We start from the raw sequence: 56,027 nt of genomic DNA on the forward strand, positions 1-56,027 counted from the left end.
CCCCGACAACCCCCGCCTCCTCGGCCACCCCCTGCAACTGCGCAAGCCCGGTCAACCCGGGAAACTCGCCAATACGCTGCAACAACCGCCACGCCAACGGACTCAACCCGGAAAACCTCACACTCCAGTCCTCCGCGCGACGCACCAGCAATAACGTCGGCTGATCAGGCACAGCGTCCGGCTGATAATCCGGTCCTACCTTGTGCACCGGCCAGGCATACGCCAACGGCCAGGCCAGCGGCGACACCCGCAAGGCCCGATCCAGCAACAACGAGGCATCACCAACAACCAAAGCCTCGGCGTCAGACTGTTGCAAGGCCATTTCCACCCACTCGTAATGCGCCAACTCCACCATGAACGGCGGCCACGCCCCATCGCTAAACGCCCGAGGCTCGGCGGCGAGAAACTCGACAAACTCCTGGGCGATCTCAGCAAATTTCGGCGTGCGAGCGCGGTAGTCCCGCAGAAAAATCCGCACCAACGAACGCCAGCGCTCATCCCCCAGAATCTTTACCAGCACCGGAAAAGTGCCACTGAGCAATGACGACAGATTGGCGAACACCAGATCGCGATAAACCTGCGCCCGGACAGGGTCCATTTGCGCGGGGGGCGCATAGTGCTCGGGATCACGCAGGTACTGGCCCATGCTGCTTTGCTGTTGATACAACGATTGCTTGCTCACGGCTCAAGCCTCCTGTTGCAGGCGGCGAATGGTCTGTAATTCCGCCACCAGTTCGGCGAATGCCGGAAAGTTGAAATCGCGTTCCAGCAGCGTTGGCTGTGCGCCAAACCGGGCATATGCCTGGGCCAGCAACGACCACACCGCCGGTTTGACCGAAGCGCCGTGGGTGTCGATTTTCAAGGTGTCGGATTCGTCGAAATGCCCGGCGATATGCATCGCCACCACCCTGCCCGCATCGATGCCCGCCAGAAACGCCTGCGGATCGAAACCGTGGTTGATCGAATTGACGTAGACATTGTTGACGTCCAGCAGCAGGTCGCAATCAGCCTCGCGCAACACCGCATTGGTGAATGTCACCTCGTCCATGTCCTGTTGGGGCGCGGCGTAGTAGGAAACGTTTTCCACCGCCAGGCGCCGACCGAGAATGTCCTGGGCCTGACGGATCCGCGCGGCGACATGCTGCACCGCTTCTTCGGTGAAGGGCAGCGGCAGCAGGTCGTACAAGTGACCGTCATCGCTGCAGTAGCTTAGATGCTCGCTGTACAGCGGCACGTCGAAGTGATCGAGAAAGTCCCGGACTTCCTGCAAAAAACCGACATCCAGCGGCGATGGTCCGCCAAGGGACAGGGACAGGCCGTGACAGGACAACGGATAGCGCTCGGCCAGGGCCCGCAACGCCGCGCCATGGGCGCCGCCGATACCGATCCAGTTTTCCGGCGCGACTTCCAGAAAGTCGAATTGGCCGGCGGGAGCAGCTTGCAGGTCCTTGAGTAAACCGCGACGCAGACCAAGCCCTGCACTGGCTTTGGTTGCTGGAGCAATGGTGGTTTGCATGGTATCGATCTCGCAGGTGTCCAGGATTGCGAGCCGGTGCCCGCCTTGAGACACAGTTAATCGAAAGGGTGTATCGGAACTGTGTTCGGCAAGGGGCTGAAGTTGCGCGGGACTGTATCGAAAGGTGGACGAGATACAGTGAGATACAACACGCCCAGTGTGGGAGCGAGCTTGCTCCCACAGGGTCCAGTGTCAGTCGAGAACATGGGGTTTTCGTCGCGCCAGGCCACGCGGTACAAGGCCCGGACTAAACTTAATGCACACAGGACCCGCTCAGCGTCCTGCACATTCCCACGACCACCGCCCAGCGGCGAACGTCTCGCCAGCGCAATGCCTCTGGACCCTGATCCTGACAAAGGAGCACACGTGATGGACGAGGCCAGACTCAATGATTTCATGGGCAAACTGGTTAACGACATGGGCGGCGCGGCGATGCTCGCCAACGTCATCCTCGGCGAAGAGCTCGGCCTGTACCGGGCGATGGCCGACAGTCAGTTCATCACCCCTGAAACCCTTGCCGCGAAGACCGGCTGCAACCCCCGCCTGCTACGGGAATGGCTCAGCGCCCACGCCGCCTCCGGCTACATGGAGCACCGCGACGGTCAGTTCCGCCTGCCTGAAGAGCAAGCCATGGCTTTGGCGAACGAAGACTCACCGGTTTATGTGGCGGGCGGAATCAGCGTGGTCGCGTCGTTTTTCCATGACAAGGACAAGCTGGTCAACGCCATGCGCGGCAATGGCGCCCTGGCCTGGGGCGATCACCATCCATGCATGTTCAGCGGCACCGAACGGTTCTTCCGCCCCGGCTACAAAGCGCATTTGATCGCCGAATGGTTGCCGGCCCTCGACGGCGTGGTGGCCAAACTGGAAGCCGGGGCCAAAGTGGCGGACATCGGCTGCGGCCACGGCGCGTCTACGGTGATCATGGCCCAGGCGTTTCCGGATTCGAGTTTCGTCGGATTCGACTACCACGCGCCATCGGTCACCGTCGCCACCCTGCGCGCCGAGGAAGGCGGTGTGTCCAGCCGGGCCAGGTTCTTCCAGGGCAATGCCAAAAGCTACCCCGGCAGCGACTACGACCTGATCTGCTACTTCGATTGCCTGCACGACATGGGCGACCCGGTGGGTGCGGCCAAACATGCTTATGAATCATTGAAAGACGACGGCACGGTGCTGCTGGTCGAGCCCTACGCCAACGACTCGCTCGATGACAACGTCAACCCGATCGGACGCCTGTTCTATGCCGCCTCGACCTTCATCTGCACACCCAACTCGCTGTCCCAGGAAGTCGGCCTCGGCCTCGGCGCCCAGGCCGGTGAAGCACGATTGCGCAAAGTGTTCAGCGAAGCCGGGTTCAGCCATTTCCGCCGGGCCACCGAAACGCCGTTCAACCTGATTCTGGAGGCACGTAAATAAACACGCAGCCATTCCCTGTAGGAGCGAGCACGCTCGCGATTGCGGTCTGCCATTCAGTATCGATGCTGGCTGATTCACCGCCATCGCGAGCATGCTCGCTCCTACAGGGAGTGGTGATCAGCTCACGGCAAATCGCTGCCCCAGGTTTTCCTCTTTCAGCACATCGAACAATGCCTGCGCCGCCGCCGACAGCTCGCCCCCGGGCAAGGTCAACACCCCGAGCGCCCGCTCCACCACCGGGTCGCGCAAGGTAATGCAACGCGCACCCAGTTCGCGCATCTGCCCCGCGCACAGGGCCGGCACCGCGCTCACGCCCAGGCCACTGGCGACCATGCGCCCGACCGTCGCCAGTTGATGGCTTTCAAAGTCCACCGGCAGCTTCATGCCACGGGCCTGCAGATGCTCCTCCAGCATCACCCGCACCGTCGACGGACGCTGCAAGGTAATGAACGGTTCCTTGAGCAGGGTCTGCCAGTCGATTTCACCGAGTTCGGCCAGCGCCGAATCCAGGGGCACCACCGCGACGAAACGGTCGACGTACAACGGCGTGAATTGCAGCGACGAACTCATGGTCGGCTCGAACGCCACCCCCAGTTCCACCTGGCGGTCACGGACCATTTCCAGCACCTGCTCGTTGATCACGTCATTGACCGTCACGTTGACATTCGGATAACGGGCGCGGAACGTCTTGAGGATCGGTGGCAGCAGGTTGCCGGCGAACGACGGCATCGCCGCCAGGGTCACGCGACCGCGCTGCAGGGTGAAGCGTTGGCGCAGTTCATCCTCGACATTGTCCCAGTCGGCGATCAAGCGGCGCGCCAGCGGCACCAGGGACTCACCTTCGGCGGTGAGTGCCACGTTGCGCGTGTTGCGGGTGAACAAGCGCCCGCCCAGGCCCTCCTCCAGCGCCTTGATGGTCAGGCTCAGGGCCGACTGCGACAGGTGCAGGCGCTCGCAGGCCACGGCAAAGCTCAGGCTCTGGGCCACGGCCAGAAAGGCGCGTATCTGCTTGACGGTCATGGGGCAAGGCTCCAGTTGTAGGCTACAGGTTCTAAGCTGCAAGAGACGGGAAAGCACATTATTGATATTTATCAATCAATCCGCTCTAAAAAACAACTTAACAAATGAATACACTGGCGAGACACTTCATCCCATTCGGCTAGCCAGCCGCCCACAAAGAATAAAAGAGGTGCATATGGCAGGTTTCGACAAGCGCGTGAGTTCCTACGAGGAAGCTCTGGCAGGTCTTGAAGACGGCATGACCGTGATCGCCGGTGGCTTCGGCCTGTGCGGTATTCCGGAAAACCTGATCAACGAGATCAAGCGCAAGGGCACGCGCAACCTCACCGTGGTTTCCAACAACTGCGGCGTCGACGGTTTCGGCCTCGGCGTACTGCTGACCGACCGCCAGATCAGCAAGGTGGTGGCTTCCTACGTCGGCGAAAACAAGCTGTTCGAAGAGCAACTGCTCAAGGGCGAAATCGAAGTCATCCTGACCCCGCAAGGCACCCTCGCCGAGAAAATGCGCGCAGGCGGCGCCGGCATCCCGGCCTTCTTCACCGCCACCGGCGTTGGCACTCCCGTTGCCGAAGGCAAGGAAGTGCGCGAATTCCATGGCCGCAAGTACCTGATGGAAGAGTCCATCACCGGCGACTTCGCCATTGTCAAAGGCTGGAAAGCCGACCATTTCGGTAACGTGGTCTATCGCCATACCGCGCAGAACTTCAACCCGCTGGCGGCCACCGCCGGCAAGATCACCGTGGTCGAAGTCGAAGAAATCGTCGAACCCGGCGAGCTGGACCCGGCGCAGATCCACACCCCTGGCATCTACGTCGACCGGATCATCTGCGGCACGTTCGAAAAGCGCATCGAACAGCGCACCGTGCGTAAGTGATCCCCTGCCCCCGGACCGAATGAAGGAATAACGACAATGGCACTTTCCCGCGAACAAATGGCTCAACGCGTCGCCCGCGAAATGCAGGACGGCTTCTACGTGAACCTGGGCATCGGCATTCCGACCCTGGTCGCCAACTACATCCCCGAAGGCATGGAAGTCATGCTCCAGTCGGAAAACGGCCTGCTGGGCATGGGTCCGTTTCCTACCGAAGAAACCATCGATGCCGACATGATCAACGCCGGCAAGCAAACCGTGACCGCGCGTACCGGCGCTTCGATTTTCTCCTCCGCCGAGTCCTTCGCGATGATCCGCGGCGGTCATGTCGACCTGACCGTGCTGGGCGCCTTTGAAGTGGACGTACAAGGCAACATCGCCTCGTGGATGATCCCCGGCAAACTGGTCAAGGGCATGGGTGGCGCGATGGACCTGGTGGCCGGCGCCGACAACATCATCGTCATCATGACCCACGCGTCCAAGGACGGTGAGTCCAAGCTGCTGGACCATTGCAGCCTGCCGCTGACCGGCGCCGGTTGCATCAAGCGCGTGCTGACCGACCTGGCCTACCTGGAAATCGAAAACGGCGCGTTCATTCTCAAAGAGCGTGCACCGGGTGTCAGCGTCGAAGAGATCGTCGCCAAGACTGCCGGTAAACTGATCGTGCCGGACCACGTTCCGGAAATGCAGTTCGCTGACCAGTGAGGAATCATTCCATGCAAGAAGTCGTCATTGTTGCCGCCACGCGCACCGCGATCGGCAGCTTCCAGGGTTCGCTAGCCAATGTCTCTGCCGTCGACCTGGGCGCTGCGGTGATCCGCCAGCTGCTGGCGCAGACCGGCCTGGAGCCGGCGCAGGTCGATGAAGTGATCATGGGCCAGGTGCTGACCGCCGGCGCCGGGCAAAACCCTGCGCGCCAGGCCGCGATCAAGGCCGGCCTGCCGGTCGCCGTACCGGCCATGACCCTGAACAAGGTCTGCGGCTCGGGCCTCAAGGCCCTGCACCTGGGCGCCCAGGCGATTCGCTGCGGCGACGCCGAGGTGATCATCGCCGGTGGTCAGGAAAACATGAGCCTGGCCAACTACGTCATGCCCGGTGCCCGCACCGGCCTGCGCATGGGCAACGCACAAATCGTCGACACCATGATCAGCGATGGCCTGTGGGATGCGTTCAACGACTACCACATGGGCATCACCGCCGAGAACCTGGTCGAAAAATACAGCCTGACTCGCGAGCAGCAGGACGCGTTCGCCGCGGCCTCGCAACAAAAAGCCGTGGCCGCCATCGAAGCCGGGCGCTTCGTCGATGAAATCACGCCAATCCTGATCCCGCAGCGCAAAGGCGATCCGCTGTCCTTCGCCACCGACGAGCAGCCACGGGCCGGCACCACCGCCGAATCCCTGGGCAAACTCAAGCCTGCCTTCAAGAAGGACGGTTCGGTGACCGCCGGCAACGCTTCGTCGCTGAACGACGGTGCCGCCGCCGTGATCCTGATGAGCGCGGAAAAGGCCAAGGCCCTGGGTCTGCCGGTTCTTGCAAAAATCGCCGCCTACGCCAACGCAGGCGTCGACCCGGCGATCATGGGCATCGGACCGGTATCGGCCACCCGTCGCTGCCTGGACAAGGCCGGCTGGAGCATCGACCAGCTTGAGCTGATCGAAGCCAACGAAGCCTTCGCCGCACAATCCCTGGCGGTCGCCAAGGACCTGGAATGGGACTTGAACAAGGTCAACGTCAACGGCGGCGCCATTGCCTTGGGCCACCCGATCGGTGCCTCGGGTTGCCGCGTGCTGGTGACCCTGCTGCATGAAATGCTCAAGCGCGATGCCAAAAAAGGCCTCGCCACCCTGTGCATCGGTGGCGGTCAGGGCGTGGCACTGGCGCTCGAAAGGGCGTAAGCCAACAGCGTTCAACAGGCGGCGCGGGGACCCACGAAGATCCGTCGCGGTCTGGCAACACACCCGGTGCCCTGTGGCGAGGGGGCTTACCCCCGTTGGGTTGCACAGCAACCCCGAAATCTCGGTAACAGTCGAGTTTTTTGGGAGCGCTTCGCACTCCAGCGGGGGCAAGCCCCCTCGCCACACACCGGGTTCTTTTTTGCCTGCGTTTTTCAGGTGAAGCGAGTCATCGTTCTTCGCGAGCAAGCCCGCTCCCACAGGGGGCGCGGTCAACTGTGGGAGCGGGCTTGCTCGCGAAGGGGCCAGACCTGCCACCCCACAAACTGCAGAATCAACCGACTGTTCGCCCCCAATGCTGCGCTGATAGATCAGCAATCTTGTATACAAAATCCGCACACACCTAAAGCAATCCACCCGTTGCAGTGTTACCGTTGCTACCTCGCATCGGACGGAGACTTGCGCGTGTTGATCCTCAAACTGCTGGTGATCCCTGGCTTCCTGCTACTGATTTCCCTGGCTGGCAAACGCTGGGGCCCGAGCGTGGCCGGTTGGTTGTCGGGGTTGCCGGTGGTGGTCGGGCCGATCCTGTTGTTCCTCGCCCTGGAGCAAGGCGAGGCGTTCGCCGCGCAATCGGCCACCGCCGCGCTGTCGGCGATGTTCGCGATGATTGCGTTTTGCGTGACCTACGCCCAGGTCGCACAACGGGCCGGATGGCCACTGGCGCTGGTGATCTCGCTATCGGTCTGGGCGCTGGTGGCGGTTGTCCTGTCGCTGGTTCCGGCATCCCTGATGTTTTCGGTGTGCGCCGCCGCCACCGCGCTGCTCGCCGCGCCGTACCTGTTTCCCTCCGTGCAACCGGTGCTCAGTGGCCCGGCGCCAAAATCCGACAAGCTCCTGCTGCGCATGGTGGCCGGTGCCTTGCTCACGTTGGTCGTGACACTGCTGGCCAGTACCGTCGGCGACCGCTGGAGCGGCCTGTTGGCGGTGTTCCCGGTATTGGGCAGCGTGATGGCGGTGTTCTCCCAGCAAACCCGTGGCCCGGCCTTTACCGCCGCATTGTTGCGCGCCACCGCCACTGGCATGTACTCGTTCGCCGCGTTCTGCCTGGTGTTGGCCCTGGCCTTGCCGACGCTGGGGATGAACGCATTTGTGCTGGGCGTCGCGGTGTCGGTGGCCATGCTGGGCGTGACCAAACGCTTGCTGGCGCGGCCGGTCGGCCCGAGGAAAGTGACCGCTCAGTAGAGCACGCTGGAATGCATCACAAGCTCCGTGGGATGATCGCGCCCCACCGCGCGTTCGTCCCTGGAGATCCCGATGTCATTGTTGAGTAAAAAAGCCCTTGTCCTGCTGCTGACAGCCGCTACCGCCCTTGGGACCATGAATGCGCAGGCCGCCAAGGCCGCTTCCAGTGACGCGCCGGTTCAGAAAGTCTCGATGCTCGGCGGCAAGTTCACCTTCAACCTGCCCAAGGGTTTCAGTGCCAACCCGCTGCCCGCCAGCCCGGACGGCGCCAGCGGCACCCTGTACAGCAATGCGGCCACCAAGACCGTGGTGATCGCTGCGCAAAACACCCTGCCCAACGGTATCAGCGTCAAGGACAACGACGGCACGTTCCTCGACGGCACAGTGGCTGACTTCGAATTGGCGCAACACAAGTCCCTGCCCGACTACAACAAGCTGAGCGAGAAAAGCCTGACCCAGAAATCCGGGCTGGGCCTGCGCCAGGTCGACGGCACCGCCACCCAGGGCGGCGGCATGACCCTCACCACCACGCTGATGGCGGCATCCGGCACCCGCATGGCGGTGATTCAGGTGATTTCCCGTCCCGGTGACATGGCCGCCCACGAAACCCTGATCAAACAGATCGTCAGCGGAAAATGAGGCTCAGGGATTCAGACGCTGCAGCCAGGCGCTCAAATCCTGGATCTCGTCGGCGCTGATGTTGTGGCCGACACCGGGGTAGCCATGAAACTCGGGCTCGAGTGACACGCTCTGCAAAAGGCTGTTGGCCTCGGTGCCGTCGCTGTAGGGAAGGCGTTTGTCCTGCTCGCCATGACCGATGAAAATCGCCAGCGACTGGCGCTTTTCATCCGGTTGAAGCTCGGACTTGAGCACCGGCAGAACCCGCCCGCTCAACGCTGCGATGCCGCCAAGCGCCTCGGGGTGCCGCAGGCCGACCTCGTAGGACATGATTGCGCCCTGGCTGAATCCCACCAGGTACACCTTCTCGGGTTCGGTGTGATATTTCTTCGTGGCCTGGGTGACGAAATCCAACAGCACCTGGCCACTGGACTTCAGATCATCTGTCTCGCCGTTGTAGGCGCCTTCGCCCTTCTTGCGAAACCACTGGTAACCGCCCTCCTGCATCACGATTGGCGCCCGTACCGACAGATAGGTGTAGGACGCAGGCAAGTCATCCTTGATGCCGAACAGGTCCTGCTCGTTACTGCCGTAACCGTGGAGGAAAATCACCAGGGGTTGATGGTTCGAATCGGCGTTGGCCTGCTCCAGGTACTTGAGCGGCAGGTCGGTTTGCAGCGGGGTCTGGGCGTGGACGGCAGTGGATGCCAGGAGGGTGAGCAGCGCGAGAATCTTCAACATGGGTCTTCCTTCACGGAATGCAGGACTCGCGCAAGAGCCTAGCACTGGTCAGCCGGCAGGAACATCTCGGCTGTGGCTGATGCCTCATCGCGAGCATGCTCGCTCCTACAGGGACCGCGTAAATCCTGTAGGAGCGAGCATGCTCGCGATGAGGCCATCACAAACAGCGAACACCCGGATCAGTCGTTGATCAGCTTGCCCACCCGAATCGGCTCACGCCCCGCCACTTTCGCCTGCCACGAGCCAGGCTGGGTGTAGCGCCCGCGGTCGATGGCGAACAACACGCCACTGGTACCGGCCCGCACAGTGGTGACTTTGTCGTTCAACGGGTCGACCACTTCGAACAACGCATCGCCCTGCTCTACCCACTCCCCGGCTTCACGCAGGAAACTGACCACACCGTGATGCGGTGCGAACAGGTACTGGGTGCCTTCGAACGGCATGCCTTCACAGCATTCGGCCGGTGCCGCCGGCCAGGTGCCGGAGATAAAACCTTGCTCGGCGAGAAAGCCCAGAATGGCCTCGCAGTTGGCCTGGGCCTGGTCGACGCGGGTGTCGCCCATGCTGCCCAGCTCCAGCGTGGTCGCCAGGTTGGCCGGTGGAATCGCCGCCGCCGGAAACATCCTGGCCAGACGCAACCATGGCGAGGAACAGGACTCATCGAACGAGCTGCCGCCGGAGTCTTCACACAACAACGCCACGCCAGCCTTCAAGCGCGCCGCCAGGGACTGCCATTGCGGCCAGTGCTGCGGCAACGCGTAGATGTGGATGGCTGCGTCGAAATCGCAATGCAGGTCGAGGGTGATGTCGGCATCGCAAGCATGGCGCAGCAACAGACGGTGCATCGCTTCGAGCTGCGATGGCGCGGCCGGCAGGTCGTCGAGGACCTGCCCCATGGCCTGGCGAATCAGCGCGATGTTGGCCTGGGCATCACTGCCGAGGCGATCACCGATCAGCTCGGCCACCGGCGCACTGAGTTCGACGAACGAGCGGTTGAAGTTCTTGCCGCTGCCCAGCTCGAAGCGCCCCAGGTGGCTGCCTTGCAGGTGCTGGTCAAGGCCAATGGGGTTGGCCACCGGCACCAGTTCGACAACACCGTTCAATTGGCCCTGTCGCTCCAGTTCGGCCAGGCGCTTCTTCAGCTCCCAGGCCGTGCGCATGCCCGGCAGTTCGTCGGCGTGCAGGCTGGCCTGGATGTACACCTTGCGCGTGCCCGCGCCATAACGAAACACGCTGAGGGTGCGCTCGGTGCCCAGGTGGCTCCAGGGAAGTGGGTGGTCGATGCGTTGCATGGGGGGAACTCCTGATATCTGCACGGTGAGATCACCTGTGGGAGCGAGCCTGCTCGCGAAAGCGTCGTGTCAGGCAACACGGATGTTGAATGTACCGCCGCCTTCGCGAGCAGGCTCGCTCCCACAGGTATCTCGTTTCAATAGACAGAAAGCACAAAAAAAATGGCAACCGCGTCTGACGGTTGCCACTTTTCATACGGCCTGCTTACTCGCCGTAAACGTCAAACTTGAAGTACTTTTCTTGCACTTGCTTGTACTTGCCGTTGGCGCGGATTTCGGTGATAGCGGTGTTGAACTTGTCCGCCAGTTCTTTATCGCCCTTGCGCACGGCGATACCTGCACCGCCACCGAAGTATTTCGGATCGTTGTACTCAGGGCCGACGAAGGCAAAACCTTTACCGGCGTCGGTTTTCAGGAAACCGTCGTCCAGGTTGACCGAGTCGGCCAGCAGCGCGTCGATGCGGCCGGAGACCATGTCCAGGTTGGCTTCCTGCTGGGAGCCGTAACGCACCAGCTCGATACCGGCCGGGACCAGCACTTCAGTGGCGAAGCGGTCGTGGGTACTGGCGCGCAGCACACCGACTTTCTTGCCCTTGAGTTCGGTCAGCGGGTCCTTGATGGCGGTGCCTTCCTTCATCACGAAGCGCGCCGGGGTGTGGTAGTACTTGATGGTGAAATCGACGTTCTTCTTGCGATCGTCAGTGATGGTCATGGACGACAGGATGGCGTCGATTTTCTTGACCTTCAGCGCGGGGATCAGGCCGTCGAATTCTTGTTCGACCCAGGTGCACTTGACCTTCATCTGCTCGCACAGGGCGTCGCCGATGTCCACGTCGAAACCGGTGAGTTTGCCGTCTGGGGTTTTCATCGAGAATGGCGGGTAGCCCGCTTCGATACCGATGCGGATCGGCTTGGCGTCTTCAGCCACGGCAGTCAGGGACAACATCGACAGTGCCAGGGCACCGAACATCACTAGCTTCTTCATTTATAACTCCTGTGTGCGGAGGCTTTTATTGGCAGCTTCGATTGGCAGCGCTCGGTCATCGCTTTGTGGGCGCAAACCGAAGTGGCCGGCAGTCTAGAGCGGCTACAGGAGGGTAAATTGCGCCGAGGCGACAAATATTTATAAAAAAGTGGCACAAGCACGACGCCCCGGAGGTGAACGGTCCATGACGGTGCAAAGTCTGTCGGACATGCCGAGTTTTCTCTCCGGACCTACAGCATTTGCAGCTGTGTCCGACAGACTTAGACGACTGGCGACGCCGGGTGTTTTACGGCACATTGAGCGCCCTTGCGTCCCATCGAGACTAGCCTGATGCCCACGTTGAACCTGATCCAGCACCACTGCGCCGAAGGTCCGGGTGCCATCGCCGTTTGGGCGGAGTCCCGAGGACTGACGCTGAAGGTGTTTCGCGCCGACCTCGGCCAGCTACCCCCCGTCAGCGCCGATCCTGTGATCCTGCTGGGCGGACCTTATGAGTCCAATGCCGGCCCGGCCTGGCTGGAGGCCGAACGTCAATGGCTCAGAGGCAATCTGGAGCTCGGTGGTGCCGTGTTCGCCATCTGCCTGGGGGCTCAATTGCTGGCATTGAGTCTTGGCGGGCATGTCCGGCGGATGGACCAGACCGAAACCGGATGGACCACGGTGACCTTTGTCGACGGGCAAACGCTGAAGGTGCTGGAGTGGCACGAAGACGCCATCGACCTGCCGCCTGCCGCGCAACTGCTGGCCAGCACTGCGCACTGCGCGCAGCAGATGTACCGCGCCGGACCGACGCGGCTGGGATTGCAGTTTCATCCGGAGTGGAACGCCGAGTCGGTGGCCATGCTCAATGCGCATTTTGGCGATGAGTCGCCGTTGCCCCGGGGTTCGCAGGACGATGCGGCCTACGCCGACGTTCTTGTGTGGTTGCAGGCGACACTGGATGAGTGGTGGGCAGCTTCGAAACCACACTGATCAGCGGTCTTTGAAAATCAGCATGCGCAACCGATCGCAGCGTTCACCGGGCGCTGCTCGGCGGCACTCAACTCAAACCCTTCATCCAGCCACCCCGTCACGCCGCCGATCATCTCCTTGACCGGAAATCCCAGGGCCGCCAGTTTCACGGCAGCCTTGTTGGCACCGTTGCAGTGGGGTCCGGCGCAATAGACCACAAACAGGCTGTCTTTCGGATAACCGGCCAAGCTTTCGGCGCTCAGCAAACGCCCGGGAATGTTGATCGCTCCCGGCACATGCCCGCGCTCGAACGCCAGCGGGCCACGCACATCCACCAGAATGAAATCGAACTCACCGTATTGCTGGCTGGCGTGGACGTCGGAACAATCGGTTTCGAACGTCAGACGGTTGCTGAAATGCATCAGGGCGATGGCCGATGGGGCTGCGGGAATTTCGCGAACCAGACTGGTCATGCTGTGTACTCCAAGGTATCGGTGGGTGTAGGAAGACTTTATCCGCCAGCCACTTGCAGCTAAAGTGGCGCACAAGACACTCACCGGGAACTTTCCGCCAAATGCACTCCACCCCTGGATTGGTCGCGATTCTGGCTTACGACGGCCTTTGCACGTTCGAGTTCGGCATTGCCGTGGAGATCTTCGGCCTGCCGCGACCCGAGTTCGATTTTCCGTGGTACGAGCATCGTATCGTCGCTGTCGATCAAGGCCCGATGCGTGCCATGGGTGGCATCCAGGTCCTGGCCGATGGCGGCATGGAAATGCTCGCCGACGCCCGTACCATCATCATTCCCGGCTGGCGCGACCGCAGCGCCACGGTGCCCGCCGAGCTGATCGCCGCCCTGCGCCAGGCCCACGCGCGCGGAGCACGGTTGCTGTCGATCTGCTCCGGTGTTTTCGTCCTCGCCGCCACCGGATTGCTCGACGGGCGCGGTGCGACCACGCACTGGCGCTATGCCTCGGAACTGGCCGAACGCTTTCCCGGCATCCTGGTGGACCCGGACGTGCTGTATGTCGATTCCGGCCAATTGATCACCTCCGCCGGCAGCGCGGCAGGCATCGATGCCTGCCTGCATCTGGTGGCGCGGGATTTCGGTACGCAGGTGGCCAATTCCGTGGCTCGGCGCCTGGTCATGTCGCCGCAACGCAGCGGTGGCCAGGCGCAATTCATTCCGACGCCGGTCAGTCCGGCACCGCGCAGTGATCTTTCCCGAGTCATGCAGTGGGCACGCGAGCGCCTGCACGAACCGCTGGAAGTGCGCGACCTGGCCAGCAAAGCGGCGATGAGCGAGCGCACGTTCCTGCGCCGCTTCACCGAAGCCAGTGGCCAGTCACCGAAAACCTGGTTGCAACACGAACGTCTGGGCCGCGCCCGCGAACTGCTGGAAAGCAGCGACCAGAACACCGAGCAGATCGCCGAACGCTGCGGTTATCGCTCGGTGGAAAGCTTCCGGGTGGCGTTCCGCACGGTGGTCGGTGTGCCGCCGTCGGTGTATCGGGAGCGGTTTGGGCGTGGGGGCAATGCCGGTTTTTGAGGTGTCCTCACGGTTTATTCGCGAGCAGGCTCGCTCCCACAGATTTTGCGTACAGCCACGGAACCTGTGGGAGCGAGCCTGCTCGCGAAGGCGCCATCCTGATCGCCTGATAGCTCAAGGCTTGCGCAACAGATAGGTATCCATGATCCAGCCATTGGCCAACCGCGCCGCCTGGCGCACTCGCTGGATTTCATCCGCCACATCCTTGAGCTTGCCGCTGATCAGGATTTCGTCCGGCGTCCCCAAATAGGCGCCCCAGTAAATCTCGGTGTCCCGATCCTCCACCTGACGGTAAGCATCCTGAGCATCGAGCATCACCACCAGGCTGTCGCCATCGCCCACCTGCCCCGCCGCCAAACGCCGGCCAGTGGTGATTTCAACGCAGCGGCCGATCTGGTTGAGTGGCACCTTGTGTTGTGCCGCCAATGCCTGGACGCTGGTAATGCCAGGGATGACCTCGAACTCGAACACGCAGGCACCGCAGGACTGGATCGCCTGAAGAATACGAAGGGTGCTGTCGTACAGCGCCGGATCGCCCCACACCAGAAAACCACCACACTGGCCGTCGGCCAGCTCCTCGCTGATCAGCCGTTCGAAGGTCTGCTGCCTGGCCAGGTTCAGGTCGTCGACACTGGTCTTGTAGTCCACCTCACCGCGCTGACGTTCCGGGCTGTGGGCTTCGACAAAACGGTAATCCCGATCGGTGATGTAGCGTTCGCAGATTTCGCGTCGCAAATCGATGAGTTTGTTCTTGCTTTCGCCCTTGTCCATGAGGAAAAAGACATCGACCTTATTCAGCGCCTTGACCGCCTGCATCGTGATGTAGTCGGGATCGCCGGCACCGATGCCGATAACCAGGAGTTTTTTCATCACGACAGGTCCTCGGGGTCGGGGCCTGCCAGCCGCAGCCGCCAGCAACCATGGAACCGCAACTCGACCGCCGACAGGGGTTCGACGTCGATCAGGCGGGATGACGCCCCCTGCAATATGTGCGTCAGCGCGGCGCGGATGACAAAGGGATGGGTAATGGCAACGATGTGCCCCGGCGTCGCTTGCAAGGTTGTCAACCACGCCTCCACCCGCGTCTCCAGTTGCAGCAACGACTCGCCGCCGTGGGGTGTCGAAGCCGGGTCCACCAACCAATACTGGAGCGCCTCGGCTTCAGTCTTTTGTAGCTCACGGATGCGCATGCCGCTCCAACGCCCGAAGTCGCAGTCCTTCAACGCCTCGACAATCTCCGGGGCGCTGCCGAAAAGCTCGGCGGTTTGCCGGGCGCGCAATTCCGGGCCGCAGGCGAGGCGCGCGCCCTTGAACTGATGGCAACGGGAAAGCCTGAGCGCTTGCCAATCCATTTCCAGAGGCTCGTCCAAAGGAAAACGCGCCAATTTCTGGGCAACGGTTCGAGCGTGGCAAATCAGGGTTAAACGGGTTGCCTGCACGAGGAGTCACTCTATGGATGGAAAGGAACGATGGCACAATTTTGCTGCAAGAAAGCAGGTCGCGGGTGTAGGAGCGAGCATCCTACAGTCATTTCCTGCCGGATTTTCTGTAATGACTGACCACAACGCAGGCAATCACCTACAAGACTTTACGACATCGGCGTAGCCCCTTGGCACAGGCACTTTGCCCCTTTTTCGGACATCGCCAGGCCCCATGAAAATTAACTGGACAGGCGGTACGCGATGATTAAATACTCCTTTCAACGGACTGTTTAAACACGTTCCCCTCGTTCATCCAGCAGGAGCCCGGATGCCCTTTCTCGAACTCCCGATCAATGTGTCTGGCCAGGCATCGACTCCAGCCGAACCGTCCGTTCCTCGTTCAATGCAGTCGATCCCAAGCAGCATCTGACAAGAAAAAATCGTGGCGTCTGACAGCGTCCAGACGACCACCGATTGAATGTGTGGAAAAACCGACAGTGATAGTCAGGTTCGGCTCAAGCCGCCGAATCGTCAGATACAGGAGTATCTCCATGCTGGTCTTGCGTCCAGTCGAGTTGGCCGACCTGCCCCAGTTGCAGAGGCTGGCTCGTGAAAGCCTGGTGGGCGTCACATCCCTGCCCGACGACAGCGAACGGTTGCGCGGAAAAATCCTCGATTCCTGTGCCTCGTTCGACAAGGACGTCGAGGATCATGGCCCGGAAAACTACTGCTTTGTGCTCGAAGACCTGACGACGCAGGACCTGGTCGGCTGCTCGGAAATCCTCGCCACGGCGGGGTACAGCGAGCCGTTCTACAGCCTGCGCAACCGACACTTCACCAGCGCTTCGAGGGAGCTGAACATCGAGCACGGCGTAGCCGCCTTGTCGTTGTGCCACGACCTCAGTGGCCACACCCTGCTGCGGGGCTTCCATATCGATGCCGCACGGGTGCGCACCGCTCATTCCGAGCTGCTGTCCCGGGCACGCCTGATGTTCATCGCCGCCCACGTCCGGCGCTTTTCCGAAACGGTGATCACCGAGATCGTCGGCTACAGCAGTGATGAAGGCCACTCGCCATTTTGGGACGCCGTGGGCAAGCATTTCTTCGATTTGCCCTACATCGAGGCCGAACGACTGTGCGGCGTGCAAAGCCGCACCTTTCTCGCCGAACTGATGCCGCAGTATCCGATTTACGTGCCCATGCTGCCCAAGGCGGCACAGGACTGCATCGGCAGCATCCACCCCGACGGCCAGGAAGCCTTCGATATCCTTGAACGTGAAGGCTTCGAAACCAACAGTTACGTCGATCTGTTCGATGGCGGCCCGACGCTGTATGCGCGCACGTCGGGAATTCGTTCCATCGCCCGCAGCCAGTGCGCCGTCACGCGGCCGGGACCTGTGATCGATGCCCGCGGCAGCTTTCTGGTGAGCAACGAATCGGTAAAGGATTACCGGGCCATCGTCGCCGATCTTGATTACATCACCGGGCAACCCGTCACGCTCGACGCCGACATGTGCAAGGCGCTGAAAGTGACCGAAGGCAGCCCGGTCCGGTTGATCGCCCTGTGAATACCCGCCAGGTTCAACGCCTTGGCAACCGCGAACAAGGAACAGCCGCATGATTGTCCGTCCGGTCCAGATCACCGACCTGCCCGCCTTGTTCACGCTGGTGCGTCAGGCCGGTCCGGGGCTTACCAGCCTGCCGGCCGACGAAGAACGCCTGGCCCATCGGATCCGCTGGGCCCAACGCACCTTCGCCGAACAGGTCGATCGCGCCGATGCCGATTATCTGTTCGTGCTCGAGGACGACGAGCAGCAAGTGGTGGGCGTCAGTGCCCTGACCGGTGGCATCGGGCTGCGCGAACCCTGGTACAACTACCGGGTCGGAATGACGCTCAGCGCGGCACCGGACCTGGGGATCCAGCGCCAGATCCCGACCCTGTTCCTGAGCAATGAATTGACCGGGCAATCGGAAGTCCGCTCCCTGTACCTGCGCCCCGAGCAGCGCCAGGGCAGCAATGGCCGTCTGCTTTCGCTCGGACGCTTGTTGTTCGTGGCCGAATTTACACAGCTGTTCGGCAACCGCCTCATCGCCGAATTACGCGGCAGTGCCGACGAACGAGGTGGCTCGCCGTTCTGGGACAGCCTCGGCCGGCACTTTTCCAGGATGGATTTCTGCCATGCCGATCACTTGTCCGGGCTGGGCAACAAATCGTTCATCGCTGAACTGATGCCGCGCCAACCGCTGTACACCTGCATGCTCACCGAACAAGCCAGGGCGGTGATCGGCAAGGCTCACCCCAATTCCGAGCCGGCCCTGAAAATCCTCAGCGCCGAGGGGTTTGCCCACAAGGGCTATATCGATATCTTCGACGGCGGACCGGTCATCGAGGCCCCGGTCTGCGAGATCCGCACCGTGCGCGACAGCCAACCCCTGTCGCTGGCCATCGGCTCGCCGGACGATAAATCGCCCGTCTGGCTGATCCATAATCGCCGTCTGGAAAACTGTCGTATCACCTGTGCCCCGGCCAGACAGACGGGCAACAGCCTGGTGGTCGATCGCCTGACCGCCAAGCGCTTGCAACTGCAACCCGGCGACTCGGTACGCGCCGTGCCGCTGCTTGCCCGGCGACAACAGGCCGTGGCGGCGTGACCTATCAGCTTCATCGTTGCGGCGTCAATCGGCCTTGCCCAGCAAATTCGTCATCATTCTCTTTCTGCGCACGTGGTAGCCTTTTATTTCTTCGGCGTTGACACTTTTGCTCAAGCCCTTCCATTCCATTTGGTGGAACTCATATGTCCAGGCTTTCCCATCAAGATTTGCGCCGCAACTTTCGCCAACTGTTCGCCTCCAACACCTGCTACCACACGGCCTCGGTGTTCGACCCGATGTCGGCGCGCATCGCCGCCGACCTGGGCTTCGAAGTCGGCATCCTTGGTGGTTCGGTTGCCTCGTTGCAGGTGCTGGGCGCGCCTGACTTTGCATTGATCACCCTCAGCGAATTCGCTGAACAGGCCACCCGCATCGGCCGTGTCGCCCAGTTGCCGGTGATTGCCGACGCCGACCACGGCTATGGCAACGCGCTGAACGTCATGCGCACCATCGTCGAACTCGAACGTGCCGGCGTCGCCGCACTGACCATCGAAGACACCCTGCTGCCCGCGCAATTCGGCCGCAAATCCACCGACCTGATCACAGTCGCCGAAGGCGTCGGCAAGATCCGCGCGGCACTGGAAGCCCGCTGCGATAAGGAAATGGCGATCATCGCCCGTACCCACGCCGGGATTCTGCCAGTGCAGGAAATCATCAGCCGCACCCGCCAGTACCAGCAAGCCGGTGCCGACGGCATCTGCATGGTGGGCGTCAAGGATTTCGACCATCTGGAGCAGATCGCCGAACACCTGAGCGTGCCGCTGATGCTGGTGACCTACGGCAACCCGCTGCTGCGCGATGACAAGCGACTGGCCGAGTTGGGCGTGCGCGTGACCATCGACGGCCATGGCGCGTACTTCGCCGCGATCAAGGCGACTTACGACAGCCTGCGCGAACAACGCCAGATCCTCACCCAGACCTCGGACCTGAGCGCGACCGAGCTGACCCACACCTACACGCAACCCGAGGAATACATTCGCTACGCGGAGGAGTTCATGAGTGTGAAAGAGTGACGGTGTGAATCGGCCCGCCGCCTTCGCGAGCAGGCTCGCTCCCACAGGTTCTGCGGCTGTACGCAACATCTGCGAACGACCCCAATCACTGTGGGAGCGGGCTTGCCCGCGAAGAGGCCGGCACATCCAACATCAATGTCGCCTGACACTACGCCATCGCGAGTCACACCGAGTCGAACAGTTCGCGATGAGGTTTCCCATTGCCGCAACAGATCACGCGGTTACGCCCGGTGCTCTTGGCTTCGTATAGCGCATGATCGGCGTCATTGAGCCAGAGCGTCGCGTCGGCGTGGGCCGGGTTGAATGACGCCAGGCCAATACTCAGACTGACTTTCAGCGCCGGGTTCTGCTCGTAACCCAGGGTGGCGAAGCGATCGCGCAGGGCTTCCATGACGACGGCGGCGCGATTCAGGGGCAGGTCCGGGAGGATCACGCAGAACTCGTCACCGCCGTAACGCCCGGCCACATCGGTCGCCCGCAGGTTCTGCCGGAGCATTCTGCTCAATTGACGCAAGACGATATCCCCGGCGACATGGCCATAGGTGTCATTGATGGCCTTGAAATGGTCGATGTCGATCAGGGCAATCGCCCCGCCTTTTCGCTGGCGTTTGCAACGTTGAAACTCGACCTCCAACTGGTCCTTCCAGGCGCCATGATTGAGCAGGCTCGTCAGACTGTCGGTGCGGCTCAGTGCCAGCAACTCACGCTTCTGACGGCCGAGGGTATGGGCCTGACGAAAGCAGATCCAGCCCAGCGCCAACGGATACAGGCACAACAGGGGCAAGCAGGCATAGAGCTGCACCGGGCTGGTGGCGGGAATGAAGGCCGGGGCGAAAATCTGCAGACCGACACCCACGCCAAGCACTTGCGCAGCGGTCCCGGCCAGCAGGAAGCGCATGCCGCCGATGGCTACGTTGTTCATGGCCATCATGGATATGGTGGTCGCGCTGGGCAGTGGATTGAACTGCATCGCGGCAATCCAGAAGCCGCCGAGAAAGGCATCGATCAGCAGATTGCGGTGTTCGGTGTGATAAGGCGCCCTGGCCCGGCGCGCCAATTGATAAGCCAGGTGCGGCCAGACCAGGCCGTTGAACCACATGAATCCCCAGACCCAAGGCGCCGGATCAAGTGGATACATCGCCGCGCTCACGCACACCAATCCAAGGGCCAGCCCGAGAATTCGCGATGTATAGAGCCTCCTGGCCAATGAAAATCCCTTTCCTCCCGTTTTTGTCATAGGGGCCTCTGTGCCACTCGACGGAATGCGATAACAGCCCGTGCCTATGGGCTGGAGTCTATCAGGGCGAAATCAAATAGCCATCACCTACTGGCAGACCGGATATCCCGACATCACGCTCGCCTAATAGCGAAAGCCTCGTCTTCAGAAACTAATGCTGTTCACTTAAGAGGATGGAGAGTGGGGCTGACTATCGTTTGATCGGCGTGCATATCCGGTTTTGCGGTAGCGGCGACTTTTTCAATCGGTGTACATATCCGTTGCTGCGGTAACGGCGGCTGGCGGTTTCGCCCTTACGGCGAGTCCCTTTTGGCAAACGCCCCAAAAGGAACCAAAAGGTCTCGCCCCGGCGTACGGCACCTCGCCAAGGCTCGGTGTTCCCTCGCTACGGTGCCCATCAGGGGGCATCGCCTACGGTTTGCTTCGCTGCACCTCCTCTCGATGCGTTCGACTGCGTCGAACGGCGCTACGCGCCTCCCCCCTGATGAACACCTCCGCTCGGCCTGCCGATGGGGCGGGTAGATCAAAAGCAAAAGCGGCGTACACCTTCGCTCTTCACCACTCATCAGGCCGAGCGTTAGCTCGCCTGCAGCTCTTGATCTTGATCCACCCGCCCCCTCGGAAGGCTGAGTGGAGGCGTTCATCCGGGGATTGGCGCGAAGCGCCGTTCGACGCAGTCGAACTCATCGCATGTAGGTGCAGCGAAGCAAACCGGAGGGCGATGCCCCCGGATGAATGCCGGAGCGAAGGAACCCCGAGCCTTGGCGAGGGGCCGGACGCCAGGGGCGAGCGTTTTTTCGCTTCCTTTTTTAGGCGCTTGTAAAAAAGGAAGTCGCCGTAAGGGCGAAACCATAAGCCGCCGTTACCGCAGCAACGGATATGTACACAATCAAAAAACCCGGCCAGCCACGACACCGCTTCGCGAGCAAGCTCGCTCCCACAGGGCTCCGGGAACATCCCCCAAGCCCAGCTCAAGATTTCAAGTAAACAGCGTTTCGTCTCCAGAAACGGCTATACATGAAAGACAGGGATGATCGATGACTATAAGAGGAGGCCCATGCAGACCTTTCAAGTATTGATCATAGGCAGCGGATTTGGCGGCCAATGTGCTGCGATCAATTTGCTCAAGGCCGGCGTCGACGATTTTCGCCTGCTCGAGCGCCGGGCGTTCTTCGGTGGCACCTGGTGCCAGAACACCTACCCCGGCGCGGCAGTCGATGTGCCCTCACCGCTGTATTCCTTGTCTTTCGCCCCGTACCGCTGGACGCAAATGTTCGCCGAACAGGCCGAACTGTACCGCTACACGCGCCATGTGGTGGAACGTTTCGGCCTTCGGGACAAGGTCGAACTGGACACGAATGTCGAGGGCATCGAATGGGACGACGCCAACAAGCGCTGGATTGTTTACACCACCGGCAAAGGCACGTTTTGCGCACAGTTCCTGATCAATGCGAGCGGGCCGTTGAGCCAGCCGGTGGTGCCGCGTTTCGACGGGCAGGAACGCTTTGCGGGCAAGACGTTTCACACCAATGACTGGGATCACGGCTATGACTATCGGCAAAAACGCGTGGCCATCGTCGGCAGCGGCGCCAGTGCGGCCCAGGTGATTCCGGCCATTGCCCCGGACGTCGGGCACTTGCATGTATTCCAGCGCACGCCCCACTGGGTATTACCCCGGGCCGACCGCCGCTTCGGGCGCGTCCAGCGCTGGTTGCTGGGGCTCAAGCCCGCCTACAAGTTGCTGCGCTGGGGCATCTACTGGCAATTCGAAACCCGGGTGATTGCCTTCAAGTATTCGAAGCCGGCGGTGCACATGGTCCAGCGCCAGGCCCTGGGTTTTCTCAAGCGCCAGGTACCGGATGCCGAACTGCGGCGCAAACTGACGCCGGACTACACCATCGGCTGCAAACGGGTGATTCTGTCCAGCACACTGTACCCGGCACTGGCCCGCCGCAACGTGACGCTGCACAGTCGCGAACACGGCATCGCATCCATCGACGAAACCGGCATCGTTACCCGGGACGGACAGCATATCGACCTGGACCTGATCGTCTGGTCCACCGGCTACGACGCCACCGACGGGGTGATTTCCTACCCGGTCACGGGCAAGAACGGCACTCGTCTGAAAGATGTCTGGGCACAGTATCCGCGGGCCTATCTCGGCACCGCCCTGCCCGAGTTTCCCAACCTGTTTATCGTCACCGGACCGAACACCGGCATCGGCCACACCTCGGCGCTGTTCATCATCGAATCCCAGATGAACTACATCCTCGATTGCATTCGCACCTTGAAGACTCAAGGTTTACGCAGCATCGAAGTTCGCCATGAGGCGGAACGTACCTACACTGAAATGATCCACCGGGAAATGGAACGTACCGTGTGGAAGTCCGGTGGTTGCCACAGTTGGTATCAAAGCAAGAGCGGTCATGTGATTGCCATGTTTCCGGGGTTCAGCTTCAGTTTTCACCGTTTGACCCGAGCACTGAAACCCGCCGATCACATTTTGTCCTGAGTAGATAGAAAGGAGACGCGTGATGCTTTTGTTGTTCGTCGTTCTCGCCGTTTTCGTCGCCTGGAGCTGGCTTACCTACCCGGCCATCGGCTACTGGCTGTATGACTGGAACATGGCAGTCGAGGCCAAGTTGTACCGGCTGCACAAAATCGTCGTGCCCATCCCCGAGATGACCGTCTCGACCTGGCAAGGCGGGCCGTACGAAGCCACCAGCAGTGTGCTGATGCTCCATGGCTTCAGCGCCGACAAGAACCTCTGGCTGCGTTTCGCCCGGCATTTTGTCGGCAGCCACCGGGTGATCATCCCGGACATCGCCGGTCATGGTGAAACCGGCTTCAAGGCAGGTGGAGGCTACGATATCCCGCTGCAAGCCAAGCGCATGATCCAGCTGCTGGACGTGTGCGGCGTCGAGAAAGTCCATGTCATCGGCAACTCCATGGGTGGCTACATGGCCGCATGGCTCGCGGCCGCATACCCGGAGCGCATTGTGTCCGTGGCGCTGTTCGACCCGGCCGGGGTCACCTCGCCCGAGCCCAGTGACCTCGAGCGACACCTGGCCAAGGGCCACAACCCGTTTCTGATTCATTCGCGCGAAGAGTTCCGACGCTTCTACGCCATGACCATGGCTTCGCCGCCCTGGGTACCGAAACTGGTGCTCGACGCTGTCGCACAGCGCTATGAACAGTCCCGCGAGGAACTGGAAGAGATCTTCCGCGAGTTTCGCGCCAGCCCGCCGATGGAACCGCACCTGCCCGACATCAGCGCCCCGGCGCTGTTGCTGTGGGGGCGCAAGGACCGGCTGATCGATGTCAGCAGCGTGGCGATCTGGAGCAAGGGCATCGTTGATCTGCGCGTGCACATCTGGGACGCCGTCGGACACATGCCCATGGTGGAAGCGCCCACCGGTTCGGCGCGCCTGTATCGCGAGTTTTTGGCATCGCTGCGCTCAGAAAGTCCACAGGATCAGCGACTGCATTAGGCTTACAGTCCGTTGCGGAATGAAGTTCTTCAGAAACTTCGTTTGTCGGCGTCGTCCAAGGCTGCGATCTTTTGTCCATCCTTTACGTCACCGCGCCAGGAATCCTGTTCATGAACCACCCGAACTTCGTCAGCCCTGACCTGATCCGCCAACGCTTCTCCAAAGCGATGTCCGACATGTATCGCGAAGAGGTGCCGTTGTACGGCGCGTTGATGGAACTGGTGGAACAGACCAACCGTCACGTACTGGACAGCGATCCGCAAATCGCGCAACAGCTCGCGAGCACCGGCGAAATCGAGCGCCTGGACCTGGAGCGTCACGGTGCGATCCGCGTCGGCACGGCCGATGAACTGGCCACCCTCGCCCGCCTCTTCGCCGTGATGGGCATGCAACCGGTGGGTTACTACGACCTGACACCGGCTGGCGTACCGGTGCACTCCACGGCGTTTCGCGCGGTGCATGAAGCAGCGTTGCAGATCAGCCCGTTCCGAGTGTTTACCTCACTGTTGCGCCTGGAATTGATTGAAGACCTGGAACTGCGCGCATTCGCCCAGTCGATGCTCGACCGGCGCTCGATCTTTACACCCATGGCCCTCACCCTCATCGACCTAGCTGAAACCCAGGGCGGCCTGACCGAGTCGCAAGCCTCGGCGTTCGTCGAACAGGCCCTGGAGACGTTTCGCTGGCACCACAGTGCCACCGTCACCGCCGAGCAGTATCAACAGCTCAGCGCCCAGCATCGTCTGATCGCCGACGTGGTGGCGTTCAAGGGCCCGCACATCAACCACCTGACACCGCGAACCCTGGACATCGACATCGTCCAGGCGCAGATGCCGGCCCATGGCATCACCCCCAAGGCGGTGATCGAAGGCCCGCCCCGCCGCCAGTGCCCGATCCTGCTGCGCCAGACCAGTTTCAAGGCCCTGGACGAGGCGATTGCCTTCACCGATCAAAACGAGGCTCGCGGTAGCCACAGCGCCCGTTTCGGCGAGATCGAACAGCGCGGTGCCGCCCTCACGCCCAAAGGCCGCGCTCTGTACGACCGCTTGCTCAATGCCGCGCGGGACGAACTCAAGGACTTCCCCAACGAAGCCAATGCCGCACGATACAACGCGCTCATGGCCCGGCACTTCAACGAATTCCCTGACAGCTGGGAAGGCATGCGCCAACAGCAACTGGCTTACTTTCGCTATTTCGTGACGGAAAAAGGCCTGGCCGCGGGCGATCTGAAAAACGCCGCCCTGGAGGACCTGCTCAGCGACGGTTACCTGCGGGTGGAACCACTGGTGTACGAAGATTTCCTGCCGGTCAGCGCGGCGGGGATTTTCCAGTCAAACCTGGGGGACACCGCGCAAACCCATTATGGCGTGCACTCCAACCAGCAGGCGTTCGAAAAGGCTTTGGGGCGCCCGACCATTGATGAACTGGAGCTGTATGCCCAGAGTCAGCGGCGTTCGATCGAACAGTGTTTCGCCGCGTTGGCCGATGTTGTTCCAGTCAATGAAAAACACGGCTGAACGACTTCTCACGGCTCAATAAAAAACGGGCGACCTACAGGTCGCCCGTTTTTTTTATATCCGAAACTTTCAATACAACCAGGAAAGCGTTCGCCCAGTGCACTGGCCTCGGCAATCCATGCACTGGTAAAGAGCCTTACACTGGGCGAACGGGAGGTATTTTAGTAGATGTGGCTAAATATGCCCGTGTAGAAAGATGAAATTTATTAACACAATATTTAATAAATATGTCGACCATCCCGCAACGAACCGCAAACTTACTGGTTCGAACATACGAGCTGATTATTCCTGTACAGAACCTGCACAAAAACAATCAACTCGTATAGCGCCAATCATCAATATTAGTGCTTGCTGGTCACTGTCAATATATCGGTGTAAACCACGTTCACGCTTTGTCCGACTTTCAAGTCCTTGAGCTTGGCCTGGACTTCAGGTCGCTTGACGTCGACCGTCTTGGACTTGCCTTCCGGGTTTTCGAAAGTCAGCTGGTGTTTCTTCATGTCAATGTGGGTGATCTTCAGCTGCACTTTCACCTGACGATAAGCTTCGCCCCCCGGGTTGGCGCTGCCTGGCGCCGCACGGACTTCACCGGTGGCTTCGGCGGTACCGGGCAGGCCTTTGTCGACATCGGTGTCGAGGTAGGCCGCAACGGCGCTGGTAACCCTGATGTCGACCGTATCGCCAACCTTGAGATTGCCGAGGTTTTTCGCCTTGTCGGTCAGTTGAACAGGGAACTCATTTCCCTGCGGGCCTTTGAGAACCACGGATTTGCTCGCGGTATCAACCGAAACGACTGTGGTGCTGACCTGATCAGCCACCACGACTTCGGACAGCGGGATATCGGCGGCAACTGCGCCAAAACTGGCGGCAGACAGCAAGGTTGCGAGGGTAATGGCTTTGGTCAATGCGTGGCGTTTCATAGGTAGAACTTTCCCTGTGATAGATGACAACAGACGGCGTTGAAGCCAGGCTCAACACCCTGTGTGCGATGAGCATAGACGCTGTTCGGCGAGTGGTCGTCGCAAACCGCCGATTTTCTAATACCCGGTCATTTCCAGATATCCATTCCCTGCATGGCTGCCACTGAGCCGCACCGGGCCTTCCCAGTACGGTATGCGCAAGTCCATCCAGGCCTGGGGATTGAGTGCGTGGAGGGTGATATCAAGGTGTTTGGCGGGGATCTTGATCGACCAGCTGACGGGCATCTCGCGCCCGGCCACGCTGGCGCTGTCCTGCGGTGTGAGGCTCATGTCGCTGGCGTGCAGCAACTGCGTGCGCCCCTGGGCGTCGATCCAGGTGCCGGTGAGATAAGGCGCTCCATCCTTTTGCCGCATTCGATACAGCATCACCTGCTCGCCGCTGTCCAGATGCAGGGAGAACCAGTCCCAGCCAGTCTGATCGCTCGTCAGAGGCTGACTGCTCCATTCGCGGTCGAGCCAGGCCGGGCCACTGACCTGAAAGGTCCTGCCGTCGATTTCCAAAGTGCCGCTGGCCTGGAAAAACGGCTGGCTGTAGTAGTAAGAGGCCTGCCCCTGTTCGGATTTCTGACTGAAGCCCTGCTCCCCCTGAAGCACCAGCGGACCTGTGGAGGTCAATTGCAACCGGTAGCTGAAACGCGGGTCACGGGCGCTGAGCAGCACGTCGGCCAACGGGTCGTCGGCCGGCGCCTGGCTGCTCAACTGCCAGTCGTCTATCCAGGCATTGAACGGTGTGAGGTTGACACCGGCCTGACCGACGCCGCCGCGAGCATAGCGTTCAGCCGCATGATGCACCGTCGCCGACGTCACCGCCGCATGGCCGAGCCAGATCGTCCGGTTCTGCCAACCCGGCACCTCGGGAGTGGCTTTCAGGGCACTGCGGAACAATGTCCATTGCGCGCCGAATTCATGCCCCTGGTCGTCCTTCAGGTTGGCCGTGACGTACCACCACTCGATGCGAAAACCGTCGTGCGGGCCGTGATCCGCCGGGAAGCTGAACACCCGACCGGGCACCACCGGGGTGAACGCAGCCGCCTGGTTGCCCAGCCCGGCAAACCCCTTGTCCACCGGCGCCGGTTGATCGCAACCGCTGGCCAGCAGCGTCAGCAGCAACACGCAGGCCTTAATCTTCATGGGCAAACGTCCGCAGCAGGTCCGCCGGTTGCGTGCGGTACAAACGGTACAACGGCCAGGCCGAAGCCAACAGCGTCGCCACCAGCGCGAGCCCCATCAACTGCAACAATTGCCATGGAAACAGCCGCAACGGCAGGCGCCAGCCGAAAGCCTGCACATTGATCACCGTGTCCAGGCACCACGCCAGGGCGATGCCCAACGGCAACGCCAGCACCAGGGTCAGCAGTGCCAGCAACCAGGTTTGCCCGAGGTTGAGCAACATCAGATGCCGACGCGTCACACCCAGTGCCCACAACGGCGCCAGTTGCCCGAGACGGCTCTGGCTTTGGGTCAACAGGCTGATGAACAGCGCCACGCCTGCCACGCACAACGTCAGGCTGTTGAGCGCGGCGGTGGCGGCGAAGGTGCGTTCGAAAACTTGCGTGGACCAGCCCTTGAGCCGCGCCTGATCGACGATGCGGCTGTCGTCCAGGCTGAAACGCGCCTGCAATGCACTGACGAACGCCGGGATCGACAGCGGTTCGATGCGCAGGTTGAAGCGGTTCGGTGTCAATTGCGGCCAGCCGCGTAGCAGATGATTGATATTGATCAGAATGTGGCCCTTGGGATTGCCATAGTCGGCGTAAATCCCGACGATCCGCGGCGACCACGTGCCGGTGGGCGTCGGCAGCGTCAGGTGATCGCCAAGCTGAACGCGCAGGCGCCGGGCCAGTTGCTCGCTGAGCATCACCGCATCGTCCTTGGCCAGTCGCTCCCAAGGGTTGTCGCCCAAGGCTTCGAGCAGCGGCCAATGCTGGCGATAGGTCGGGTGGTCGATGACGCCGGACAGGTCGGTCGGCCAACCCTGCAACTGAATCGACACCTGCCAGTTGGGCAGCACCGCCGCCAATTGCGGCTGCTGATTGAGCCAGTCGTGCAGCTCCCGGGCCTGGACCGGGTTCTGCGGGTTGAGGTAAAGCTCGGCCGTCAGCCGTTGTTCGAGCCAGTCGCCGAAGGTCTGGCGAAATCCGGCGGTCATGCTGCCGGCCCCGATATTCGCCGCCATGGCCAACAGCAGCGCCATCAACGCCAGGCTCAAGGCCGGCAGTTGCTGGCGACAATCGGCGACAAACCACTGGCCGAGCACCGAGCGGCTGCGCTGCGAAACGAAACCGAGCAGCGAACTGAGTACCACCGGCAACGCCAGCGCGGCACCGATCAACAGCGCCGCCATCAACACGAAGCCACTGATCAGGCTGTCGCCGAAGATCAACGCCAACAGCCCGATCACCCCGGCCATCACCGCCACCCACCCCTGACGGCGCAACCAGCGGGCATGGGCCTGATGCCAGGCTTGCGGGTCGGCCAGCGCCAGCAAGGGCAACCGCGCTGCCCGCAACAAGCTGTTGGCGCCGGCCAGCAGCGCGCCGAGCAGACTCAGGCCGATACCACTGAACCACCATAAAGGGCTGAGGCTCAATTGACCCGCCACTTCGGCCCCGTACAAACCGCGCAGGCTGGCGGCGACATCCGGCAACAGCATACCGGCCAGCAGGTAGCCGCTGACCACCCCGGCCACGCCGCCGATCAGGGCCAATCCACCCAGCTCGACGGCCAGGCATGCGATCAGCATGCGCGCACTGACACCGCAGGCTCGCAACGTCCGCAGCAAGCCTCGCCGTTGCTCCAGCGCCAGCCCGATGGCGGCGTGCACGATAAACAGGCCGACCACGAACGACAACACCCCAAGGGCCTCGAGGTTCAGGTGAAAGCTTTCGGTCAGGCGCGCCAGGTTGTTTTCTTCACCGGCGCGTTTTAGTTGCAACTGCCCCTTGAGCGCATCCGGTAGCGTTGCCGTGAAATCCTTCGGCAGCAGCAGACGTGACAACTGCTCCGGCAATCCCAGAATCCGCTGGGCAAAACCGATGTCCACCAGCAGCACACCGGGTGCCATATCGACCTGTACATGCAGCGGTGGCAGCGCCATACCAGCGAGGTTCTGTGGTCGCTCACCCTCGCGCAAACCCAATGCCTGCAGGGTCTGCGACGATATCCAGGCAGTACCCGGGGGGCTGAGGAAATCGACCACCTGTTCAATCGCCATGGCCTGCCCGGCCACCGCCGCACCCGCTGGCAGCGACACCGGCTCGATACCCATCAGTTGCAGGCGCTGCTCTTCATGCCCCTTGAGCGTGACCCGCCCTTGCAACACCGGTGACACCGGCCACCCCGCGCGGCGCAGATCGATGAACCATTGCTGGGGGAACGTGCCGCCACCGGGCGCACTGAGGCTGGCCTGAGGTTCGCCACCGATCAACTGACTGGCGCGGGCGTAGCTGTCACGGGCCTGGCTGTTGAGTGCCTGGACGCCGGTCAACAGACTGGTGGCCAGCCACAACCCGGTCAGCACACTGAAAAACTGCACCGGATGCTGCCGCCAGTGGCTGAGCAGTGCGCGCAGTGTCTGGCCGAGAATGCGCATGTCAGCGCTCACCCGCACCGGCCAGGCGACCACCGCACAGCAGCGCTTTTTCCGCCAGCCGCGCCGCCACACCGGGACTGTGGGTGACCATCAACAGGCTGGTGGGACTGTCGTCGAGCAATTCCAGAAGCAACTGCAACACCTCGGCGCCGGTGGTTTCATCGAGGCTGCCGGTGGGCTCGTCGGCCAGCAGCAATGGCGGGCGCGACGCCAGCGCCCGGCCCAGCGCGACCCGTTGCTGCTGGCCGCCGGACAACTGCTCCGGGTAACGCCGCAGCAGCTCGCCCAAGCCCAGGCGCTGCACCAGATGTGCCTGCCAACGTGGATCGTGACGCCCCGCCAGACGCGCCTGAATCGCCAGGTTGTCTTCGACCCGCAGGCTGCCGATCAGGTTGAACTGCTGGAACACCAGGCCGATTTCCGTACGGCGCCAGTTCGCCAGTTGCCCTTCATTCATCTGTTCCAGGCGATGCCCGCCACTGCGGATGCTGCCGCGATCGACCTTGTCCAGCCCGGCGATCAGGTGCAGCAAGGTGCTTTTGCCACTGCCCGACTCGCCCATCAGCGCCAGGCTGCTGCCGGGCTTGAGCCTGAGATCGACGCCTTGCAGCACCGGCAGCGGCCCTTGCGGTGTGGCGTAGCTTTTGAAAACGCCGTGGACTTCAAGCATGGGAAAACCTGCTGGAAATGCATGGCCCAAGGATAGCGGCCCTGAATGGTTTTTGTCCGGTGACGCTCATCGCCCCGTCCGCCGTGCCGCGACAACTGCCCTTCACCGACCGCACCGAATTTGAATCGGTCTGCAAGGGTTTGATCGCGCCGTCGAAGGGTCAGGTCAAGGACGCCTCGGGCAAGGTTTTTTGCGTCCTCCCGTTTTCCAGCTACAAATGATGAGGGGTTCGGGTGCCTGCGGAAAAAATCAAAGAAGGTGAACATGCCTCGACAAGTGATAGTCAACGCTGACGATTTTGGCCGCAGCGCCTGCGAAAACGCGGTGATCCTGGGCGCGTTCCAGGCCGGGCTCATCAGCTCCGCCACCGCCATGGCCAACATGCCGGCGTTCGAGCCGGCCTGCAATTTGGCGCGGCATCCTTTGCTCGAAGGCCGCATCGGCCTGCACTTCAACCTGACCTGCGGCCGTCCGTTGAGCCAGAGCATTGTGCAATGCCCGACATTCTGCGACGGTGCCGGCGCGTTCGACCTCAACCTGTCCCGCACCCGCTTCTGGCTGCGGCGCCGGGATCGCCACGCCGTGCTCGAGGAGCTCGAAGCCCAGTGGCAGCGCTGCCTGGACAACGGCTTGCGCCCCAGTCACCTGGACTCCCATCAACACGTGCACAACATCTGGCCAATCGGCGAGATCGTCGCGCGCTTCGCCGCCCGCCAGGGAGTGCCGGTGCGCCTGGCGCGCAATCTGGGACAACATTTCAGCCTGCCCAAGCGCCTGTACAAGGACCTGCTCAACCGTCGCCTGAGCAACCTGGCGGGCGCCACCGCCGACTACGTGTGCACCCCGGTGGATCTGCGCAACGCCGAGGCACCACCCGATGGACTGCTGGAAATCGTCGCCCACCCGAGCCAGCTCGGTGCCGACTTCGGCGATGCCTGCCTGGAACCCGGAGAGTCCTTGAGTGCGTTGCTGGAACAGCGTTTGCCCGGTGTGCCGCGGGTGGCCTATGGCGCCGCTGGCGACGCTGCGACCCACCGCACACAGATCGTCCTGGAGTAATTCGCAATCCCCTGTGGGAGCAAGCTTGCTCGCGATGGGGTCGCCTACACTTTCTTCAGAAAAAAACCATCTGGTCGCGGAAATATCTGACTGTTCAACTGTATCCATTTGGATACATTCGAGCAATGAATTATCTTGTCCAGCAAACCGCTACCTTCGCAGCATGGCACGCCTCGGTTCGCGACTTACGAGCCAAGCTAGCTATCGCTCGTCGCATTGACCGAGCATCTACGGGTAATCTCGGCGATAACAAATCTGTAGGTGATGGTGTTTCTGAAATGCGCGTGGACGTGGGTGCCGGATACCGGGTTTGCTTCACGATGCGAGGTGGGGTCGTCATAGTTTTGCTGGCCGGGGGTGACAAGTCATCTCAACCCGCCGATATCAAACGTGCAAAAAAATGGCAAAGGAGGTTTAAACCATGAGCCAGACTTTGACGACTTTCGACTTGGCGGAGCTGCTCGACAGTGATGAAGCCATCAGCGAGTATCTGTCTCAGGTACTGGCAGACGGTGACAATGAGGAGTTTCTTCGCGCTATCGGCCATGTGGTGAAAGCCCGTGGCATGACACAGATAGCCAGAGACTCGGGAATGGGTCGCGAAAGCCTCTATAAAGCCTTCGCGCCAGGTGCAAAACCACGTTTCGATACGGTCCTGAAGGTCATTCATGCGTTGGGCATAGACCTCTGCGCGCAGCCGGGGCACGCCGCCAATCACTCAAATCTCTGATTTGATTTTCCGCGTTATGTTGCCGGTTTCACCACCACCCACGTAAAACACAACGGCAACTGCGCCCCTTGCTGCTGATAGCCGTCATAGCATTCTTCGCGGTTGGAGTGCGGGTATTCCTTGAAGTGGCGGATCTGCAGCCCCGCCGCAATGGCGGCGCTGAAGAGGTCGCCCAGTGTGTGGACGAACCAGTAGGACGGCGCGGCCGGTTGTTCGACCTTGCCCTCGTAGACGATCGGTTCGTGCTGCACGAAAGGTTCGCGACGAAAGTATGAACTGGCCGGGCGAAAGGGATCGGCTGCCTCGGGGTCGAACATTTCCAGGAACGGGTGGGTTTCGTATACCACCAGCGCGCCACCCGGTTTCAGCGTGCACGCCACATGGCGGAAAAATTCGCCGATGTCCGGCATCCAGTTCAGCACGCCGATGGTGATCAGCGCGAGGTCGAAGCGCTCCTGCAGTTGCGCAGGCAAGTGGTGAATGTCCGCTTCGATGAATTGCGGCGCATGGGGTGAGCGGGACGCCAGTTCCCGTGCCTGTTCGAGAAACGCGCCGGACTGGTCGACACCCACGACCCTGCGCGCCCCCAGGGCAAACAGCGACAGACTTTCGCGGCCGTTGTTGCAGCCCAGTTGCACCACCTCCTTGCCGTCGACACCGGTCTGGATCAGCAAGGCGCTCAGGGTGTCATCCAGGCAGGAAAAATCCGCCCGCGCCACACCCTCCAGCAAGGCCTGCCATGCGCGGGAGTCTTTGTGATGACGGGCGGAGTCATTCCAGGCCTCGCGGTTACTGGCGATAGCTTGTTCTTTTGTCGGCAGTTCCATTGCACGCTCCAGGGTTCGAGTGGTCGATCTGACCGGCCGGAGTCTAGATCAACGTCATCCTGGCAGATGTTGCGAAGTTGTAATCCGCCCGACGCCGACGGCGGCCCCCGGTGGCAGCTATAGTTAATGTCCTTGGGGACATGTGGTTAAACCGACCTCGCAGGTGCCGTCATGAAAAAAACCGACCTGATCCTTGTGCTCGCCGTCAGCCTGGGCGCGACCGCTATCGTCCACGCCGACGACATGCCCACCACCAACTACAGCAGTGAATTCAACTACTACGGCGCCGACCAACCCTTCGCCCACCCCGTACCACCGTCCATGAGCAGTGTGCCGCCGGGTACGTACATCCCGACCGCCCCCGGGCAATTCATTCCGGTTTCAAGCGAGCACGTGTTCTCAGACTCGCTCTTGCCGACAGTGGCCGACGCCACGGTTCGGGTGTTTGTCCGCTCCTACGATCCGGAGCGTGGCGTTTACGTGAACCAGGAAGTCGAGAATCCCGGTTGCATGCTGTCCTGTCTGAGACAGGGCCCGGTGTTGCAGTGAGAACGCCCCCTACCACTGGCGTTTGTCCGGACGGGCGAGACCAAGCTTTTCGATCCGGTAGCGCAACATGTCGCGGCTAAGACCCAGCAGGCGCGCCGATTTGGTGACGTTCCAGTCAGTCTTGTCGAGCATCTTGCGCACCATGTCGCGCTCCACTTCCGGCAGGTTCATGGATTCGTTGCCGTTGTTGTAGGACACACGCGATTCGCTGAAATGTTGCGGCTCGTGATGAAACATCGGTGGCTCATCCACCAGGCTCAGGCAGACGTTCAACTGGTGCGCGGCGATGGTGTCGCCTTGCGCCAGCAACACGGTTTGCTCCAGCATGTTGCGCAGTTCGCGTACGTTGCCCGGCCAGCTGTAGCTGAGCAGCAACTCTTCGGCCTGGCTGCTGAAATACAGGTTCGGCTTGCCATAGCGCTTGCCATGCAGCCCGAGGAAGTGCCGGGCCAGCAGCAGGATATCGGCGCCACGGGCATACAGGCGCGGCACCTTGATCGAAATGATGCGCAGGCGGAAAAACAGGTCGCGGCGGAATTTTCCTTGCTGGACCATTTGTTCGAGATTGCAATTGGTCGCGCTGATCACTCGCAGATCCACCTTGCGCTCTTTCACCGATCCGACCCGGCGAATGGTGCGGTCTTCCAGCAGTTTGAGCAGCTTGGCTTGCAACAGCAGATCCATTTCACCGATTTCATCGAGGAACAGCGTGCCGCCATCGGCCGCTTCCACCAGCCCCATGCGACGGTCCTTGGCGTCGGTGAAGGCGCCCTTCTCGTGGCCGAACAGTTCCGATTCCACCAGGTTGGACGGGATCGAAGCACAGTTGAATTCAATGAACGGGCCTTTGCTGCGCGGGCCATCGAAATGCAGGGCCCGGGCCACCAGTTCCTTGCCGGTGCCGGTCTCTCCTTCCACGAGGACCGGCGGCAGATCGCTGTTGGCCATCCGCCGTTCAGCGTCGAGCAACTGGCTGATGGTGCCCTTGAGGTACACCATCGGTGCCGACTCGCCAATCAGTGCCTGCACCCCCGACTTCTGGGCCTCGCGCTCCTGATAAAACGACAGTGTGCGCTCCATGCGGTCGGTGGCCAGGGCCTTGTCCAGCAGCAGCTTGAGTTCGGGCAGGGCCACCGGTTTGGTGACGTAGTGAAAGGCGCCCTCTTTCATCGCCACCACGGCGTCTTCGACATTGCCGTAGCCAGTCATCATGATCACTTTCAGATCCGGTGCGCGGACGCGCAGCTTCTGGATCAGGTCGTGACCACTCATGCCCGGCAATGAGTTGTCGGTCAGAACCACGTCGGGCGCGAAAGAACTCAATTGCTCCAGGGCGTCTTCCGCCGAGAGGCAGACGGTCACCTCGAAACCCTTGCGCTCCAGGAAAGTCTGAATATTCTCGGCAAGGATTTCGTCATCCTCGACCAGCAGAATGCTGTGCTCCATATACCCCTCCCGTTGCCACTTTGAAATTGAGACAAATACGGGTTCCTTCCTGTTCCCGACTGGTCAGTTCGACCGAGCCGTCAAAACGCTCCATTATTCTTTTGACCAGGGCCAGGCCTACACCCAATCCACCTTGCTTGGTGGTGAAAAACGGCTTGAAGACCATTTGCTGCTGTTGTTTGGACATGCCCTTGCCGGTATCGGTCAGGATCATGCTCAAATAGCCGGGCACCGAGGTATCGACCTCGATCGTCAGCACGCCACCGTTGGGCATGGCTTCCAATGCATTTGCAAACAGGCTATTGAGTATCTGCGTGAGTAGCACCTGATGGCTGACGACCGGTGGCACGCTGACAGAAGGGAAGCGTACTTCGACGTTCGAACGCCTGATCAGGGACTCAAAGGCACTCAAGGTGTCTTCGAGGGCCAGCACCAGGTCGACCGTTTCAAAGTCGTCATTCATCGGCCGCAACGACACCAGCAACTCACGGACCCAACGTGACATGCGATCGACCTGATTGATGATATCGCCTATGTTTTTCTGCGCGGGCTGGCTGGCGATGTCCTGGGCCAGTTCGGCGCTGGAACGGATGTTCGCCAGCGGATTGCGCAGGCTGTGGGCCACCGCCGAGGACATTTCGCCCAGGGCGACAAAGGTTTCGTTGGCGATCAGCTGTTTTTGCTGGCTCTGCAACAGTTTCGCCGCACGCTGCACAATCCAGAACAGCCCCAGGTAGATCGCCGCACCACCAATCAGGGTCGCGAGCCAGATTGCCTTGAAGCCACGCTGGATGCGCTCCACCAGGTCCACCGGTTCCTTGTAGATCTCCACCATGGCAATCACTTTGCTTTTGTCGGCGCTGAACATCGGAATGTAGTTCTCGACGAACAGGTATTCCGGTTCGTGTGCCAGACGCTGCTCGGGACGCTGCTCATCGATCTCGTGGTAGCTGGTGGACACCGGCGACTTCATTTCGAAGGATTCGTCCAGCTCGGTATCGTCTTCGATGCGCGCACCGATCAACTCGGGGTTGGTCGACCAGACCACGGTGCGGTCCTGGGCGTACACCGTCGCCAGCAGGATGTCCGGCAAATGCTCCACATGGTCAAGAAACTCGGCGCGCGCCGCGGCCCGGGAATCGGGGCTGACATCGGTGTCGGCATGGTCCAGACGCGGGTCGAGCATTTCGCCCATGGTTCTGCTCGGGGGAATCCCGGCATGGCGCATTTCGGCATCGCCGATGGCTTGAATGAACTGTGCGGTCAGCATCGAATCGCGCTCGATGCTTTCATCGACCACAAAGCGCGTGGAGATGTAACCCAGCCCCAGCGCCACCACGGCAATGATGAAAAAACTTGCCAGAGAGAACCAGCGCAACAAATTGAAGTGCGGCCGCCAGCCCTTGCGCGGTGCTGCCGGAGCCTGCAGCGCAGGTACTTTTTGTTGTTCCAGTATCTGCATGGCTGTGTCCTTATTCTTTTAAATCGAGCCTTTCCAGCCGTGTATCAAATCAGTGTAGGTAACATTGATAGCGATTGACTGGCCAACGTAACTATTTCGACGCTATTGCGCCGGGAGCATGTCCGGCTGTTCGACTGCGTGACGATGTTCGGGCTCTTCGTTACCGCTGACCAACGGCTCCACCGGTGGGTGTTGGCGGTCGGTTTCTTCTTGCAGGAATTCGATGATGGACTGGGCGGATTTACTGTCGAGCCGAAGGTTGGGCATCGAGATCCTGTTGTAGCGTTCGAACAGCTCCATCGCAATCGGGTCCTTTTCCGCGAGCATACGATCCGGTTCGCGAATCCAGCGGTTGAGCCACTGCGGATCGCGCTGACGGGTAACGCCGATCAGGTCCGGGCCGATGCTGCGCAGGCCGATGCCCTGCCCGTCCTGCGGGCCGAGGCTGTGGCAAGACGCGCAGCGGGTGCGGAACAGTTCTTCACCAGTGCTTGGCGGACGGATTTCCGGTGCGTTGACGTAGCTTTCTTCCACACTGGGCTGCTTCCAGTTATGCAAGGTATTGGCCAGCTGATCGGCCAGAATCCAGGGATTCTCGAACGGGGAGGACTTCATCCAGCGACCCGTTGCCTGGTTGCCAACGATCAGGCTCAGGTTATGGTCCTTGTTGCGGCCATTATCGATACCTTCGATGAACAGCCCCAGTTTCTGCCGCAGCTCGGTGACGTCGGCGAACTCCCCGGTGAGGAACTTCCACCCGGGCCCGACCTGGAAGCGTTGCGCATAGGCCTTGAGCACCTCGGGGGTATCACTCAAGGGGTCGATGCTGATGGAGTAGAAGAAAATGTCCTTGCCGACCCGATCTCCCAGCAGTTTCTGCACCTGGCGCAGGCGCGCGGTTTCCAGTGGGCAGGAGTCGCTGCACGAGGTGAAGATGAAGTTGATCACCACCACCTTGCCTTTGATCATGTCATCGAAAAAACGCATCTGATGACCGTCCTGGTCGGTCAGCAGGGTGTTGGGGAAATAGTCGCCTCCCCATGGAGTGGCGGCTTCAGCGACAGCGGTTTCGGAGGTGGCTTGCTCGGCAGGCACGGGCGTCGGCAAAGGCTGGCTGGCGACCAGCAGTTGGCTGGCCAGCAAACCGGTCACCAACATCAGCACCAGGTGCATGCCCCAAGCTCGCGAGCGTGGTGAATGCAGCTTCATGCTTGAACGCGTGAAGTTGTGCCGCGCTTTACTTTCCATCACCAACCGCCTCGGTGTCGTGAAGGGGGTGATGGTGTCGATGCAAGGACCTCGCCAGTTTCCTGACTGCTTTGCACAAAAGCATTAACGCTCGTTAAAACAACGACTTATCAACATCAATGTATCGCGGGCGTGGGAATGGCTGGGGAGTGGTACCCGCTAACGGGGACAGTTCATCCCCGTTTTCAGGGGACCAACTTGAATGACAGACGGACAGTGGTGCCCTCGCCTTCACGACTATCGAGGGTCACTACGCCGCCAAAACGCTCCATGATCCGCTTGACCAGCACCAGCCCGACCCCCAACCCGCCCTGCTTGGTGGTGAAGAACGGCCGGAAGGCCATGGCGCGTTGGTCTTCGCTCATGCCTTTACCGGTATCGCTCACTGTCACACTGACACGCTGGGCATCGCGCGGCTCGATCCGGATGGTCAACGTATCGCCGCTGTCCATGGCTTCTACCGCGTTGGACAGCAGGCTGTTGAGGATCTGGGTCAGTTGCACGTGCTGGCTCAGGACCATGGGCGTCTGGTCCGGCGTGAACACCACGTTGACCCTGGCCTTGCTGATCTGATGCTCATAAGCCAGCAGGCTCTCATGCAGGGCAGCCACCAGGTTCACCGGTTCCGCCTCGTCATTGAGCGGTCGCAGGGACTGGAGCAACTCCCGTACCCAATTCGACATGCGATCGACCTGACCGATGATGTCGTTGATGTTCTCGTGTGCCGGTCCGTCGTCGAACTCTATCGCCAGCTCGGCGCTTGAACGGATGGTCGCCAACGGATTGCGCAGGCTGTGGGCGACCGATGAGGACATCTCCCCCAGCGCGACGAACGTTTCGTTGGTGATCAATTGCTTCTGCTGTGTCGCCAGCTGGATCGCCGCACGCCGCACGATCCAGTACAGCCCCAGGTAAATCAGACCGCCACTCAAGGCTGTCGCCAGCCAGATCAACACCAGGCCGCGCTCCATGCGGCTGATCAGGTCCTGCGGTTCCTTGTAGATCTCGACCATCGCAATGACGGTGCTGCCATCGGCATCGAACAGGGGAATGTAGTTTTCGATAAAGAGGTATTTGGGTTGCACCACGAACTTCTGCTCTTTGCGGGCTTTGTCCACATCGTGGTAACTGCTCGACACGGAGGTCTTGGCATTGAATGCCCGCTCGAGGTCTTCATCGTCATGAATCGTGGCGCCCATCAAGGCCGGGTTGGTCGACCAGATCACCATACGATCGGGGGCATAGATATTGGCCAGGATCACGTCCGGCAGATTTTCGATATGGTCGAGGAATTCATCACGGGCACTGGCGCGGGTCAGCGAGTCGACGTCAGAAAAGTCCTTGTCTTTTCGTGGGTCGAGCAACTCGCCCATGCTCCGGACATTGGGAATCGACACGTGGCGCACTTCAGCCGAGGCGATCGCCTGAACGAACTGTGAAGTCAACAGAGCATCGCGCTGCACGCTTTCGGTAATCACGAACCGCGTGGACACCGCCCCCAGCGCCACCGCCACCGTACCGATCACCGCCATGCTGACCAGCGAAAACCAGCGCAGCAGATCGAACGGCTGCTTGCGCGTTTTCAAGCGAACCTCGCTTTCGGTCGCAAGTACTTTGGCAATAGTCGTCATGGGCCTGGTTCCCGGTTCCACCCCCTATTGGTTTATAGCCCACGCATAGCATTTTGCCCGAACCTGGGGGCTGCAATTCCCCACCCGTACCCGCGCGCCGTCACCCCCAATGTTGGGGAAGCCTGCCCGTTTCATAGCTTTCCGGCCTGCCATCCGTGTCGACGCCAACGCCTTTGATCCGGGGCTCTCACGGGCGTTTTCGCTAACTGGTATGGAAGTTGCCATCCTCCCAGCCATCTGACCCACCCCTTAAGGGCAGGTACTTCGATAGAGGGAATACTCATGCACCCTGTACTGTGCAAAACCGCAACCGCACTGGTCGTGACCGCTCTAGCCCAAGGCATCGCCCAGGCTGCGCTGTTTGCCGTAGACCCCGGTCCCTACCTGCCAGCCAATGGCAATTTTGCCGCCTGGTACCAGGATGCCCACGGCCGGACCCTTGACTTGTGTTTGTCAAAGGCTGTCAGTACCAGGGTTGCCGGCGCACCTGGCGCCCCGACATACATGTGCTCGTTGATCCCCAATCCCGGCATTTTCGATGACACCAAACCGTTGGTCTTCCCGACCAATTTCCCCGACGAAGCGTTCTGGGCCACTGGCGAAACGACCATTGTCGATGCCGCCCGAGGCATCGACCTGACCTATGTCTCGGCGCTCGAAGCGGCCTTCAGTGGCGGTGATCCGCTGGAGGGCGACCAGATCAGCTTCGCCCGCATCCGTATTCGCATCGACGTACCCGTCGCCGGCACCTATGTCATCACCCACCCCTATGGCGTCGAAGTATTCAACGTCGACACACCCGGTCGGCGGGCGATCAACATGACCCGGGACATCGGCATCGGTGCGCCAAAAACCTACGACGGCGCGCTCAAGGGCGACGTCGGGCCGTTCCTGCGCAGCCTCAACGGCCCCTACACCGCGGTGAATCCGGACACCGGAGCCGTCGAAACCTTCGTCGGCGATCCGAACCTCAACGAAGCCGTCACCGGCAGCCCGTTCAACACCAATTACGTGCGCATCGAAGGCCCCAATGGCCTGGACTTGCGCACCACCCTCTTCGCCGTTTCCGGCAAGTTGTCATCAGTGGTCCGGCCGACGCCGGTGATCGCCGAGCGCAGCACCTATTCGCGACATGCCGGCACCAGCGCACCGGTGGCCCAACAGGATGTGTTCGTAATGGCCCCACCGCCACCGGCCAGCGTGACCCTGACCAGCAACAATCCGGTGCTGAACCTCTCCGAGGCGGACACCACCGGCCACTGGTATGCGCAGTCGCCGACCAATCCGACGCTGCCAACCACACTGCAGGTGACCGCCGACAACCACCTGGCCATCCCCAGCAGCACACCGACCGTCCTGCCCATGCCGCTGACCGACCTGGTGACGATCTCACGGGCCGAATACAGCCTGAGCACCGGGCAAATCAGCATCACGGCCTCGACCAGCGATGAAACCTCGCCACCGGTGCTCACCGCTACCACCGGCACCGGTCTTGCCATCGGCGCACTGAGTGGCGACGGCGCCGTGAAAAGCCTGGCCACCGGCATCACGCCGGTTCCACCAGCCCAGGTTCGCGTGACGTCATCCAATGGCGGCAGCGACACCGAAGAAGTGGTCATCGTGCAATGAACGCTCACATGCCCAGATCCTCATCAGGAGGCATCATGAACAAATGGCCACGCCTGGCGGTCAACGCCCTGGGACTGACCCTGTCGCTGTCCGGCAGCGCTTTCGCGCAACTCGCCGCCGTCGATCCCGGCCCCTACACCTTTGCCACCGGGAAATTCCCGATCTGGTATCAGGACAACAACCTGCTGTCGATGGAGCTGTGCCAGTCCCGCGCCGTCAGCACACGGGTACCGGCCAGCGTGCCACCGGCCTACATGTGCACCCTGCTGCCGACACCCGGCATCTTCGATGACACCCTGCCGATGGTATTCCCGGACAACTGGCCGGACGAAGCCTTCTGGTTCCTTGCCGAGACCAACATCCCCAACAATGCCGCCGGCTATGGCATGGACGCCTATGTCGCCGGGATCGAAGCCGCATTTGCCGGCGGCAACCCGGTCGACGGCGACCAGATCAGCTTCGCGCGGATTCGCATGCGGATAAATATTCCCGTTGCCGGGACCTACACCATTACCCACCCCTATGGCGTGGAAACGGTCAACGTCACCACCCCCGGCCGTCGTGCAATCAATATCACCAGGGACATCGGCATCGGTGCACCGGGGGTTTTCAGCGGTGCGCTCAACGGTGCGATCGGGCCGTTCCTGCGCAGCGTCAACGGCCCCTACACCGCGGTGAATCCGGACACCGGCGCCGTCGAAACCTTCGTCGGCGACCCGAACCTCACCGAGGCCGTGACCGGCAGCCCCAACAACACCAACTTCGTGCGCATCCAGGGCCCGGCCGGGACCCTCCAGACCAACCTCTTCACCGTGGCTGGCAAGGTGCTCGACAGCCGCGCGCAAACCGCGGTGGACATGAGTCGCGCCACTTACCGGCGCACCGCAGGAACGAGTGGCACCAACACCCGGGTCGAAGTGTTCGCCAAAGCCGCCAACGGTTCGACCCTGTGCTTTCGCGAAAGCATCGCCCTGGTGCCCGGCCCGCCACCGACGCCTTGCCAGACCAACATGGTCAGCGATAACAACGGCGTGTTCTTCGCCCAGCATCTGCTGACCGATGGAACCGTGCCTCCGGTCGTGGTGGTCACCGCCACCAACCCGGCCGGCACTACCCGCCCGACCGCAGTGTCGAGCAAGCTCTCGGACGTGGTGAAAATCCAGACCGCTCAATACAGCTGGAGCAACCACAGCCTGCTGATCGAAGCCACCTCAACAGACGAAGTGGTAGTACCGGACATGGTCGCCCAGGGCTACGGACGACTGTCGAAATCCGGCACCCTGCAACGCCTGACCGTGGCTGACCTGCCCCAACCACCGGCAACCGTAACGGTGAAATCCGCCGCCGGTGGCAGTGACACCGAGCCGGTCGTAGTCGTCGGCACTGCACCGGACACGGGTGCCAACCAGGCACCGATCGCCGTCGCCGATACCGGCAACACCAGCTTCGGCGTCCCGCTCACCCTCAACCTGCTGGCCAACGACAGGGACCCGGACGGCAATACGCCGCTGGCCATTACCGCGCTGACCCAACCAACCGGCGGCGGGGGCACCGTGGAAATGAGCGGCACTACGGCGGTGGTCTACACCCCTCCCGCCGTGGTCAATACCACGCTGACCACGACCTTCACCTACAAGGCCCAGGACCTCAAAGGCCTGGCCTCGACGACGGCGGCAACCGTGACCGTTACCGTGGCGCCCAACCGGCCTCCGGTGGCAGTCGCCGATGCCGTTGCGACACTGGGTGTGGCGATTCCCATCAGCGTGCTGGCCAACGACACCGATCCGGAAGGCAACCTGCCGCTGGCGATCAACAGTTTCACTCAACCAGGTCGCGGCAGCGTCAGCATTAACGGCACGGTTCTCACCTACACCCCACCGGCCAGTTTCACCACGGCCTTCACCACGACCTTCACCTACTTCGCCCGGGACCGTTTCGGCGCCGTGTCGACAACACCGGCGACAGTCACGGTGCAGGTCTCGCCACGGCCTGTTGCGGAAAACTTCGCAGTCACCGCCGCAACGGTGACCGCCCGCAACAATAATCGCTTCACCTGGAACTTTGCCGGCACCTCATCGGTGACCACCGGCAACACCATCACCATCAAGGTCACCACCCCAACCGGGCTGGTCACCCTGGGCACCACCACCGTACCGGCGAACGGTCGCTGGCGGTTTACAGTAAACAACACCACCACAGTCGTTCCGTCGGCGAACCCGACCGCCACGATCAACTCGTCCCAAGGCTCTGTGCGGACGGTGCCGGTGATCGTCAACTGAGCCCCGCGCCCCATCAGCCACGCGGGCTGATGGGGCCGGTTTGTCGCTCACAAAACCTGCGCTTACCAAAAATTCCTGTAGGAGCGGGTGCCCGCTTGCGGCAAGCTCGCGAAGAACGCCAGGACAACGCGGGCATTCAGGCACCCCGCGTTATCGTTGACGTCCATCGCGAGCATGCTCGCTCCTACAGAAAAGCAGAGCAAACGCGCTACACCATTTCATGAAGCGGAGATCGCGTGGCTAACGCACCAGCCGCTCGGCCAGCGCCTTGGCCTGGCTCGCCACGTCGGTGACGGCGGTACTTTCCCACCACATGCCGCGCAACGGCGGGCCCATGGCAAACAGACGGCGGGCGGGCTGTCCCTCGGCGCTCAACACCGCGCCATCGACCTCTGCCGCAATGCCCAGGGCCAGCGGCCCCGGCTGCACCAGGCCACGGGCGAGCAGTTGCCGGGGCAACGGTCGCGCGACGCGGCGCCAGTCGTATTCGATACCGCTGGAGTTGATCAGGGCGGCACCGCTGACCACACAGGTCTGCGCCTCGCCGCGCCGTCGAAGACGGATACTGACGCCATCGCCCGTCGAAGGCTCAAGCCCCTTGAACGAAGCCGCGTGAATACGCAGCCGCCCTTCTTTATATAGGCGCTCCACCAGTTCGGCACTCAAGGGCGGCGAACGGTGGTGATGGCTTTCCCACCACGGCCGTACATGCCGCACGAACTGCCGCCGCTGTCTATCTGTCGCCTGATGCCACAAGCGGCCGATATGGACCCGCACCGTGTCCAGTGGCGCCTGCCAATCGATGCTCTGGGCGATGGCGTCCTGGCAGTGTCGACGCAGTTCGCGCATCAACTGGCGAGGGGTGCGGATGCTCTGGTCCTGCGCGAGAAAATCCACCCAGGCGGGTGGCTGGCGGCGTACATGGGGCAGCAGGCCATGGCGGGAAAACACTTCGATCGGCCCGCGATGCCCGGCCTGCTCCAGGGAGACCACGGCGTCGACCATGGTCAGGCCCGAGCCGATGATCATGACCGTCGCTTGCCGATCGAGCCGCTGCATGGCCGCCACGTCCCACGGATCGAGGGCAGCGGCGTTCAAGCCGCTGGATTCGGTTTGCGGCGTGCGCGCGGCGGGAAACATTCCGGTGGCCAGTACCGCAAAAGCACCCTGCAAGCATCGGCCATCGCTCAAGGTCAGTTGCACGGCGTCGGCATCGGCTTGCAAATCGACCACCTCGGCCTGCACATGCTCGACTGTCGAGCCATTCAATGCACCCACCGCCTGCGCTTCTGCCAGGCGTTGCCGGGCGTACAGGCCGAAAACGCCCCGTGGCGGAAACAGTTCGCTGATCGGCACGTGCTGCTGATGCGACTCCGGCCAGCCGCCCGCCGCGATAAATTCGGTCAGCCATTGGGTCAGGTCGTCGGCGTTGTCCGGGTCGACACTCATCCGCGCCGCGTTGCCGTTGAGCGTATGACCCAGTTCCACCGCACTGTAGGCTTCACCCCGGCCCAACTCGGCCCGGGGCTCGATCACCAGTACCTGGCGCTGGCCCGGCAAACGCATCAGCTGCGCCGCCAGCATCGCACCACTGAGGCCGCCGCCGACAATCAGGATGTCGGCGTCATTGGTCAAGGTCTGGCCCATCGTACTCTCCCTGTTCAGATCACCACATTACGCACAAACCGCGCCGCCACCGCCCCATCGTTGCGATAACAGTGCGGCTGGTTGCTGGCGAACATGAAGAATTCACCCGTCGCGATAATCTGTGGCTGGTCGCCGAGCATAACGGTCAGGCAACCTTCGAAGACATAAATCTGCTCGCTCCAGCCATCGGCGTCCGGCTCCGACGGATACACCTCGCCCGGTTGCAGGCACCACTCCCACTGCTCGACCTCGCGAACGGCCTGGGCCTTGGAGAGCAATACCGCCTTGCTGCCGGGGATCGTGCCGGTCCAGGCCAGTTCATTGATACGGCTGGGGTCGCGGGCGTCGGGCGCCTGGATCAAATCACTGAAGGCGACGTCGAGGGCTTCGGCGACCCGGTCGAGGGTGGTCAGGCTGACATTCTTTTCCCCCGCCTCGATCGCCACCAGCATTCGGCGGCTGACACCGGACTTTTCGGCCAGAGCCGTCTGGCTCAGGTCGGCGGCATGACGCAAGCGACGGACGTTCTGACTGACGTGCTGGAGGACCGAAGCCCGTTGGCTGGAATCTTTGTGCACTATATTGCTCACTGAGTGGGGTTGGGCAGTATACTGCGCAACATTCGGCGCATTGTGCGTCCCTCTCCAGTAGCGTGCAAGGTCATGACGTCGGTGAACTCTCCAAAGGCTTCCTCCCGTTTTACAAGGTTCAGCACGGCCGAATGCGTGCTGGTGCTGATCACAATGGTCTGGGGCGGCACCTTCCTGCTGGTACAGCATGCGATGACCGTCAGCGGACCGATGTTTTTCGTCGGCCTGCGCTTTGCCGCCGCCGCGAGCATCGTCGCCCTGTTTTCCTGGCGTCACCTGCGCGACCTGACCCTGTTCGAACTCAAGGCCGGGTCGTTTATCGGCGTGGCGATCATGCTCGGCTACGGCTTGCAGACGGTCGGCCTGCAAAGCATCCCCAGTAGTCAATCGGCATTCATTACCGCGCTGTACGTCCCTTTCGTGCCGTTGCTGCAATGGCTGGTGCTGGGGCGTCGACCGGGGTTGATGCCCAGCATCGGCATCATGCTGGCCTTTACCGGGTTGATGCTGTTGTCCGGGCCGTCCGGTGCGTCGTTCAATTTCAGCCCCGGTGAAATCGCCACCTTGATCAGCGCGGTGGCCATTGCGGCCGAGATCATCCTGATCAGCACCTATGCCGGCCAGGTCGATGTGCGCCGGGTGACGGCGGTGCAACTGGCAGTCACTTCGGTGCTGTCGTTCCTGATGGTGGTGCCGACCAACGAGGCGATCCCGGACTTCTCATGGTTGCTGCTGTGCAGTGCGTTGGGCCTCGGGGCGGCGAGTGCGGCGATCCAGGTGGCGATGAACTGGGCACAGAAAAGCGTTTCACCGACCCGCGCCACGCTGATCTATGCCGGTGAGCCGGTATGGGCCGGGATTGTCGGGCGCATTGCCGGGGAGCGCCTGCCCGCCATTGCCCTGGTCGGCGCCGGCATGATTGTGGCGGCGGTGATTGTCAGCGAGTTGAAGACCAAGAGTAAGGCGACTGCGACCGAGGAAGCGCTGGAAGAGGAAATTCAGCGATAAACCTCAGGTTTTGTATGGCCGGATAGGCCGCCTTCGCGAGCAGGCTCGCTCCCACAGGGGATTTGTGTCGTTCACAAATCCCCTGTGGGAGCGAGCCTGCTCGCGAAGGGGCCGGAACTGGCTCCCAACCGCTCTCTGGCACATGTGAAGCAGGGCTTTTCCGTCTACCGTGTAGGATTCTGCGACAGCTTGGCGTTTGGTGATCCGGGAGCTGGCACGTATGATGCTTCACAAACTTCCGCAGATTAGAAGCCTATGTCCCTGATAGTTCTACTGCTTCTGCCTTTCATAGGCAGCTGTTTGGCGGCCGTGTTGCCGCACAATGCACGTAACGCCGAATCCCTGCTGGCTGGTCTGATCGCCCTTATCGGCACTCTTCAGGTTGCGTTCCTGTACCCGCAGATCGCCCATGGCGGCGTCATTCGCGAAGAGTTCACCTGGCTGCCCAGCCTGGGCCTGAACTTCGTCCTGCGCATGGACGGTTTCGCCTGGCTGTTCTCCTTGCTGGTGCTGGGCATCGGCACCCTGGTTTCGCTGTACGCCCGCTACTACATGTCGCCGAACGATCCCGTGCCGCGCTTCTTCGCGTTTTTCCTGGCCTTCATGGGCGCCATGCTCGGGCTGGTGATCTCCGGCAACCTGATCCAGGTCGTGTTCTTCTGGGAGCTGACCAGCCTCTTCTCGTTCCTGTTGATTGGCTACTGGCACCATCGCGCCGATGCCCGGCGCGGCGCCTACATGGCGCTGATGGTGACCGGTGCGGGCGGTCTGTGCCTGCTGGCGGGGGTCATGCTGCTCGGCCATGTGGTCGGCAGCTATGACCTGGACAAGGTCCTGGCCGCCGGCGAGCTGATTCGCGCCCATGCCCTCTACCCCATCCTGTTGCCCCTGATCCTGATCGGCGCCTTGAGCAAAAGTGCGCAATTCCCCTTCCACTTCTGGCTACCCCACGCCATGGCCGCGCCGACGCCCGTGTCGGCGTACCTGCACTCGGCGACCATGGTCAAGGCCGGGGTGTTTCTGCTCGCGCGGCTATGGCCGTCGCTTTCCGGCAGCGAAGAATGGTTCTACATCGTCAGTGGCGCCGGTGCCTGCACCCTGTTGCTCGGGGCGTACTGCGCGATGTTCCAGAACGACCTCAAGGGCCTGCTGGCCTATTCCACCATCAGCCACCTGGGCCTGATCACGCTGTTGCTCGGCCTGAACAGCCCGCTGGCCGCCGTCGCCGCGGTGTTCCACATCCTCAACCACGCCACCTTCAAGGCTTCGCTGTTCATGGCCGCCGGGATCATCGACCACGAAAGCGGCACCCGCGATATCCGCAAGCTCAGTGGCCTGTACAAGCTCATGCCGTTCACCGCCACCCTGGCCATGGTCGCCAGCGCCTCGATGGCCGGCGTGCCGTTGCTCAACGGTTTCCTGTCCAAGGAAATGTTCTTCGCCGAAACCGTGTTCATCAATGCCACGCGCTGGGTCGAGTTGAGCCTGCCGATCGTGGCAACGATTGCCGGTACCTTCAGCGTGGCTTACTCCCTGCGTTTCACTGTGGATGTGTTCTTCGGTCCACCCGCGACCGATTTGCCTCACACGCCCCACGAGCCTCCGCGCTGGATGCGCGCGCCGGTCGAAATGCTGGTGTTCACTTGCCTGCTGGTAGGGATCTTCCCGGCCCAGGTGGTCGGCCCGCTGCTCGCGGCGGCGGCGCAACCGGTAGTCGGCGGCACGCTGCCCGAGTACAGCCTGGCCATCTGGCACGGCCTGAACGCACCGATGATCATGAGCCTGATCGCCTTGTCCTGCGGTACCGTGCTCTATCTGTTGCTGCGCAATCAATTCAAGTACGGACGGTTCAACCGCCCGCCCGTCGTTGGTCGCCTGGACGGCAAGCGCCTGTTCGAATACGCACTGGTTGCCAGCATGCGCCTGGCCCGCCGCCTGGAGCCGCGGATCGGCACCCGGCGCCTGCAAATGCAGCTGTTCCTGGTGGTGCTCGCCGCCGTGCTGGCCGGGTTGATCCCGATGCTGCACAGCAGCCTGCACTGGGGCGACCGGCCGAAGATCCCGGGGTCGATCGTCTTCGTCACCTTGTGGTTGCTGGCCATCGCCTGCGCCCTTGGCGCAGCCTATCAGGCCAAGTATCACCGTCTCGCGGCCCTGACCATGGTCAGCGTCTGCGGCTTGATGACCTGCGTCACCTTCGTCTGGTTTTCCGCGCCGGACCTGGCCCTGACACAACTGGCGGTCGAAGTGGTGACCACGGTGCTGATCCTGCTGGGCCTGCGTTGGCTGCCACGACGGATCGAAGAAGTCTCGCCATTGCCGGGCAGCCTGCGCCGGGCGCGGGTGCGCCGTATCCGCGACTTGCTGCTGTCGACCTCGGTCGGCGTTGGCATGGCGTTGCTGGCCTACGCCATGCTGACGCGCCAGACCCCTAACGACATTTCCTCCTTCTACCTGAGCCGCGCCTTGCCCGAAGGCGGCGGCAGCAACGTGGTCAACGTGATGCTGGTGGACTTCCGTGGTTTCGACACACTCGGTGAAATCACCGTGCTGGTGGCCGTGGCGCTGACCGTGTACGCCCTGCTGCGGCGTTTCCGTCCGCCGAAAGAAAGCCTGCAACTGCCAGCCCAGCAGCGCTTGCTCGCACCGGACGTGGTCACCGACCTGGTCAACCCGCGTCACGCCAGCGACACCGCGCTCGGCTTCATGATGGTGCCGGCGGTGCTGGTGCGCCTGCTGTTGCCGGTGGCACTGGTAGTGTCGTTCTACCTGTTCATGCGCGGGCACAATCTACCGGGTGGCGGCTTTGTCGCCGGGCTGGTGATGTCGGTGGCGTTCATCCTGCAATACATGGTCGCCGGCACGCAGTGGGTCGAGGCGCAAATGAGCCTGCGGCCGCTGCGCTGGATGGGCACCGGGCTGTTGTTCGCCACGGCCACCGGCCTGGGTGCGATGGTGATCGGTTATCCGTTCCTGACCACCCACACCTGGCATTTCTCGTTGCCACTGCTGGGTGACATTCACCTGGCCAGCGCGCTGTTCTTCGACATCGGTGTGTATGGCGTGGTCGTCGGCTCGACCCTGTTGATCCTCACCGCCCTCGCCCACCAGTCGGTTCGGGGTCACAAAACCGCTGCCCAGCCCAAATCCGTTGCTGCCAAAGGAGCCGTCTGATGGAAGAAGTCATCGCAATCGCCATCGGCGTACTGGCCGCGTCCGGTGTCTGGCTGATCCTGCGCCCTCGGACGTTCCAGGTGGTCATGGGCCTGTGCCTGCTGTCCTACGGCGTCAATCTGTTCATTTTCAGCATGGGCAGCCTGTTCATCGGCAAGGAGCCGATCATCAAGGACGGCGTGCCCCAGGATCTGTTGCACTACACCGACCCATTGCCACAAGCCCTGGTGCTGACCGCGATCGTCATCAGCTTTGCCATGACCGCGCTGTTTCTGGTGGTGCTGCTGGCTTCCCGGGGTTTGACCGGCACCGACCATGTGGACGGCCGGGAGCCTAAGGAATGATGGCGATGACTCACCTGATCGCCGCCCCCATTCTGCTGCCGCTGCTGACCGCCGCGATCATGCTGATGCTCGGCGAGAAGCACCGACCGCTCAAGGCGAAGATCAATCTGTTCTCAAGCCTGCTCGGTCTGGGCATTGCCGTGGCGCTGCTGCAATGGACACAAACCACCGGCGTGCCCGGTTCCATCGGCGTGTACCTGCCGAGCAACTGGCAAGTGCCGTTCGGCCTGGTGCTGGTGGTCGATCGCCTGTCGGCGCTGATGCTGGTGCTGACCGGCATCATCGGCGTCAGTGCCCTGCTGTTTGCCATGGCACGCTGGGACAGCGCCGGTTCGAGCTTTCACGCGCTGTTCCAGATCCAGCTGATGGGCCTTTACGGTGCGTTCCTCACCGCAGACCTGTTCAACCTGTTCGTGTTCTTCGAAGTGTTGCTGGCGGCGTCCTACGGCTTGATGCTCCACGGCTCGGGCCGGGCGCGGGTGTCGTCGGGGCTGCATTACATTTCGATCAACCTGCTGGCCTCGTCGTTGTTCCTGATTGGCGCGGCGCTGATCTATGGCGTCACCGGCACCCTGAACATGGCCGACCTGGCGGTGAAAATCCCGCTGGTGTCCGACGCCGATCGCGGCTTGCTGCACGCCGGCGCGGGGATTCTGGCCGTCGCGTTCCTGGCCAAGGCTGGCATGTGGCCGCTGAATTTCTGGCTGGTGCCGGCCTACTCCTCGGCCAGTGCGCCGGTGGCGGCGATGTTCGCGATCATGACCAAGGTCGGCGTCTATACCTTGCTGCGCCTGTGGACGCTGCTGTTCTCCGCACAGGCCGGGGCATCGGCGTTCTTTGGCGGCGACTGGCTGATTTACGGCGGCCTGGCGACGATCGTCTGCGCCGCCATTGCGATCCTTGCCGCGCAACGCCTGGAGCGCATGGCCAGCCTGAGCATTCTGGTGTCGGCGGGCATTCTGTTGTCGACCATCGGGTTCGCCCAACCGAAACTGGTCGGAGCATCGCTGTTCTATCTGTTCAGCTCGACCCTGGCGCTCAGCGCACTGTTCCTGCTGGCCGAACTGATCGAGCGTTCCCGTTCGGCCAACGAAATCCCGCTCGAGGATGAAGCCGAACTGCTGCCCCGGCCGCTGGAATCCCTGCATCCGCCCAAAGGCACCAACCTCGACGACGAGCAAAAAGCCGTGGTCGGCCAGGTGATTCCCTGGACCATGGCGTTTCTGGGCCTGAGCTTTATCGCCTGCGCATTGCTGATCATAGGCATGCCGCCGCTCTCGGGGTTTATCGGCAAACTCGGGTTGATCGGCGCCCTGCTCAATCCGCTCGGCCTTGGCAGCAGCGGCGCCGAGCCTATTTCCAATGCCGCGTGGGGCCTGTTGGTGTTGTTGATCCTGTCCGGGCTGGCATCGCTGATCGCGTTTTCGCGCCTGGGTATCCAGCGCTTCTGGACGCCTGCCGAACGTACCTCGCCCCTGCTGCGGCGCTTCGAATGCGTGCCGATCTTCGCGCTGTTGGGTTTGAGCATTGCGCTGACCTTCAAGGCCGATCCGCTGCTGCGCTACACCCAGGCCGCCGCCGATGCCTTGTACAACCCGCAGCAATACGTGATGGCAGTGCTCGACACGCGCGTCGTACCCAACCCATCGGCCGACACGGCCCCGCGGGAGGTGCAGCCATGAAGCGCCTGTTTCCTGCGCCCTTGCTGTCGCTGGCCCTGTGGCTGCTATGGCTGTTGCTGAACCTGTCGACAAGCCCCGGCAACCTGCTGCTCGGCGCAGCGCTGGGGCTTTGTGCACCGCTGATGATGCGCAGGCTGCGCCCGCTGCCGGTGCGCATCCGTCGTCCGGGAGTGATCCTGCGCCTGATCCTGATGGTCGGACGTGATGTGCTGGCGTCCAACCTCGCCGTGGCCTGGAACGTACTCAATGCCGGTCGCCGCCCGCCCCGCTCGCGCTTCATCAAGGTGCCACTGGACTTGCGAGACGCCAACGGCCTGGCCGCGCTGTCTATGATCACCACGGTGGTGCCCGGTACGGTCTGGTCGGAGCTGGCGCTGGACCGCAGCATTCTGTTGTTGCACGTCTTCGACCTGGACGATGAGGCGCTGTTCATCCAGCACTTCAAGGCGACCTACGAACGTCCGTTGATGGAGATCTTCGAATGAGCCCGCTGCTGTCGAACGCGATCCTGCTGAGCCTGTTCTTCTTTTCCCTGGCGATGATCCTGACCCTGCTCCGCCTGTTCAAGGGGCCGTCGGCCCAGGACCGGGTCCTGGCGCTGGACTACCTGTACATCGTCGCGATGCTGATGATGCTGACGCTGGGAATCCGTTATGCCAGTGATACGTATTTCGAGGCGGCGCTATTGATTGCACTGTTCGGTTTCGTCGGCTCGTTCGCCCTGGCGAAATTCCTGCTGCGTGGCGAGGTGATCGAATGAATACGCCAATGTCGTTGTGGGTGGAAATCCCGGTGGCGGTCCTGTTGCTGCTGGGCAGCCTGTTCGCCTTGATCGGCGCCACTGGCCTGCTGCGCATGAAGGACTACTTCCAGCGCATGCACCCGCCGGCCCTGGCCTCGACACTCGGGGCCTGGTGCGTAGCATTGGCTTCGATCATCTACTTTTCGACGCTCAAGTCCGCGCCGGTACTGCACGCCTGGCTGATTCCGATCCTGCTGGCGATTACCGTGCCGGTGACCACCTTGCTGCTGGCCCGGGCCGCGTTGTTCCGCAAACGCATGGCCGGGGATGATGTGCCGGCCGAGGTGAGCAGCCGGCGGACCGAGAGCGGGAGCTAGACCAAAGAGTTGTGTTGACTGGACCGGCCTCATCGCGAGCAAGGTTCACCGCAATCCCTGTGGGAGCGGGCTTGCCCGCGAAGGCGATGGACCTGGCAATACACCTGGACCAGCCTGTCTCAAACCCAGGCCACCGCCAACAACCCGGTTCCCAGCACCACGCACAACGGTGAATAAACCCAGGTGTCGAGCCGGGCGAACTTCGAGCCTTTGACCTCCTTGAAAAAACCCACCAGCTCCGAATCGCCAATGGCCCGGGCGAACAGCAAAATCGCGATCGCGCTGATCACCCACTGCAACGACCGGTGATGCAAGGCTGGCAGGCACCAACCCACGCGCAAGCACACCAGCACGGCAATCGACAGCAGGCCCCCTGCCACCACCAGCGTGATCCAGCCTCGCGGCTTGAACGCCGGCCTCAGTTGTGCGCTGCCCTCCTGTGGTACTTGCGGGACCGCCGCCACCGCCGCCCACTCACCACCCAACGCCCAATACACATGTACCAGACTGATCACCGCGAAGATCGTCACCAGCCACTGAGCCAACAGCAAGGTCATGATTCAGAGATCCTGGAAAGGGATAGGAACTGAACAGGCTAGTCGGCTTTTCCTGAAGTGCGCGAGCACGTGCAAGATCAAAAGTTCATACCCGCGGCCGCTCACATTCCGGCGGAGACTTTATCCGCCACGTCCTTGGGCAACCAGGCCCGCCAGACGTCCGGGTGAGTCTTCATGAAGGCCTCCGCGGCCTGACGCGGCGGCGTGTGTTTCTCACTCATCGCGGCCAGCGCTTTGTTCAGGGGGTCGATCGGAAAGTCGACCTTGGCGAAGAATTCGGCAATCTGCGGATATTGTTTCTGAAACGGAGTTGACACACCGATCGACAGCTTCGAGGGCAGGGAACGGGTCGGCCGCGGGTTGGGGTTGTCGGCGTCGGTCAAGGTTTTCCAGGCTTCGGCGTCGAACGGTGGCTCTTCGAGTTGAATCAGCTTGAAGCGGCCGAGCAATGGTGTGGGCGACCAGTAGTAAAACAGCACCGGTTTGCCACGGCGAATCGACGAACTGATTTCGGCATCCAGTGCCGCGCCCGAGCCACTGCGAAAGTTCACATAGCTTTCGTCCAGCCCATACGCCTTGAGCTTCTGCTTGTTGACCACTTCGGAGGTCCAACCGATGGGGCTGTTGAGGAACCGTCCCTTGTTCGGGGCTTCCGGGTCCTTGAATACGTCTTTGTAACGCGGCAGGTCGCTGACACTGCGCAGGTCCGGCGCCAGCGCCTTGATGCCCTTGGCCGGGTCGCCCTTGACCACATACTCCGGCACCCACCAGCCTTCCGTAGCGCCCTTGACCGTATCGCCGAGGCTGACGACCTTGCCTTCGGCTTCCGCCTTGACCCAGACCGGGCTGCGACCGGCCCACTCTTCGCCAATGACCTGGATGTCATTGTTGGCCAGCGCGGTTTCCAGGGTGATGGTAGTGCCCGGCAAGGTATCGGTCGGCAGCCCGTAGCCCTTCTCGACAATGATGCGCAGGACATCGGTGATCAGGCTGCCGCTCTCCCAGTTCAGGTCGGCGAAATGGATCGGCGTCTGGGCGGCAAACACCGGGGCGGGAGTCGCCAGCAAACCGAAAGTGGCCAGGACAGCGGCCAGCAACCGTCGAAATCCGTTCATGCTTTTGCACCTCGTGCTGTTCACAGCAATGGCAGGATGGCCTGGCAGCAGACCGTGAAGTCTCTGAGTACTCAGTCCAATGACTGTAGTAGAGGTTCCCGCTTTCGAGGTGCGTGGATCAGATTTCGGAAGCTTCCTGCAAACGCATCAGCTCTCGCCTGACCATGCCGGCGTATGGCGCCGGTTGCAGTTGGTAAAGCCGTGACGCCACCCAATTCAGCCAGGCCCCCTGCAGAATCGTTTTCTGCTCGAACAGCCGCCGCGCTTCGTCTTGAGCGCTGGCCAGGTACTGTTCGTGGAAGTCGGCGCGGGTCAGGGTCATCACTCGCTGGCCTTGAAGGTCACCAGTTCGCCCTTGCGCCACTTGGCCGCTTTGGCGGTCACGGCTTTCAGGGTCTTGGTCAGGCCTTCCTGCAACTGTTGATGGGCGGCAAACACCATCACCACGCTGTGACCTTCCTTGAACACGATCCCCTGGCCGTCAGCCGTGGTCACGAAGGCGTAATCGCCAATGCCGTAGACCGTCAGCTTGATTTCGCGGAACTTGATGTCCAGTTTGCCGCCTTCGCGACTGGGCAGCACGGACGCGCTGAAATGATCGCCTACCTTGAGTTTGAGTCCGGGTTTGTCGTCCACCACCAGGGCTGATTCGGTGTCGATTTCGGCAATGTAAATGCCTTCGGCGCTCTGTTCGGTGATGTAAACAAAACGTGACTGAAACTGCTTGACCAACTTTGCGCGCAAATCACCCAGCACGAACAAAGCATGCATATCGAGATTACTTACTGCCAAGGAAACATCCCCACATCTGAAAAATGGTGCCGTGCGCGAAAAATGGACGCACAGCCAAAAAAGCGGCAATGCCGACGGTGTAGCCGAAGAACCCGGATTGAAGTCCTGAATGAGCAATGCACTCATTCATCACGAAGCGTGAGAAGACTACTGGAACGTCACTCGCGTCGTCCTGACTGGCGTTCGTCACAGGCTGAAGGAAAATACACTTCCTGGCGCCAGAAAATCATGGACTATCAACTTCGGGGAAAAATCTCATAAGGATAAAAACTTTTCCTACATATCGTCCGCAAAAAATTGCTTTAGATAAACATCACTCACCCGCCAGTGAGGGTGATTCTAGAGCAGCGATGCTCTCGGAGACTAGCCAAAACGACGTACATACGTCGTTAAAACCATGAAAAGGACTTCATATGTGCACGTTGACACACTTTGCCTATCCTCTGGAGCCCCACACAGAAACTACA

General features: G+C 61.6%; 54 protein-coding genes (1 of these 54 running past the window's edge). 29 read left to right on the top strand and 25 right to left on the bottom strand.

Annotation, left to right across the window (positions count from 1 at the left end):
* Both CAG47_RS25760 and CAG47_RS25765 read right to left on the bottom strand, forming a co-directional pair.
* Positions 1-682 (bottom strand): DUF2063 domain-containing protein (locus CAG47_RS25760; RefSeq protein ID WP_085728755.1); only part of this gene is annotated, 682 nt, incomplete at its 3' end.
* A 3-nt stretch (positions 683-685) separates the two neighbouring features.
* Positions 686-1,516: a DUF692 domain-containing protein gene (locus CAG47_RS25765; protein WP_085728757.1), complete on the bottom strand. Its 831-nt coding sequence runs from the start codon at positions 1,514-1,516 to the stop codon at positions 686-688.
* 369 nt (positions 1,517-1,885) lie between these two features.
* On the opposite strand from CAG47_RS25765, the gene CAG47_RS25770 reads away from it, so the two are divergent.
* Positions 1,886-2,932, top strand: a complete 1,047-nt coding sequence (locus CAG47_RS25770) for a bifunctional 2-polyprenyl-6-hydroxyphenol methylase/3-demethylubiquinol 3-O-methyltransferase UbiG (RefSeq protein ID WP_085728760.1) — start codon at positions 1,886-1,888, stop codon at positions 2,930-2,932.
* A gap of 117 nt (positions 2,933-3,049) precedes the next feature.
* Here the strand turns inward: CAG47_RS25770 and CAG47_RS25775 are convergent, their stop codons facing one another.
* Positions 3,050-3,952, bottom strand: a complete 903-nt coding sequence (locus CAG47_RS25775) for a LysR family transcriptional regulator (protein WP_085728762.1) — start codon at positions 3,950-3,952, stop codon at positions 3,050-3,052.
* A 175-nt stretch (positions 3,953-4,127) separates the two neighbouring features.
* Between CAG47_RS25775 and CAG47_RS25780 the strand changes: the two genes are divergently transcribed.
* The 5 genes from CAG47_RS25780 to CAG47_RS25800 all read left to right on the top strand — a co-directional run bounded on the left by CAG47_RS25780 (position 4,128) and on the right by CAG47_RS25800 (position 8,602).
* A complete protein-coding gene (locus CAG47_RS25780; protein ID WP_085728764.1) occupies positions 4,128-4,826 on the top strand; it encodes a CoA transferase subunit A in 699 nt (232 codons plus the stop codon).
* Positions 4,827-4,862: 36 nt separating this feature from the next.
* Positions 4,863-5,528 (top strand): CoA transferase subunit B, encoded by a 666-nt coding sequence (locus CAG47_RS25785; protein WP_027925229.1) that lies wholly within the window; start codon positions 4,863-4,865, stop codon positions 5,526-5,528.
* Between the two features lie 11 nt (positions 5,529-5,539).
* Entirely contained in the window at positions 5,540-6,721 is a 1,182-nt protein-coding gene (locus CAG47_RS25790) for an acetyl-CoA C-acetyltransferase (protein ID WP_085728766.1), read from the top strand.
* A gap of 462 nt (positions 6,722-7,183) precedes the next feature.
* Positions 7,184-7,963: a hypothetical protein gene (locus CAG47_RS25795; RefSeq protein ID WP_085728768.1), complete on the top strand. Its 780-nt coding sequence runs from the start codon at positions 7,184-7,186 to the stop codon at positions 7,961-7,963.
* Positions 7,964-8,035: 72 nt separating this feature from the next.
* Complete coding sequence (locus CAG47_RS25800; protein ID WP_085728771.1) at positions 8,036-8,602, top strand: hypothetical protein; 567 nt, start codon at positions 8,036-8,038, stop codon at positions 8,600-8,602.
* A gap of 3 nt (positions 8,603-8,605) precedes the next feature.
* Here the strand turns inward: CAG47_RS25800 and CAG47_RS25805 are convergent, their stop codons facing one another.
* The 3 genes from CAG47_RS25805 to CAG47_RS25815 all read right to left on the bottom strand — a co-directional run bounded on the left by CAG47_RS25805 (position 8,606) and on the right by CAG47_RS25815 (position 11,599).
* Positions 8,606-9,322, bottom strand: coding sequence for an alpha/beta hydrolase (locus CAG47_RS25805; RefSeq protein WP_085728773.1), 717 nt, complete (start codon positions 9,320-9,322; stop codon positions 8,606-8,608).
* Positions 9,323-9,501: 179 nt separating this feature from the next.
* The gene (locus CAG47_RS25810) at positions 9,502-10,614 is read right to left on the bottom strand and encodes a succinylglutamate desuccinylase/aspartoacylase family protein (RefSeq protein WP_085728776.1); all 1,113 of its coding nucleotides are present in this window, start codon (positions 10,612-10,614) and stop codon (positions 9,502-9,504) included.
* A gap of 205 nt (positions 10,615-10,819) precedes the next feature.
* Positions 10,820-11,599, bottom strand: a complete 780-nt coding sequence (locus CAG47_RS25815; RefSeq protein ID WP_085728778.1) for an ABC transporter substrate-binding protein — start codon at positions 11,597-11,599, stop codon at positions 10,820-10,822.
* A 330-nt stretch (positions 11,600-11,929) separates the two neighbouring features.
* On the opposite strand from CAG47_RS25815, the gene CAG47_RS25820 reads away from it, so the two are divergent.
* Complete coding sequence (locus CAG47_RS25820; RefSeq protein WP_085728780.1) at positions 11,930-12,571, top strand: type 1 glutamine amidotransferase; 642 nt, start codon at positions 11,930-11,932, stop codon at positions 12,569-12,571.
* 17 nt (positions 12,572-12,588) lie between these two features.
* Here the strand turns inward: CAG47_RS25820 and CAG47_RS25825 are convergent, their stop codons facing one another.
* Positions 12,589-13,023 (bottom strand): rhodanese-like domain-containing protein, encoded by a 435-nt coding sequence (locus CAG47_RS25825; RefSeq protein ID WP_085728782.1) that lies wholly within the window; start codon positions 13,021-13,023, stop codon positions 12,589-12,591.
* 101 nt (positions 13,024-13,124) lie between these two features.
* Between CAG47_RS25825 and ftrA the strand changes: the two genes are divergently transcribed.
* On the top strand, positions 13,125-14,099 hold the full coding sequence (gene ftrA / locus CAG47_RS25830) for a transcriptional regulator FtrA (protein ID WP_085728784.1): 975 nt from the start codon (positions 13,125-13,127) through the stop codon (positions 14,097-14,099).
* Between the two features lie 114 nt (positions 14,100-14,213).
* Here the strand turns inward: ftrA and cobF are convergent, their stop codons facing one another.
* Together cobF and CAG47_RS25840 are read right to left on the bottom strand one after the other, a co-directional pair.
* A complete protein-coding gene (gene cobF / locus CAG47_RS25835; RefSeq protein ID WP_085728786.1) occupies positions 14,214-14,969 on the bottom strand; it encodes a precorrin-6A synthase (deacetylating) in 756 nt (251 codons plus the stop codon).
* The gene (locus CAG47_RS25840; protein ID WP_085728788.1) at positions 14,969-15,538 is read right to left on the bottom strand and encodes a histidine phosphatase family protein; all 570 of its coding nucleotides are present in this window, start codon (positions 15,536-15,538) and stop codon (positions 14,969-14,971) included. Before CAG47_RS25840 ends, cobF begins: the two co-directional genes overlap by 1 nt.
* 533 nt (positions 15,539-16,071) lie before the next feature.
* On the opposite strand from CAG47_RS25840, the gene CAG47_RS25845 reads away from it, so the two are divergent.
* From CAG47_RS25845 to CAG47_RS25855, 3 genes are all read left to right on the top strand, one after another.
* The gene (locus tag CAG47_RS25845) at positions 16,072-17,088 is read left to right on the top strand and encodes an arginine N-succinyltransferase (RefSeq protein ID WP_085728790.1); all 1,017 of its coding nucleotides are present in this window, start codon (positions 16,072-16,074) and stop codon (positions 17,086-17,088) included.
* 49 nt (positions 17,089-17,137) lie between these two features.
* The gene (astA, locus tag CAG47_RS25850; protein ID WP_085728793.1) at positions 17,138-18,172 is read left to right on the top strand and encodes an arginine N-succinyltransferase; all 1,035 of its coding nucleotides are present in this window, start codon (positions 17,138-17,140) and stop codon (positions 18,170-18,172) included.
* Between the two features lie 143 nt (positions 18,173-18,315).
* Entirely contained in the window at positions 18,316-19,185 is an 870-nt protein-coding gene (locus tag CAG47_RS25855) for an oxaloacetate decarboxylase (RefSeq protein ID WP_007975765.1), read from the top strand.
* 163 nt (positions 19,186-19,348) lie between these two features.
* Here CAG47_RS25855 and CAG47_RS25860 read toward each other — a convergent pair whose 3' ends face one another.
* Positions 19,349-20,422, bottom strand: coding sequence for a diguanylate cyclase (locus CAG47_RS25860; RefSeq protein ID WP_085728796.1), 1,074 nt, complete (start codon positions 20,420-20,422; stop codon positions 19,349-19,351).
* 1,057 nt (positions 20,423-21,479) lie between these two features.
* Here CAG47_RS25860 and CAG47_RS25875 point away from each other — a divergent pair.
* The 3 genes from CAG47_RS25875 (at position 21,480) to CAG47_RS25885 (ending at position 25,430) form a co-directional block, all read left to right on the top strand.
* Entirely contained in the window at positions 21,480-22,934 is a 1,455-nt protein-coding gene (locus CAG47_RS25875) for an NAD(P)/FAD-dependent oxidoreductase (protein WP_085728800.1), read from the top strand.
* 22 nt (positions 22,935-22,956) lie between these two features.
* Entirely contained in the window at positions 22,957-23,913 is a 957-nt protein-coding gene (locus CAG47_RS25880) for an alpha/beta fold hydrolase (RefSeq protein WP_085728802.1), read from the top strand.
* Between the two features lie 110 nt (positions 23,914-24,023).
* Positions 24,024-25,430 carry a VOC family protein gene (locus CAG47_RS25885; protein ID WP_085728804.1) on the top strand — a complete coding sequence of 469 codons (1,407 nt, stop codon included), beginning with the start codon at positions 24,024-24,026 and terminating at the stop codon, positions 25,428-25,430.
* Between the two features lie 341 nt (positions 25,431-25,771).
* Here the strand turns inward: CAG47_RS25885 and CAG47_RS25890 are convergent, their stop codons facing one another.
* The 4 genes from CAG47_RS25890 to CAG47_RS25905 all read right to left on the bottom strand — a co-directional run bounded on the left by CAG47_RS25890 (position 25,772) and on the right by CAG47_RS25905 (position 30,672).
* Positions 25,772-26,350, bottom strand: coding sequence for a hypothetical protein (locus tag CAG47_RS25890; protein ID WP_085728806.1), 579 nt, complete (start codon positions 26,348-26,350; stop codon positions 25,772-25,774).
* A 117-nt stretch (positions 26,351-26,467) separates the two neighbouring features.
* Entirely contained in the window at positions 26,468-27,541 is a 1,074-nt protein-coding gene (locus CAG47_RS25895; RefSeq protein WP_085728808.1) for a lipocalin-like domain-containing protein, read from the bottom strand.
* Positions 27,531-30,002 (bottom strand): ABC transporter permease, encoded by a 2,472-nt coding sequence (locus CAG47_RS25900; RefSeq protein ID WP_085728871.1) that lies wholly within the window; start codon positions 30,000-30,002, stop codon positions 27,531-27,533. The genes CAG47_RS25895 and CAG47_RS25900 overlap by 11 nt, the downstream gene beginning before the upstream one ends.
* A gap of 1 nt (position 30,003) precedes the next feature.
* Positions 30,004-30,672: an ABC transporter ATP-binding protein gene (locus tag CAG47_RS25905; RefSeq protein WP_085728810.1), complete on the bottom strand. Its 669-nt coding sequence runs from the start codon at positions 30,670-30,672 to the stop codon at positions 30,004-30,006.
* Positions 30,673-30,731: 59 nt separating this feature from the next.
* On the opposite strand from CAG47_RS25905, the gene CAG47_RS28610 reads away from it, so the two are divergent.
* The 4 genes from CAG47_RS28610 (at position 30,732) to CAG47_RS25920 (ending at position 32,461) form a co-directional block, all read left to right on the top strand.
* The gene (locus CAG47_RS28610) at positions 30,732-30,893 is read left to right on the top strand and encodes a hypothetical protein (protein ID WP_158091332.1); all 162 of its coding nucleotides are present in this window, start codon (positions 30,732-30,734) and stop codon (positions 30,891-30,893) included.
* 43 nt (positions 30,894-30,936) lie between these two features.
* Complete coding sequence (locus CAG47_RS25910; RefSeq protein ID WP_085728812.1) at positions 30,937-31,731, top strand: carbohydrate deacetylase; 795 nt, start codon at positions 30,937-30,939, stop codon at positions 31,729-31,731.
* A 125-nt stretch (positions 31,732-31,856) separates the two neighbouring features.
* Positions 31,857-32,156, top strand: coding sequence for a type II toxin-antitoxin system RelE/ParE family toxin (locus tag CAG47_RS25915; RefSeq protein ID WP_085728814.1), 300 nt, complete (start codon positions 31,857-31,859; stop codon positions 32,154-32,156).
* Entirely contained in the window at positions 32,153-32,461 is a 309-nt protein-coding gene (locus CAG47_RS25920) for an addiction module antidote protein (RefSeq protein WP_085728816.1), read from the top strand. Before CAG47_RS25915 ends, CAG47_RS25920 begins: the two co-directional genes overlap by 4 nt.
* Positions 32,462-32,475: 14 nt before the next feature.
* On the opposite strand, the gene CAG47_RS25925 is transcribed toward CAG47_RS25920, so the two are convergent.
* A complete protein-coding gene (locus CAG47_RS25925; protein ID WP_085728819.1) occupies positions 32,476-33,288 on the bottom strand; it encodes a bifunctional 2-polyprenyl-6-hydroxyphenol methylase/3-demethylubiquinol 3-O-methyltransferase UbiG in 813 nt (270 codons plus the stop codon).
* 171 nt (positions 33,289-33,459) lie between these two features.
* Between CAG47_RS25925 and CAG47_RS25930 the strand changes: the two genes are divergently transcribed.
* A complete protein-coding gene (locus CAG47_RS25930; RefSeq protein ID WP_085728821.1) occupies positions 33,460-33,837 on the top strand; it encodes a hypothetical protein in 378 nt (125 codons plus the stop codon).
* 9 nt (positions 33,838-33,846) lie between these two features.
* Here CAG47_RS25930 and CAG47_RS25935 read toward each other — a convergent pair whose 3' ends face one another.
* The 4 genes from CAG47_RS25935 to CAG47_RS25950 all read right to left on the bottom strand — a co-directional run bounded on the left by CAG47_RS25935 (position 33,847) and on the right by CAG47_RS25950 (position 39,624).
* Positions 33,847-35,283: a sigma-54 dependent transcriptional regulator gene (locus tag CAG47_RS25935; protein ID WP_085728823.1), complete on the bottom strand. Its 1,437-nt coding sequence runs from the start codon at positions 35,281-35,283 to the stop codon at positions 33,847-33,849.
* Positions 35,252-36,745: a sensor histidine kinase gene (locus CAG47_RS25940; RefSeq protein WP_085728825.1), complete on the bottom strand. Its 1,494-nt coding sequence runs from the start codon at positions 36,743-36,745 to the stop codon at positions 35,252-35,254. The genes CAG47_RS25935 and CAG47_RS25940 overlap by 32 nt, the downstream gene beginning before the upstream one ends.
* A gap of 102 nt (positions 36,746-36,847) precedes the next feature.
* Entirely contained in the window at positions 36,848-37,954 is a 1,107-nt protein-coding gene (locus CAG47_RS25945) for an SCO family protein (RefSeq protein WP_256577557.1), read from the bottom strand.
* 224 nt (positions 37,955-38,178) lie between these two features.
* A complete protein-coding gene (locus tag CAG47_RS25950; RefSeq protein WP_085728829.1) occupies positions 38,179-39,624 on the bottom strand; it encodes a sensor histidine kinase in 1,446 nt (481 codons plus the stop codon).
* A gap of 282 nt (positions 39,625-39,906) precedes the next feature.
* Here CAG47_RS25950 and CAG47_RS25955 point away from each other — a divergent pair, with 282 nt between their 5' ends.
* Positions 39,907-41,253, top strand: coding sequence for a hypothetical protein (locus tag CAG47_RS25955; RefSeq protein ID WP_085728831.1), 1,347 nt, complete (start codon positions 39,907-39,909; stop codon positions 41,251-41,253).
* Positions 41,254-41,288: 35 nt separating this feature from the next.
* On the top strand, positions 41,289-43,532 hold the full coding sequence (locus CAG47_RS25960; protein WP_085728833.1) for an Ig-like domain-containing protein: 2,244 nt from the start codon (positions 41,289-41,291) through the stop codon (positions 43,530-43,532).
* Positions 43,533-43,772: 240 nt separating this feature from the next.
* Here CAG47_RS25960 and CAG47_RS25965 read toward each other — a convergent pair whose 3' ends face one another.
* Complete coding sequence (locus CAG47_RS25965) at positions 43,773-45,179, bottom strand: FAD/NAD(P)-binding protein (protein ID WP_085728836.1); 1,407 nt, start codon at positions 45,177-45,179, stop codon at positions 43,773-43,775.
* A 14-nt stretch (positions 45,180-45,193) separates the two neighbouring features.
* On the bottom strand, positions 45,194-45,757 hold the full coding sequence (locus CAG47_RS25970; protein WP_085728838.1) for a helix-turn-helix domain-containing protein: 564 nt from the start codon (positions 45,755-45,757) through the stop codon (positions 45,194-45,196).
* 84 nt (positions 45,758-45,841) lie between these two features.
* Between CAG47_RS25970 and CAG47_RS25975 the strand changes: the two genes are divergently transcribed.
* The 7 genes from CAG47_RS25975 to CAG47_RS26005 all read left to right on the top strand — a co-directional run bounded on the left by CAG47_RS25975 (position 45,842) and on the right by CAG47_RS26005 (position 53,096).
* Complete coding sequence (locus CAG47_RS25975; RefSeq protein ID WP_256577559.1) at positions 45,842-46,777, top strand: DMT family transporter; 936 nt, start codon at positions 45,842-45,844, stop codon at positions 46,775-46,777.
* A 255-nt stretch (positions 46,778-47,032) separates the two neighbouring features.
* Positions 47,033-49,951, top strand: a complete 2,919-nt coding sequence (locus CAG47_RS25980) for a monovalent cation/H+ antiporter subunit A (RefSeq protein ID WP_085728842.1) — start codon at positions 47,033-47,035, stop codon at positions 49,949-49,951.
* A complete protein-coding gene (locus CAG47_RS25985; RefSeq protein WP_007986256.1) occupies positions 49,951-50,295 on the top strand; it encodes a Na+/H+ antiporter subunit C in 345 nt (114 codons plus the stop codon). Before CAG47_RS25980 ends, CAG47_RS25985 begins: the two co-directional genes overlap by 1 nt.
* On the top strand, positions 50,292-51,977 hold the full coding sequence (locus tag CAG47_RS25990; RefSeq protein ID WP_085728844.1) for a monovalent cation/H+ antiporter subunit D: 1,686 nt from the start codon (positions 50,292-50,294) through the stop codon (positions 51,975-51,977). Before CAG47_RS25985 ends, CAG47_RS25990 begins: the two co-directional genes overlap by 4 nt.
* Positions 51,974-52,462 (top strand): Na+/H+ antiporter subunit E, encoded by a 489-nt coding sequence (locus tag CAG47_RS25995; RefSeq protein WP_085728846.1) that lies wholly within the window; start codon positions 51,974-51,976, stop codon positions 52,460-52,462. Before CAG47_RS25990 ends, CAG47_RS25995 begins: the two co-directional genes overlap by 4 nt.
* Positions 52,459-52,737, top strand: a complete 279-nt coding sequence (locus CAG47_RS26000) for a K+/H+ antiporter subunit F (RefSeq protein WP_085728848.1) — start codon at positions 52,459-52,461, stop codon at positions 52,735-52,737. Before CAG47_RS25995 ends, CAG47_RS26000 begins: the two co-directional genes overlap by 4 nt.
* Positions 52,734-53,096, top strand: coding sequence for a Na+/H+ antiporter subunit G (locus tag CAG47_RS26005; protein WP_085728850.1), 363 nt, complete (start codon positions 52,734-52,736; stop codon positions 53,094-53,096). The genes CAG47_RS26000 and CAG47_RS26005 overlap by 4 nt, the downstream gene beginning before the upstream one ends.
* A 119-nt stretch (positions 53,097-53,215) precedes the next feature.
* Here the strand turns inward: CAG47_RS26005 and CAG47_RS26010 are convergent, their stop codons facing one another.
* From CAG47_RS26010 to CAG47_RS26025, 4 genes are all read right to left on the bottom strand, one after another.
* Positions 53,216-53,653 (bottom strand): DUF3995 domain-containing protein, encoded by a 438-nt coding sequence (locus CAG47_RS26010; RefSeq protein ID WP_085728852.1) that lies wholly within the window; start codon positions 53,651-53,653, stop codon positions 53,216-53,218.
* 101 nt (positions 53,654-53,754) lie between these two features.
* Positions 53,755-54,768, bottom strand: coding sequence for an ABC transporter substrate-binding protein (locus CAG47_RS26015; RefSeq protein WP_085728854.1), 1,014 nt, complete (start codon positions 54,766-54,768; stop codon positions 53,755-53,757).
* Positions 54,769-54,886: 118 nt separating this feature from the next.
* On the bottom strand, positions 54,887-55,090 hold the full coding sequence (locus CAG47_RS26020) for a hypothetical protein (RefSeq protein ID WP_085728857.1): 204 nt from the start codon (positions 55,088-55,090) through the stop codon (positions 54,887-54,889).
* On the bottom strand, positions 55,090-55,560 hold the full coding sequence (locus CAG47_RS26025) for a hypothetical protein (protein ID WP_085728859.1): 471 nt from the start codon (positions 55,558-55,560) through the stop codon (positions 55,090-55,092). Before CAG47_RS26025 ends, CAG47_RS26020 begins: the two co-directional genes overlap by 1 nt.
* 413 nt (positions 55,561-55,973) lie before the next feature.
* Between CAG47_RS26025 and CAG47_RS29175 the strand changes: the two genes are divergently transcribed.
* A protein-coding gene (locus tag CAG47_RS29175; RefSeq protein ID WP_085728861.1) for a hypothetical protein crosses the window boundary here: on the top strand, positions 55,974-56,027 show its beginning. 195 nt of this gene lie beyond the right edge of the window; only the first 54 of its 249 coding nucleotides appear in the window; its start codon is at positions 55,974-55,976; the stop codon falls past the right edge of the window.

The sequence above is a fragment of the Pseudomonas sp. R37(2017) genome, assembly GCF_002113375.1.
Lineage (GTDB): Bacteria > Pseudomonadota > Gammaproteobacteria > Pseudomonadales > Pseudomonadaceae > Aquipseudomonas.

Bases quoted from the DNA above. Each gene is read 5' to 3' on its own strand.
- CAG47_RS25785 (WP_027925229.1), top strand. From the start codon at position 4,863: ATGGCACTTTCCCGCGAACAAATGGCTCAACGCGTCGCCCGCGAAATG.
- CAG47_RS25805 (WP_085728773.1), bottom strand. From the start codon at position 9,322: ATGTTGAAGATTCTCGCGCTGCTCACCCTCCTGGCATCCACTGCCGTC.
- CAG47_RS25845 (WP_085728790.1), top strand. From the start codon at position 16,072: ATGCTGGTCTTGCGTCCAGTCGAGTTGGCCGACCTGCCCCAGTTGCAG.
- CAG47_RS26020 (WP_085728857.1), bottom strand. From the start codon at position 55,090: ATGACCCTGACCCGCGCCGACTTCCACGAACAGTACCTGGCCAGCGCT.
- CAG47_RS25860 (WP_085728796.1), bottom strand. From the start codon at position 20,422: ATGACAAAAACGGGAGGAAAGGGATTTTCATTGGCCAGGAGGCTCTAT.
- CAG47_RS25995 (WP_085728846.1), top strand. From the start codon at position 51,974: ATGAAGCGCCTGTTTCCTGCGCCCTTGCTGTCGCTGGCCCTGTGGCTG.
- CAG47_RS25885 (WP_085728804.1), top strand. From the start codon at position 24,024: ATGAACCACCCGAACTTCGTCAGCCCTGACCTGATCCGCCAACGCTTC.
- CAG47_RS25915 (WP_085728814.1), top strand. From the start codon at position 31,857: ATGAATTATCTTGTCCAGCAAACCGCTACCTTCGCAGCATGGCACGCC.
- CAG47_RS26010 (WP_085728852.1), bottom strand. From the start codon at position 53,653: ATGACCTTGCTGTTGGCTCAGTGGCTGGTGACGATCTTCGCGGTGATC.
- CAG47_RS25920 (WP_085728816.1), top strand. From the start codon at position 32,153: ATGAGCCAGACTTTGACGACTTTCGACTTGGCGGAGCTGCTCGACAGT.
- CAG47_RS25820 (WP_085728780.1), top strand. From the start codon at position 11,930: ATGCCCACGTTGAACCTGATCCAGCACCACTGCGCCGAAGGTCCGGGT.
- cobF (WP_085728786.1), bottom strand. From the start codon at position 14,969: ATGAAAAAACTCCTGGTTATCGGCATCGGTGCCGGCGATCCCGACTAC.
- CAG47_RS25935 (WP_085728823.1), bottom strand. From the start codon at position 35,283: ATGGAGCACAGCATTCTGCTGGTCGAGGATGACGAAATCCTTGCCGAG.
- CAG47_RS25890 (WP_085728806.1), bottom strand. From the start codon at position 26,350: ATGAAACGCCACGCATTGACCAAAGCCATTACCCTCGCAACCTTGCTG.
- CAG47_RS25990 (WP_085728844.1), top strand. From the start codon at position 50,292: ATGATGGCGATGACTCACCTGATCGCCGCCCCCATTCTGCTGCCGCTG.
- CAG47_RS25925 (WP_085728819.1), bottom strand. From the start codon at position 33,288: ATGGAACTGCCGACAAAAGAACAAGCTATCGCCAGTAACCGCGAGGCC.
- CAG47_RS26015 (WP_085728854.1), bottom strand. From the start codon at position 54,768: ATGAACGGATTTCGACGGTTGCTGGCCGCTGTCCTGGCCACTTTCGGT.
- CAG47_RS25955 (WP_085728831.1), top strand. From the start codon at position 39,907: ATGCACCCTGTACTGTGCAAAACCGCAACCGCACTGGTCGTGACCGCT.
- astA (WP_085728793.1), top strand. From the start codon at position 17,138: ATGATTGTCCGTCCGGTCCAGATCACCGACCTGCCCGCCTTGTTCACG.
- CAG47_RS25940 (WP_085728825.1), bottom strand. From the start codon at position 36,745: ATGCAGATACTGGAACAACAAAAAGTACCTGCGCTGCAGGCTCCGGCA.
- CAG47_RS25790 (WP_085728766.1), top strand. From the start codon at position 5,540: ATGCAAGAAGTCGTCATTGTTGCCGCCACGCGCACCGCGATCGGCAGC.
- CAG47_RS25810 (WP_085728776.1), bottom strand. From the start codon at position 10,614: ATGCAACGCATCGACCACCCACTTCCCTGGAGCCACCTGGGCACCGAG.
- CAG47_RS25950 (WP_085728829.1), bottom strand. From the start codon at position 39,624: ATGACGACTATTGCCAAAGTACTTGCGACCGAAAGCGAGGTTCGCTTG.
- CAG47_RS26000 (WP_085728848.1), top strand. From the start codon at position 52,459: ATGAGCCCGCTGCTGTCGAACGCGATCCTGCTGAGCCTGTTCTTCTTT.
- ftrA (WP_085728784.1), top strand. From the start codon at position 13,125: ATGCACTCCACCCCTGGATTGGTCGCGATTCTGGCTTACGACGGCCTT.
- CAG47_RS25815 (WP_085728778.1), bottom strand. From the start codon at position 11,599: ATGAAGAAGCTAGTGATGTTCGGTGCCCTGGCACTGTCGATGTTGTCC.
- CAG47_RS25980 (WP_085728842.1), top strand. From the start codon at position 47,033: ATGTCCCTGATAGTTCTACTGCTTCTGCCTTTCATAGGCAGCTGTTTG.
- CAG47_RS25900 (WP_085728871.1), bottom strand. From the start codon at position 30,002: ATGCGCATTCTCGGCCAGACACTGCGCGCACTGCTCAGCCACTGGCGG.
- CAG47_RS25985 (WP_007986256.1), top strand. From the start codon at position 49,951: ATGGAAGAAGTCATCGCAATCGCCATCGGCGTACTGGCCGCGTCCGGT.
- CAG47_RS25895 (WP_085728808.1), bottom strand. From the start codon at position 27,541: ATGAAGATTAAGGCCTGCGTGTTGCTGCTGACGCTGCTGGCCAGCGGT.
- CAG47_RS25800 (WP_085728771.1), top strand. From the start codon at position 8,036: ATGTCATTGTTGAGTAAAAAAGCCCTTGTCCTGCTGCTGACAGCCGCT.
- CAG47_RS26005 (WP_085728850.1), top strand. From the start codon at position 52,734: ATGAATACGCCAATGTCGTTGTGGGTGGAAATCCCGGTGGCGGTCCTG.
- CAG47_RS25880 (WP_085728802.1), top strand. From the start codon at position 22,957: ATGCTTTTGTTGTTCGTCGTTCTCGCCGTTTTCGTCGCCTGGAGCTGG.
- CAG47_RS25905 (WP_085728810.1), bottom strand. From the start codon at position 30,672: ATGCTTGAAGTCCACGGCGTTTTCAAAAGCTACGCCACACCGCAAGGG.
- CAG47_RS25765 (WP_085728757.1), bottom strand. From the start codon at position 1,516: ATGCAAACCACCATTGCTCCAGCAACCAAAGCCAGTGCAGGGCTTGGT.
- CAG47_RS25945 (WP_256577557.1), bottom strand. From the start codon at position 37,954: ATGAAGCTGCATTCACCACGCTCGCGAGCTTGGGGCATGCACCTGGTG.
- CAG47_RS25965 (WP_085728836.1), bottom strand. From the start codon at position 45,179: ATGGGCCAGACCTTGACCAATGACGCCGACATCCTGATTGTCGGCGGC.
- CAG47_RS25960 (WP_085728833.1), top strand. From the start codon at position 41,289: ATGAACAAATGGCCACGCCTGGCGGTCAACGCCCTGGGACTGACCCTG.
- CAG47_RS25910 (WP_085728812.1), top strand. From the start codon at position 30,937: ATGCCTCGACAAGTGATAGTCAACGCTGACGATTTTGGCCGCAGCGCC.
- CAG47_RS25855 (WP_007975765.1), top strand. From the start codon at position 18,316: ATGTCCAGGCTTTCCCATCAAGATTTGCGCCGCAACTTTCGCCAACTG.
- CAG47_RS25875 (WP_085728800.1), top strand. From the start codon at position 21,480: ATGCAGACCTTTCAAGTATTGATCATAGGCAGCGGATTTGGCGGCCAA.
- CAG47_RS25975 (WP_256577559.1), top strand. From the start codon at position 45,842: ATGACGTCGGTGAACTCTCCAAAGGCTTCCTCCCGTTTTACAAGGTTC.
- CAG47_RS25770 (WP_085728760.1), top strand. From the start codon at position 1,886: ATGGACGAGGCCAGACTCAATGATTTCATGGGCAAACTGGTTAACGAC.
- CAG47_RS25930 (WP_085728821.1), top strand. From the start codon at position 33,460: ATGAAAAAAACCGACCTGATCCTTGTGCTCGCCGTCAGCCTGGGCGCG.
- CAG47_RS25780 (WP_085728764.1), top strand. From the start codon at position 4,128: ATGGCAGGTTTCGACAAGCGCGTGAGTTCCTACGAGGAAGCTCTGGCA.
- CAG47_RS25775 (WP_085728762.1), bottom strand. From the start codon at position 3,952: ATGACCGTCAAGCAGATACGCGCCTTTCTGGCCGTGGCCCAGAGCCTG.
- CAG47_RS25825 (WP_085728782.1), bottom strand. From the start codon at position 13,023: ATGACCAGTCTGGTTCGCGAAATTCCCGCAGCCCCATCGGCCATCGCC.